Origin of the sequence: Mesorhizobium muleiense (genome assembly GCF_900099905.1) — a bacterium.
Classification (GTDB): Bacteria; Pseudomonadota; Alphaproteobacteria; order Rhizobiales; family Rhizobiaceae; genus Mesorhizobium; species Mesorhizobium muleiense.
On record NZ_FNEE01000005.1, the window covers coordinates 55,065 to 111,371 of the forward strand.

Here is a 56,307-nt window from a genome sequence, read left to right on the forward strand (position 1 = left end):
GTCCGAACTCGGCATGACACCCCGCTGGTTCCATTACCCAGGATAAAAAAATGAGCTTTTTCTCCCGATATCTGCCCTTTGTTGCGGCCATGGCGCTTGTCGTCGTGGCGTCGAACGTCCTCGTGCAGTTCCCGCTGCAGGGTGCAATCGGCGGCCTGTCGCTGGCCGACATTCTGACCTGGGGCGCCTTCACCTACCCGTTCTCCTTCCTGGTCACCGACCTTGCCAATCGCCGCTACGGCCCGGCTGTGGCGCGCCGGATCGTGTTTGTCGGCTTCACGGCGGCAGTGATCTGCTCGGTCGTCATCCCGCCCTTGCTGTTCCGCTACGGCCTGATCGAATTCGAAACGGCTGCCGACCGGCTGGTGCGCATTGCGGCGGCTTCCGGCACCGCGTTCCTGATCGCGCAGCTGCTCGACGTGACCGTGTTCAACCGGTTGCGCCGGCAGAGCTGGTGGCGGGCGCCGATCGTCGGCACGCTGGTCGGCTCGGTGTTCGACACCGCGGTGTTCTTCATGATCGCCTTTTCGGCGGCTTTCGCCTTCGCTGGCCCGAACGATGGCTTTGCGCTCGAAACCGCGCCGCTGATCGGCGTGCTGCCGGTCGAGGCCATGCGCTGGGTGTCATGGGCGCTCGGCGACCTCGGCGTGAAGCTGATCATCGCCGTGGTGGCGCTGATCCCCTACCGACTGCTTGCCGCCCGCTGGAGCCAGCCGGCACTGGCGGCATAGAGCATGATCCCTAAAAGTGGGAACCGGTTTTCGGAAAAGATCATGCCCACAGGTTCTCGAGCATGATCCCGTGGGTCCAACTCGATACCGCGAAAACGCCTGATGGCGACCATGAGCTGCGCCTGAAACAACGCGGCGCCGAATTCTCGATCATGCTCGGCTCGAACGAGCTGATGAACAGCCGCCTCAGCGGTTCTGAGGAAGCGCTGGCGAGGCTGTCCTGCCACAGGATTGCCGGCCGCAGGCAGCCGAAAATCCTGATCGGCGGGCTGGGCATGGGTTTCACGCTGCGCGCCGCGATTGCCGAGCTTGGCGCCGATGCCGGCATCGTTGTCGCCGAGTTGGTGCCCGCCGTGGTGGCGTGGGCGCGCGGCCCGATGGCCTCGCTGTTCGGCGGCTGTCTCGACGATCCGCGCGTGACCATTCGCGAGGCGGATGTCGGGCAGATCATACGATCGGAAGCCTCGGCCTGGGATGCCATCCTGCTCGACGTCGACAATGGGCCGGAAGGGATCGTCCACAGGGCCAACGATGCCCTTTACAGTGTAGCCGGGCTGATCAGCGCGAGAGCAGCGCTCAAGCCCGGCGGCGTGCTGGCGGTCTGGTCGCAGGGACCCGACAGCGGCTTTACCCGCCGGCTCAAGCAGGCGGGCTTCGCGGTCGAGGAGGCCAAGGTGCGAGCCAATGGCAAGCGCGGCGCACGCCAAATCATCTGGATCGCGACCAACGGACCCCGGCCTGCCGCAACCGGCGCCAAGCTGTAGCTTGTTATCGGCCGTCCTTTGCCGACCGCCTCTCAATCCTCGTGCAGCACAAATTCCAGATACAGATTACGCTGTAGCATCGAGTGGTTGTCGTCCGAGACCAGCGACACCATCAGCGCGCCGTCGTCGCGGGTCCAGACGTCGAGCCCTTCCATATTGTCGATCTGGTAGCCCATGTCGGCTTCCATCAGCACCGGCCCGTCGGCAACCGCGCCCTTCTCGACGCTTTCGCCATAGATGCGCCGCAGCCGCATCTTGACGCCGCCGGCCATCGAAAAGCTGCGCTCCAAAAGCAAGAGGTCGCCGTCCGGCAGGAAGGCGCCGTCGGCAATGTCGAAATTGCCGTTGCGCTTGACGGTGAAGACGCCCTTGTGCGGCCCTTCGATAACGGCCGCATAGATGTTGCCTGCCTTGTCGAGGCTCTTTTCCGACACCACGACCAGCCCGCCTTGGTGCTGGCCGTCAGGATTGGCGTGGGTGACGGTCTCAAAGCCGCGATTGCGGCGAAGCTCCCAGGCTGGAATCAGGAAGTCGAGTTGCCTGAACGGCGGCTTCATGTCGCCCGGTTCGATCTTGAACTGTGCAATGCGGTGATCGCGCTCGAAGCCGACTGTGGCAATGCCGTCCTTGAGCGCAAGGCCTTCGGCGTCGACCTCCCATTTCTCGGCGATCAGCTGGCCTGCCTCGTCGGCCATCTGCTGCATACGGAAATTCCGGATGCCGGATGGGCGCTTGTCGGCATCATGGATGACGGTGCCGAAGAACCAAAAACCGGTGTCGGCGACGCCGATGAAATCACTGCCGGGCTTGCGGAAACGAAACGCCGACAGCGCGCCGAAATCGCGTGACGGCGAGGTCATTTCCAGCCCGCCGACGAATTCGAGCGGGCCGAACCGCTTTTCGTCACCGCCGATATGAAACCGGTCGATCAGCCGTGCCGAGATTTCGATCGGCTCGACCGCAACGGTGCCGGCAGCGATGGGAGCCGACAACGCGATGCCGGCAACGAACAGGGCTGTGGCGGCGAAAAGCGTCTGCCGAAAGCCGCCCCGCGAAAAAATCATCCGGCGCGCCGCATGCCGCCGCGTCGCGTGTCGCGCATGCTTTCCTCGCCAAACAGCGAGGCCAGTTGCTCGGTCATGGCGCCGGCCAGTTCCTCGGCATCGACGATGGTGACGGCGCGGCGATAGTAGCGGGTAACGTCGTGGCCGATGCCGATGGCCAGGAGCTCGACCGGCGAGCGCGTCTCGATCAATTCGATCACCGCGCGAAGATGCCGCTCGAGATAGTTGCCCGGATTGACCGACAGCGTCGAATCGTCGACCGGCGCGCCGTCCGAGATCATCATCAGGATCTTGCGCTGCTCCGGCCGCGCGATCAGGCGGTTGTGCGCCCATAGCAGCGCCTCGCCGTCGATATTTTCCTTGAGCAGGCCCTCGCGCATCATCAGGCCGAGATTGCGCCGCGCCCGCCGCCATGGATGGTCGGCGGATTTGTAGATGATATGGCGCAGATCGTTGAGCCGCCCAGGATTTGGCGGCTTGCCTTCCTTCAGCCATTTCTCGCGTGCCTGCCCGCCCTTCCAGGCGCGGGTGGTGAAGCCGAGGATCTCGACCGAGACGCCGCAGCGTTCCAGCGTGCGCGCCAGAATGTCGGCGCAGGTGGCGGCGACGGTGATCGGCCGGCCGCGCATCGAGCCCGAATTGTCGAGCACCAGCGTCACCACCGTGTCGCGGAATTTGGTGTCGCGCTCCTGCTTGAAGGACAGCGGCTGCATCGGGTCGATGACGACGCGCACCAGCCGCGCCGGATCGAGATAACCCTCTTCGAGATCGAAATCCCAGGACCGGTTCTGCTGCGCCATCAGGCGGCGCTGCAGCCGGTTGGCCAGCCGGCCGACGACGCCGGACAGGTTGGCAAGCTGCTTGTCGAGGAAGGCGCGCAGCCGATCCAGTTCTTCCTCTTCGCACAGATCCTCCGCACCCACCGTCTCGTCGAAGGCGGTGGTGAAGATCTTGTAATCGATCTCCTTCGACAGATTGGTGAAGGGATTGTCGTTGCGGCGCGCCTCGCCGGGCGTCTCGGCATCGGCGTCGTCGTCGTCGGACAGGTCGTCGGCGGTAGCATCGGATGCCTCCGTCTCGGCCGATTGCTCGTCGTCGGATGACGCCTCGGTGTCGTCCGACTGCGACTGCTCGGAGCCGGAATCGTCCTCGCCGCCCTCCTCGCTCTGCTCCTCGCCTTGCGGCTGGTTTTCATCGTTGTCTTCGGAGTCTTCGGTCTCCTGGTCGTCACCGAGTTCCTCGGCCATTTCCATGGAAGCCAGCATCTCGCGCACGACACGGGCGAAGGCCTGCTGGTCGTCGAGCTTTGCCGACAGTCCGTCGAGATCGGCACTTGCCTTCTCCTCGACCCAAGGGCGCCAGAGGTCGACCAGCCGCTCGCCGCTCTTCGGCACGGCGCGGCCGGTCAGCTTTTCGCGCACCATCAGGGCCAGCGCCTCCTCGATCGGCGCATCGGCCTTGTCCTTGACGTCGATGAGGTTGGCCCTGGCGTATTTGTCCTCGAGCATCGAGCCGATATTGTCGGCCACACCCTGCATGGCGCGGGAGCCGATCGCCTCGACGCGGGCCTGCTCGACCGCATCGTAGATGGCGCGGGCCTGTTTGCCCTCCGGCGCCAGCCTGGTGTGGATGCGCGTGTCGTGGCAGGCGCGCTTCAGCGCCATGGAATCGCCGAGCCCGCGGGTGATGGCGATGTCGGCCTTCGAGGCTTTCTTCGGCAGTTCAGGCAGCCGGGCGCGGCTGCCGGCGAGCGCCGGCCGATCCTTGGCGAAACCGACTTCGAGGTCCTTGTCGCCGGCAATCGCGCGCATGCAGACGGTGACGGCGCGCTTGAAGCTGTCGGCTTCAGACCCCGTCTTCGACTTGTTGCGCGTGTTGTCGCCTGGACCCGCCATCGATCATTCCTTGGAGCATGACCCCGAAAATCGGAATCGAGCCATGCTTAGCCCAGAACCACGTTGGCGGCGCTCTCCGGCAAATCCTGGCCGAAGGCGCGCTGGTAGAACTCGGCGACCAGCGAGCGTTCCAGCTCGTCGCACTTGTTGAGGAAGGTCAGCCTGAACGCCATGCCGATATCGCCGAAGATCTCGGCATTCTCGGCCCAGGTGATGACCGTGCGCGGGCTCATGACGGTCGAAAGGTCGCCATTGATAAAGGCCGAACGCGTCATGTCGGCGACACGCACCATCTTGTTGACGATCTCCTTGCCCTTGGCATCGCGATAGTGCTTGGCCTTGGCCAGCACGATGTTCACCTCATTGTCGTGCGGCAGATAGTTCAGCGTGGTGACGATCGACCAGCGATCCATCTGCGCCTGATTGATCTGCTGGGTGCCGTGATAGAGGCCGGTGGTATCGCCGAGACCGACGGTGTTGGCGGTCGAGAACAGCCGGAACGCCGGATGCGGGCGGATGACCCGGCTCTGGTCGAGCAGCGTCAGCCGGCCGGACGATTCCAGCACGCGCTGGATGACGAACATCACGTCCGGACGGCCGGCATCGTACTCGTCGAAGCACAGCGCGACATTGTGCTGGTAGGCCCAGGGCAGGATGCCGTCGCGGAATTCGGTGATCTGCAGCCCTTCCTTGACGACGATGGCGTCCTTGCCGACGAGGTCGATGCGGCTGACATGACTGTCGAGATTGACGCGCACCATGGGCCAGTTGAGGCGGGCGGCGACCTGCTCGATATGTGTCGACTTGCCGGTGCCGTGATAGCCCGACACCATGACGCGGCGGTTGTAGGCAAAGCCGGCGAGGATCGCCATCGTCGTGTTCTTGTCGAACAGATAGTCGGGATCGATGTCGGGCACATGCTCGCTCGTCACGGAATAGGCCGGCACCACCATTTTGGACTCGAAGCCGAACTTCTCCTTCACCGGCACGGTGGTGTCGGGCAGGTTGGCGATGTCGCGATCGACCTTGTTCATCTTTATCAACGTCTCCACGGGCGAAGCGCCTGATTTCGCCGGCAATCGATTTTGTCCGGGGGCGGTCTTAGAGCCTTTTCCAACCTTATGAAAGTTGGAAAACGACGGAGGTCGCTCAGCACAATCCTGCCTGCTTGAGCACGCGATAGGCCTGGAGCACATCGCGGAACCGGTCTTCCGAACCTCTGTCGCCGCCATTCGCATCCGGATGGTGGCGTTTCACCAGTTCCTTATAACGCGCCTTGATGTCCTTGCCAGTCGCCTTTGTATCAAGGCCAAGCGTTTCCAGCGCCTTGGCCTCAAGCGGCTTGGCCTTGCGCTCACGCGCCTCGCGCGGATCTTTTGGGCCTTTGAACAGGTCAAACGGATCGCGCATGCGGTTGTAGTAGCCGGCGCGGCCGGAACGCTGCTGCGCGAAATCGGGCGAGGAGCGCGTCGAGGCGCCGTTGACGCCCATCTTCCATGTCGGCCGGTGGCCGGTCATCGCTTCCTTCTGGAAGCGGGCGATCTCGGTATCGGGGACACCGGAGAAATAATTGAAGCCCTTGTTGTACTCGCGCACATGATCGAAGCAGAACTGAAAATACTCGCCCTCCTTCATGCGCCCGACCGGCGCGCGATGGGTGCCGGCCTCCTTGCAACCGTCCCACTGGCAGATCGGCGAACGAGACTTCAGCTCCGCATCCTTCTCCGGGCGGATGCGGATTTTCTCGAAATATTTGGGGTACGGTTTCATCTCACCCATTTATGGGCTGTTCGCCGGTGCGAAACAAGAATTGACATTTTCGCGATGATCGCCCTAACCGCTGAATCGCGGCATAAAGCGGGCGATCGGCGAATTTTGTCGCGACGGCGGCGCCGCGCGTCCTGCCGGACGCGCAAACGGCACCGATTTTCGGGGGTCATGCGCCAGCCATATGTGGTGAAGGGAAGTACGAATGTCCATACAGTCGACGATGGAAGGCAAGTTGAAGAAGGCGTTTTTGCCGGAGCGGCTGGTCATCATCAACGAAAGCCATCTGCATGCCGGCCATCACCATCAGGACTCCGATCATCACGGCACCTATGACGGCACCGGTGAGACGCATTTCCGCGTCCGCATCGTCTCCTCAGCCTTTGCCGGCATGAGTCGCATCGAGCGCCACCGCGCGGTCAACGCATTGCTGGCCGACGAATTGAAGGCTGGTGTCCATGCGCTGGCGATCGAGCCGGCCGCGCCGGACGAAAAGACCAGGTGGTAGGCCTCAGAGCAATTCCAGGAAAAGTGTGAAACGGTTTTCCCGGGAAAAGCGCATAGCGCTTTCCCTAGGGAATTGCGCAAAAACAAAGAGATAGAGCGGTTCGGCGTTTCCGTGAAACGATGAACCGCTCTAGCCGAGCGCTGCCTTCAGGAAAGTCATCACCGCACCGGTCAAGGCGTCGCCTTCGTCGCCGAAATCGCGATTGATCGACATGTGCGAATAGGCGCTGCCATCGAACAGTGTCACCTCCGTTCCAGTCGCCCGCAGGCGCTCGGCGAAGGCCCATGAGGCTGCCGCACGACCCGCTGCGCGCGAATAGGCGATGAAGGTCGCCGGATGTTTGCGGCTCCCGACATGGGTGGCCGGCGACAGCGTTCGCCACTGCGCCGGGTCGGGAAACGCCTTTGCATAGGCCCGTGTCATGCCGCCGCTCCTCGCAAGCGCCTCCAGGTCATAAGCCCTGGTATCGTTCAGAACCAGCGCCGCGACGCCGGGCAGACCGCCGCGCAGCCCGGTCAGTGCGGTGAGATGGCTGCCGGCCGAATGGCCCATCACCGCAATCCGGTTCGGATCGCCGCCGTATCCGGCGATGTTGGCGCGCACGTAGCGATAGGCCTGCTCGATATCGTTGGCCTGGGTGGCGACATCAGCCTCAGGCAGCATCCGGTAGTCGATCGAGACGAAGCAGAAGCCATTGTCGAGCAGGAAGTCCGGCTTGACGTCGACGTTGGTGCGATTGCCGGCTCGCCAGGCACCGCCATGGATGAAAACGATCACAGGCAGGGAGCTGGCGCCGGCGCGCGCGTAGATATCGAGCCTGGCCGGACCGTAGTCGATAGTTTGCGGAGATGGCGAAAGCCGGCGCGACGCCGCCGAAGCGCTGGCCGTCAACAAAGCCATCGACGTCAAAAGCAGGGTTCGCCGATCGATCACCGTCACCTCCAGACAGCCCGGTCGAAAGTGCACGCCGGCGCGGCGAGCGTCCAGGATTGATTAGCCGCGAAAGAACCTATCAGAACTAAATCTCGCCGGCCGGCCTGATCCTCAGCCTTGCAATCCGGTTCTTGTCGCGCTTCATGACGACGAAGCGCTTGCCGTGAAAGGTGAACGCCTGCTTCTCGTCCGGGATCAATTGCGTCTCGTGGATGACGAGACCGGCAATGGTGGTGGCTTCTTCGTCCGGCAGGTCCCAGTCGAGCGCCCGATTCAGGTCGCGGATCGACACAGTGCCATCGACGACGACGGAGCCGTCGGCTTCCTGCTTGACGCCCTGCATGTCGATATCGTGCTCGTCGGCTATCTCGCCGACGATCTCCTCGATGATGTCCTCCAGCGTCACCAGCCCCTCGACCTCGCCATACTCGTCGACGACGATAGCGAAATGCGCCTTGCGCCGCAGGAAGGCGTTGAGCTGTTCCTGCAGCGTCGTGGTATCGGGCACGAACCACGGTTTTGAAGCGATCTTCATCACGTCGATCTTGGAAAAGTCGTTGCCGACATCGTTCAGCGCACGCAGCAGGTCCTTGGCGTGCAGCACGCCGACGATGTTGTCGAGCGAGCCCTTCCACAAGGGCATGCGGGTATGCGGGCTCTGCAGGATCTCGCGCACCACTGCCTCCGGCCCATTGTCGGCATTGACCGAGCGCATGTTGGTGCGGTGGACCATGACATCGGACACTTCGAGCTCGTCGAGATCGGACAGGCGGCCGATGCGGGCGCGACCCTCGCGCACCACCTGGCCGTCGCGTCGAAAATCGTCGACGGCGCTGCGCGATTCGTCATGGTTCGAATGCTGCGGCTCGATGCGCTGCAATTCATAGCCGAATGCAGCGAGCAGGCGCGCGCGAAAGACACAGGCGAGCAGGCCGAGCCCGGCAAGGACAGCAGCGACAATCCAGCCGGCCTCGCTCATCCCGGTCGGCCTCTCGGCTGACCCGGTCGGCCTCTCGGCCGACCCGGTCGGCTGTTCTGCTGACCCGGATGGTTCTCCCTCAGAAACGACAGCACTTCCGACGCCGGCACGTCCTTGGCGATGAAGGCCTGGCCGATGCCGCGCGTCAGGATGAAGGTCAGCGCGCCGCGCGACACCTTCTTGTCCTGGGTGATGAAGGCAAGCAGCGCTTCGGCGTCAGGCAATTCACCCGGAATATCGGCCATGCGCCAGGGCAGGCCAACGGCGCGAAGATGCGCCTCGACGCGCGCCGCATCGTCGGGACTTGCCAGGTTGAGGCGTGACGAAAAGCGATAAGCCAGCGCCATGCCGATGGCGACGCCCTCGCCGTGGACGAGACGGGCGCTGTCATATTGGGTGGCGCCCTCGAGCGCGTGGCCGAACGTGTGGCCGAGATTGAGCAGCGCGCGGTCGCCGGTCTCGAACTCGTCGCGGCCGACGACATCGGCCTTGGCGCGGCAGGCCTCGGCGATGGCCTCGGCCCGCTGCGGGCCGCCGGCGAACACCTTGCCCCAGTTTTCCTCCAGCCAGGCGAAGAAGTCGGGGCGATCGATGAGCCCGTATTTGGCGAGTTCGGCATAACCCGCCCGGAATTCCCGTATCGGCAGCGTGTCGAGCACTTCGGTGTCGGCCAGCACCAGTTTCGGCTGATGGAAGACGCCGACGAGGTTCTTGCCACGCGCACTGTTGATGCCGGTCTTGCCGCCGACGGAAGAGTCGACCTGCGCCAGCAGCGAGGTCGGGATCTGCACGAAATTCATGCCGCGGCGCACGATGCCGGCGGCAAATCCGGCCAGATCGCCGATGACACCCCCACCGAGCGCGACGACGACATCGCCGCGTTCCAGTCTTGCGGCGAGCACGCCGTCCACCACCTCTTCGAGATGCGCGAAACTCTTGGTCTTTTCCCCCGCCGGCAGCGTGATGACGGCGGGCCGGATGCCTACCTTTTCAAGGCCGGCCCTCAACGTCTCGAGGTGGGCGGCGGCGACATTGACGTCGGTGACCACCGCGGCGCGCGTGCCGGGCAGGCGGCGCGAAATCTCGGTGCCGGCGCGCAGCAGCAGGCCCGAGCCGATCAATATGTCATAGGCGCGATCGCCGAGCCCGACTTCGACGGTGACTGTCGCATTGCTGCTCACGAGCGCGCCTCGCCTGTCGCGGCTGCCACGCCGAAATACCCGCAAAGCGCGTTCACCACCTCGGCGGCGATGACCTCCTTGCGATCGTCGCGGGTCGGCACGGTAACATCGGCGGTTGCGTAGACCGGATAGCGCTCGGCCATCAACCGCTCGATCACGGCACGGGGATCGGCGCTTTTCAGGAGCGGCCGGTTCTGCTTCTTGGAAACGCGGTCCATCAACAGGTCGATCTCGGCCTTCAGCCATACCGACACGCCATGGCCGGCAATGGCCTCCCGCGTCGGCGCGCTCATGAAGGCGCCCCCGCCCGTCGACAGCACCTGCGGGCCGTGTTCCAATATGCGCAGGATGACGCGCTGCTCCAGCGCCCGGAACTCGGGCTCGCCATAGCGTTCGAACAGTTCCGGGACGCTCATCCGCGACACGCTTTCGATTTCCTGATCACTGTCCATGAAAGGCAGTCCCAGCATCCCCGCCACCTTGCGGCCGATCGCCGTCTTGCCGGCGCCCATCAGGCCGACAAAGACAATGGAACGGCTGCCCAGCCGGCCGAGCAGCGCGGCATGGCTCTCATCGGGAGGATTGGCTGGCAACGCGTTCATGACACCATGATGTTTCTAAGCAGGTTCCGCAAATCTATCTCAGGTTTTGCGACAGAACCTGCGACAAGCCAAAGAATCCAGGCAGGCATTTTCGGGCTAGCCCACGAATGCCTGCTTAGACCCCTCTTTGCCGGCGTATCGACATCAAAAGCCTGATTGCGTCAAGCGTGGCGCCGCCGCACGTCGTCCGCGCTTCGCCCTTGAATTGGCCGGATTGGCGTCTCATAAGGGCACTGGGTTTGGAAACGCAGAACAACAAGACGGGCGAGAATTGATGCCGACACTGTTCCGCTTTGTCGTGACGCTCACGATTCTGGCCGGCATTGTCTATGGCGCGATGTTCGCTCTGGCGATGTTCGTCGAGCCGAGAAAGGCCGAAATGAGCGTGCGCATCCCTCCCGAAAAGCTCATTCCCAAGAAAAACTGAGAGACATGAACAGCACGGCCCGCATCGAAGCCTTTCTGGAAATGATGAGCGCCGAGCGCGGCGCTGCCGAAAACACGCTTTCCAGCTATCGCCGCGACCTCGAAGACGCATCAGCCGAGATCGACGGCGGGCTCGCTGGTGCCGCCGCCACCGATATCCGCAACTATCTCGACGATATAGCCGCACGCGGTTTTGCCGCCACCTCGCAGGCACGCAAGCTGTCGGCGATGCGCCAGTTCTTCAAGTTCCTCTACGCGGAGGGTCTGCGCGGCGACGACCCGACCGGAACCCTGGACAGTCCGAAGAAGGGCCGGCCGCTGCCGAAGACGATGAGCGAGGCCGATACCGGCCGGCTGATCGACCGTGCGGCGCAGGAGGCGGCTGGCGCCTCGCTGAACGATGGCGACGGCCTGGCGGCGCTGCGCCTGCATGCGCTGGTCGAGGTGCTCTACGCCACCGGCCTGCGGGTTTCCGAACTGGTCGGCCTGCCGGTGACGGTGGCGCTGCGCGACGATCGTTTCTTCATGGTGCGCGGCAAGGGTGACAAGGAACGCATGGTGCCGCTATCGGCAAAGGCGCGCGTGGCCATGCGGGCCTGGCTCGCTGCCCGGGCAACGGTGCCGGCTTTGGCGGATAGCCCGTTCCTGTTTCCGGCGGCAAGCGACAGCGGCTATCTCTCCAGGCAGGTCTTCGCCCGCGACCTGAAGGGCCTTGCCGCGCGGGCCGGCATCGCCTCGGCGAAAATATCGCCGCACGTGCTGCGCCATGCTTTTGCCAGCCATCTCCTGCAGAACGGCGCCGATCTCAGGGCGGTGCAGCAGTTGCTTGGCCATGCCGATATTTCAACGACGCAGATTTACACACATGTTCTGGAGGAGCGGCTGGTGCGGCTGGTCAACGATCATCATCCGCTTGCCGACTAGGCGTCATATCGCTATGTGAGGACCACGTTCCACCGCCCGGAGCCTCTATTTCCCAGGTTCCGCCAGTCATTGCCTCCCGGCTTGTCATTGCCTCCCGGCTTATCGGTCCGCTCAAGAATGTACAATTACCTCGATTTCGAAAAGCCGGTCGCCGATCTCGAAGGCAAGATCATCGAGTTGAAGAAGCTCGCCGAGAATGGCGAGGCGGTCGATGTCGGCGATGAGATCAGCCGGCTCGAGAAACGCGTGCGCGACGCATTGCGCGACACTTACAAGGCACTGACCCCGTGGCAGAAGGTGCAGGTGGCGCGCCATCCGGACAGGCCGCATTGCGTCGACTACATCAAGGGGCTGTTCAATGATTTCACGCCGCTTGCCGGCGATCGCAATTTTGGCGAGGACCAGGCGATCGTCGGCGGCTTCGCCCGCTTCCGCGGCGAGCCGGTGGCGATCATCGGCCAGGAAAAGGGCTCGGACACGGCCAGCCGGCTGAGGCATAATTTCGGCTCGGTGCGGCCGGAGGGCTATCGCAAGGCGGTGCGGCTGATGGAACTCGCCGACCGCTTCAATATCCCGTTGCTGACGCTGGTCGACACGGCCGGCGCCTATCCGGGCGTCAATGCCGAGGAGCGCGGCCAGGCCGAAGCCATCGCCCGCTCGACCTCGGCCTGTCTTCGCCTGAAGGTACCGTCGATCTCGGTGGTCATCGGCGAAGGGGGCTCCGGCGGTGCCATCGCAATCGCCACCGCCAACCGCGTCTACATGCTCGAGCACGCCATCTATTCGGTGATCTCGCCGGAGGGCGCTGCCTCGATCCTGTGGCGCGACACCACCCGCTCGAAGGATGCGGCGACCAACATGAAGATCACCGCTCAGGATCTGCTGGAGCTGAAGATCATCGACGCCATCGTTCCCGAACCGCTCGGCGGCGCCCATCGTGGCCCGGATACGGTGATTGCCGCCACCGGCGATCTCATTGCCAAAACGATGAAGGAATTCTCCGGCGCCAACACCGATTTTCGTGAGCAGCGCCGCGAGAAATATCTGGCTATGGGGCGAAACCTCTAGACTATGATCCCGAACCGAGACTCAGCGCAGCAAAAAGTGGGTACCGGTTTTCGCAAAAGGCGTGGTCGAACAAGAGGATTCAGGCCGGCCGATTTCAGTCGGACGGACCGCCGGACGGTTTCGACGCCGCAATGTGGCGAGATTAAGCACCTTCGCCACAAAAATGCCGCTGCGCTCGTTTCAATCGGATTGCCGTAAGGCCCGGCGCTGCGGTAAGGAATTTTCAAGGTTAACGGGCTTAGGGTTGGGCCTGTCGGCCCTGATGCCTGCGGTCCGAAAGAAAAGACATAGCCATGTTTGCCAAACTTGCCCGCACCGCACTTGTGATTGCCGCGATAGGCGTCGCTGGCTGCAACGATTCTTCGATGAAGGATTTTGCCCCCCACGCCAACAAGCCGTTGCCCGAAAAAATCCTGGCCAGCATGAAGGCCAAGGGCATGACCCGCACCTCGCCGGTGATGGCCCGCATCTTCAAGGAAGAGGGCAAGCTCGAAATCTGGAAGGCCAAGACCAACGGTCGCTATGACTTGGTCGCCAGCTACGACATCTGCAAATGGTCGGGCAAGCTGGGCCCCAAATACACCGAAGGCGACCGCCAGGCGCCGGAGGGCTTCTATACGGTCCGTCCGGCGCAGATGAATCCGCGGTCGAGCTACCACCTTGCCTTCAACATCGGCTATCCCAACGTCTACGACCGCGCCAATGGCCGCACCGGTTCCCATCTGATGGTCCATGGCGCCTGCTCGTCGTCGGGCTGTTATTCGATGACCGACGCGCAGATCGAGCAGATCTACGCCTTCGGCCGCGACGCTTTCCAGGGCGGGCAGACCGAGTTCCAGATCCAGGCCTTTCCGTTCCGCATGACCGCCGCCAACATGGCGCGCTATCGCAAAGATCCGAACTACGAATTCTGGAAGATGCTGAAGGTCGGCTACGACAATTTCGAGATCACGAAAGTGCCGCCGAAGGTCGATGTCTGCGAGAAGCGCTATGTCTTCAACCAGGTCGCGCCTGACGGCGAGACCTTCGATCCGACCGGCGCCTGCCCCGCGACGACGCAGCCGGACTCGCTGAAGAGCGCCTTCAATGCCTACCAGAGCACCTACGAGGCGGCTTTCAGCGGCGCGGTCAAGGCCAGCGTGCCGGCGCCCAAGCCGACTATCGGCGGGATCAAGGAAGCCAGCATCGTCTCCGAGTGGTCGAAGAAACGCGCCCGTGGCGAACGCGTGCCGATCGATCCGCCGTCGTTCAACGCCGACGGCTCGGTGACGGCGACGGCGCGCATGGGCCGCATCGATTCGCCGGCGGGCCGCAAGATGGCCGCGCTCGACGCCGAGAAGGCCGCCAAGCAGAAGGCCGAGGAGCAAAGGCTTGCCGCGATAGAAGCGGCCAAGGCCGCGAAAGAGGCGGCCAGGGCTCAGGCTCTGGCCGAAAAGCAAACGGCCAGGATCAATTCGCTGGCCGAAGAGGAGGATGCCAGGGCCGCTGCCGAAGCGCCTGTCGCTACCGCGACAATCGCGTCGTCCCCCGATGCCGCCCCGGCCGCAACGCAGGCGGCGAATGCCGGTGAAAGCAGGACGACAAGGCTGAAGAAGAAGCTGCTCGGCATGTTCGGCGGCTGAGCTTCATGCCTGAACACGGAGATGGGGGCCAGGAAGACAGGCCCTCAACCAGCCCCGCCCCCGCCCCCGCCCCCGTCTACGACCTCAAAGGCCTGAACTGCCCGTTGCCCGTGCTCAAAGCAAAAAAGCGGTTGGCCACAATGCAGCCGGGCAGCTGGCTATGGCTCGAAACCACTGACCCCCTCGCCGTCATCGACATTCCCGCCTTCTGCACCGAGAGCGGCCATCGGTTGATCGAAACGGCAGCGGTTTCCGGCGGCCATCGCTTTCTGGTCGAGCGCGGCGGCGGCTGAGCGGGATAATCTCCCCCCTTGAGGGGGAGATGGCCGGCAGGCCAGAGGGGGTTGCCGCGCGTGAAGCGCCAACCTTATCTTTCGTTCCTACGGGGCGTCGCACCAGCCGAGACGACCCCCTCTGTCGCCTTCGGCGACATCTCCCCCTCGAGGGGGGAGATCAGCCGCTTCACCGCCCGGCGATGGCCAGCGGGTTGTTTTCCAGCGCTGCGCGGTCCGGTGAGTCGATCGACGGCCGGTTGGTGAAGGCGGCAAACAGCCGGCGGACGTAATCTTCCGGCATGTCGAGCGTGATCAGCACCAGCCTTGTGCCGCGTTGGCCGTCCGGCCAGGACGGCAGCCGCGCCGGCGGATGCAGGGTCTTCTGGACGCCGTGGACGACCAGTGGCCGCGACGGGTCTTCCAGCAATTCGATGACGCCCTTCATGCGCAACAGGCGCTCGCCATGTGCTGATCGCAACAGGTCGAGGAACATCTCGATCGCCGAAAACGGCACCGGCCCGTCATGAACGAGCGAGTAGGAGCGCACCCGGGAATCGTGCCGATGGTCATGATCGTGGTCATGGTCGCCGTGGTCATGGTCGTCATGGTGGTGGTGATCATGGGCGGCTTCCTCGCCCAGCCAGCGCCGCACGTCGGCGGACTTGGTGGCTGGGTTATAGAGGCCGCAATCGAACAGCGCCGCTGCATCGGTCCTTCTGTCACCCGCATCGAGCAGCTCGGCACCCGGATTGATCTGCCGCAGCCGCGCCCGCAAGGCCTCGACGTCGCGCGGATCGGTGGCCAGATCGGCTTTCGTCAGCACGATGCGGTCGGCGACCGCCGCCTGCTTCACTGCCTCGACATGGGCGTCGAGCGTCGCATCTCCGTTGACCGCGTCGACCAGCGTGATGACGCCGTCGAGCCGGAAGGCCTCGACCAGCGCCGGATGGGCCATGATCGACTGCAGCACCGGCGCCGGATCGGCGAGGCCGGTGGTTTCGATGACGACGCGGGCAAGCCGGGCGATGCGGCCGGTCTGCAGCCGGTCGACGAGATCGGCCAGCGTGTCGACCAGTTCGCCGCGCACCGTGCAGCAGAGACAGCCGTCGGAAAGCTGGATGATGCCGTCGGAGGCTTGTTCGACCAGGAGATGGTCGATCGCCACCTCGCCGAACTCGTTGATGATGACCGCGGTGTCGGCGAGCGCGGGATCCCTGAGCAGCCGGTTGAGCAGCGTCGTTTTGCCGGCGCCGAGAAAACCGGTCAGCACCGAAACGGCGATGGGAAAGCCGCTGCTCATCAGCCTAGTTCACTGCCTTGGCGGGCTCCTGGGCCGCAGTAGCGGAACCGATCACTGCCGGCTCCGCGCCGGGCGGCGGCGGCAGGTCGGGCCGCCAGCTCGGCAGCGGCACATCGACATATTCCTGGCCCGATGCATCGAGCATGGCTTTCGGTATCGGCCCGGTGGCGCCGCCAAGGCCGACTGCGACCAATGCCGGCGCGTGATCGAGTTTTTTTCGATAGCGAGATTTTGGCGCATTCTTATCGCCGACGGGGGCGGCAGCTTCCGACTGCTCCTTAGCCGGCTTCTTCCTGCAAATCTCGTCGTTCATGTCGTTGACCGATGTGGTGTCGCCATAGGAAGGCAGCGCCGCCACCGTCAGCCAGCCCGGTGTCGGCGTGGCAAAGCCTTGGTCGAGCAGCCTGGCGACGGTCTCGGCGCGGGTGATGGCCGACTTCTCGCCAAGCACCACCGCCACCAGCGTGCGCCCGTCGCGTGTTGCCGAGCCGATCATGTTGAAGCCCGACGGACAGACGAAGCCGGTCTTCATGCCGTCGGCGCCGGGATAGCGGCCGATCAGAAGATTGTAATTCGAGATCTTCTTCTTGCCGACGGCCAGGCCTTCGATCGAGAACCATGGGGCATATTGTGGAAATTCCGTGCGGATCGCCATCACCAGCAAGCCGAGATCGCGCGCTGTCGTATACTGGTCCGGCGAAAACAGCCCGTTCGGGTTGACGAAATGCGTTCCGGTCATGCCGAGCCGGCGCGCCTCGGCGTTCATGCGCTCGGCGAAAGCGGCCTGCGAACCGCCGATGTTCTCGCCGATGGCCATGGCGACGTCGTTGGCCGATTTTACCAGTATCATCTTCAGCGCGTTATCGAGCCGCATGACCGAGCCGGGCTTGAAGCCCATCTTGCTCGGCGGCTCGCTGGCGGAACGCTTCGTCACCTTGATCGGCGAATCGACCTGGACGTCGCCGGCGGCAATCGCACGAAACGCCACATAGGCGGTCATCAGCTTGGTCAGCGAGGCAGGATACCAGCGCTTGAATGCCTCCTGGTGCTGGAGGATCTTGCCATTCTCCAGGTCGAACACGATCGTCGGATTGGCGAGAGCCGGGCCGGCCAGCGCCGCAAGCGCCACGGCGCCCGCGAGCAACAATTTGAGGAAACGCCTGTACCGCATGGTGGAATCCGAAATCGCCTCTTGCCGCAGTCGCCTCTGGCTCCGTAAGATTTGTTACGCGATCGCCAGCATGGTGATCCGGTCCCTCTATCCGGATCACTATCTTGCGGTGCTATTTAGCCTATGTGACGTCAAGATGGCAAAGTGCCTGAATGACAATTCTAAAACAGCAGGCACAATTGCAAAGCAGCAGGCAGAGCCCGTCTGCTCCAACAGCGAGATGGAACATCATGCCGATCCTGAACCGCGCCGCCGAAATGCACGACGAGGTCGCCGGCTGGCGCCGCCATCTGCATCAGACGCCAGAGCTGAATTTCGACGTCTTCGAGACCGCCGCCTTCGTCACCGAGAAGCTGCAGGCCTTCGGTTGCGACGACGTGGTGACCGGCCTCGGCAAGACCGGTGTCGTCGGCATCATCCGCGGCCGCCTGGGCGAAGGCACGAGCATCGGCCTGCGCGCCGACATGGATGCGCTGCCGCTCAACGAGATCACCGGGAAACCCTACGCCTCGACCATTCCTGGCAAGATGCACGCCTGCGGCCATGACGGCCACACCGCGATGCTGCTCGGTGCCGCCAAATACCTTGCCGAGACGCGCAATTTCGCCGGCTCCGTCGCAGTGATCTTCCAGCCGGCCGAAGAAGGCGGCGGCGGCGGCAACGAGATGGTCAAGGACGGCATGATGGAGCGCTTCGGCATCTCCAAGGTGTTCGGCATGCACAATATGCCGGGCCTGCCGGTCGGACAATTCGCCATCAAGCCGGGCCCGATCATGGCGGCGACAGCCGAATTCACCATCACCGTCAAGGGCAAGGGCGGGCATGCGGCGATGCCGCACGGCACGATCGACCCGATCGTCATCACCAGCCAGCTCGTCGGCGCTCTGCAGACGATCGCCTCGCGCAGCACCGATCCGGTCGAGGCTGTCGTGGTGTCGGTGACGAAATTCCACGCCGGCGACGCCTACAATGTCATTCCCGAGAGCGCCGAGATCGCCGGCACCGTGCGCACGCTGAAGAAGGACGTCGCCAGGAAGGCTGAGCAGCGTGTGCGCGCCATCTGCGAGGGCGTGGGCGCGGCCTTCGGCGCAACGATCGAGGTCGATTACAAAGCCAATTATCCCGTCACCTTCAACCATCCGGAGGAGACGGTCTTTGCCAGCGATGTCGCCGCTGAAATCGCCGGCGAGGCACAGGTGCAACGCGCCATCCAGCCGGTGATGGGCGGCGAGGATTTCTCCTACATGCTGGAAGCGCGGCCGGGCGCCTTCATCTTCATCGGCAATGGCGACACCGCCGGTCTCCACAACCCTGCCTACGACTTCAACGACGAGGTCATCCCGCACGGCATGAGCTATTGGGTGAAACTCGCGGAGACGGCGCTGGCTACCTGATGCATCGGCCATAAAACCGCCCTGCGGCTTGATCCGAGGGGTGCGCTGCGATTGGGATGGCTACAAGGCGGTCGGGCCCGGGACGTGGCGATGCTCCGATCGTCACTTCCGACCGGACCGCCTCCGCGCAAGACCCAAGGCAATGCCCAGGGCGATACCGATTCCGATACCCGCAATAATATTGTCCGATGCGACACCGATAGCCACGCCGATCACAACGCCGAGTGTAATGTGTTTGGCATCCATCATGCCGGGTCATTTAGGGTGGAAGGGGAGAGCTGCAACCGCTGGTAGGCTGCCATCCGATGTTGCCTGGGATCGCTACGGCCCGCTCTTCGGGTCGTCGACCTCCAGCGCCTCCATGACGGGCGCCAGATCACTCTCTTCGGCCGGATCGTCAGCCTGCGGCTGTTCGCCTGTCCGGGCCCTGTTCAGAGCTTTCTCAATGGCCTCTTCGATGTCGCCGATCTCGTCTTGGCGCACCTCGTGACCATAGCCGGCCGCATCGGCATCCTGCTCGAATTGCTGAACCAGGACGGCCACGCTCACTTCGCTTTCCGCGGGCAGGTTACCGACGTTCTCCTGGAGCCAGGTTTCGAAGAACTCTTTCGTGGCACTCATGCGGGTCTCTCCTTCGGCACACTAAAGCGCGGCGGCGGTCCGAAGTTCCGCTATTTCCGGCCCATCTTTGCGGTCCACTCGTGACCGGCCGATTGCGTCAAGCTTGCCTCTTGGCGAAACGGTCCGAAGCAGTTATGTGTCGGGCCGCGTGGTCCCGTAGCTCAGTAGGATAGAGCGGCAGATTCCTAATCTGTAGGTCACAGGTTCGATTCCTGTCGGGATCACCATAGTTTTCAATTACTTAGGGAGCCATCGCCGTACTTTTTTCTGCGATTTTGTATGGCGAACTTTGTACACGTTGTGGTCGTAGCGCGCTTTGTGTGCGCTTGGTGCCAGCCAGACACCGTTTTCATACGCAACGTGCAGTGCACTCAGCAGATGACGAGACCAAATAGTTTGCCAAACTCCTGGCTCCTGGACCACGCCCTGCTTCGAGACACGCTACGTCATCACGCCTGTTTCCGTTCCGGTCGCAACGCTTCAATTCGTCAGAAGAACTAGAAGGGAACGCCTTGTAGCTCATGCCCTCAGGCGAGCGTCGAAAGAAGCGCCACAACGGGAAATTCCGCACGGCATATGGCCTGACGCCGTTGCCCGACAAGATACTCTATCTCGATCCTAACCAGGTGGCGCCGGAAACGATCAGCGGGCTGCCTTGACCACTCGAAATGGTAGCAGCATTGGCACTCGCCGTTCGTATTCCTGGTATTCGGGGAACACGGCGCGCAGCACGCGCTCTTCGTTCACGGCCCGCCGGAACTGAAGCATAAACCAGCAGGCACCGACCGCAACCGACGAGATCGACCAGTTGGCGATGATAACACCGCTGATTGTGATCGCCTCCGCAACATAAAGCGGGTGTCTGACGATGCTATAGGGGCCGGCGATCACGAGCTTTCGAGCTGTCGCCATTATAGAAAATGACCGTCCAAGCCAAAGCAGGCAGTAGGCTGAAAGGATCGTGCCCACCACGATCATCGCGGTTCCAAACAGTCGAACTTCTGTTGGAACGGTTCCGACCGGGAGTACGACCAGCAAGAACATCACAAAGGTTCCCGCGATCGAGACTATGCGCGGTGCAAGGCCCGACGCGGTGGCCTTGGCCGGCAGCCTCACCAGCGTGAAAAAGAGCGACATAGCCATGAAGATCAAGGCAGCGATCCGAGAGATCAATACTAGCGACCATCCTTCGAGACTCTCGCGCGCATTGAATATGCCGCCAATTGTACCTGTTTCCAGCACCACCAGCGCCGAGAAAATAGCCAGGATCGCGGCTTGGCCGGCGAAGTCTTCAATTCGACTGGTCATGATTCAGCTCCGCCATTTGCAAGTCTGATGCGATGGGCCTTTTAGGCGTGGTGAACGGATAGGCGAGTTGTCCCAAATAGGCATCTGGCACCGGCTCGTCGGTCCCGTATTTCGTCGGCATCACTTCGGGCATGTACATCGTGCCGAATATCGCATCGATGACAGAAAGCTGGCCGGCGAAGTTCTTGTCGATGGCCGCTGGCTCGTTAGCATGGTGCCAATGATGAAAGAGCGGTGAGGCGACCACCCACTTGAACGGCCCAAACCCGATCTTGATGTTCGAGTGAATTAGTAGCGCCTGCCATTGGTAGATCAGCCCAGCGATGATGATTGGCCAGACCGAAAAGCCGAGGGCGTAGATCGGTAGGAGCGACGTCGCCTTGACGAAGAGTTGGTCGAGGGGATGAACACGGTGGGCAGCCAGGGCGTCCAGTTCTTCGATGCTGTGGTGGATCGCGTGAAATCGCCAAAGGAACGGCACAGAGTGGAGCGTCCTGTGGGCGACGTAGAAACCAACGTCCGAGATAACGATCACCTCGATCGTCTGGAGCCATATGGGCTGCGTCCGCACCGTCTCGCCGATGATACTCGGCACGGCTGAATTGATGGCCATCATGCAGGCGCCGACAAAGATCAGAAATCCGATCTTGAACAGCAGTCCGGTCACCAGCAGGTGAAGGAGGTCGGTTACGAACGCCCGTCGCAGGTACCGTCGCCCATCATGCAGCGGCACCAGATGCTCCAGCGGAACGAAGATCATAAAAACGATCAGAATCGCTTTCAGATCGATTATCTCGAACATTATTGAAGCCCACCAAGCGGCTGACGCAGGTATGGCCGAACCGTTTTCCGACGCTGGCCGCCGCGTGGCGAGCGGTCCAGCCGACTATCTGTGGCCATCACAAGATTGCCGCGGCAAGTGACTAGCGGAACAGATATTTTGACACCTCTGGATTGCCTCGTCGCCACATAACGTTATCCAGAAAGTAGTGGTGCACGTTGATGAATATCCACGCTATGAAGAGGAACAGCGACGAGCCGAGCACCTCTTTATTATAAGGAATCAAAGCAGACAACGCGATCGGGACCAGCCAGAAACCGAGAATCCCAAGAACACTACCAATGATGATAAAGCCCAGCACTCGCAACCTATACATCGGACCAATAATGGACAGGACCTTGAATTCGGGTTCTATAACAGCATCTGAACGGTCGAGCTCTACATTGGTCTGATAACGCCAGACCACCGCCAGGTACTGCAACGAATGGAGCGCCGGCACCACAAGCAGCCAGAGCGGGTTTATCCTCACAAATAGAATCCAGGCGTATAGAGACACGACGTAAGCGACGACGCCGTTGTACGGTAGCGTGCCACCATGCTTGCGCCAGCGATTGATCAGCATCACGACCGTGGCTGCCGTGGAAGCAGCGGCGGCAAATACGGCAATATTGGTGACCCATGAGGGGGCGGCAAATGTGTAGTAGTCCAAGCCCCAGAATTGCCTTTCGGTGATCACCGCGTTTGTCTGAAGCCAGGCGAACAGCCATACGGCATAGCCGTTGAACAGCAGCACTTTCTTGTCTTGCTCGTTGAAGAACCTGCGCTTCAATACAGCGTCCACCATCAGCATGCCGTAGCCTTGCTTGACATAGTGCCAGCCCACAAAAAAGGCCATCGCATTGCCAGCATACCCCAGCAGGCGCGCATTCCCCGCTATTGAACCGTAAGCAAAAAAACCGCCCATGATCAGCGGGACGACAATGCCCGCGAAGATGTAACGGACCTGAAGGTTCTTGTCATATCCGTCTCCGCACACCTTCCGCCCGAAATTGCGATAGAAAAGTTGATACGAGTGGGCAAAGTGCGGATGGTTTATCAGATGAGCCAGCAACAACATCGTTGCGCCCACGAAACCTTCGTACTTAAGAGGGACAAAAAACAAGACCGGCAGGATGAGCAACGCGCTCCCGCCAAGCATGAGAAAGTCAGCGACCGGACCAAAAAGATACTTCTGTGGGGCCGCCGCGACAGGAACCGCATCCGCCGAAAGGTGAAGTGCCATATTTATGCCCCTTGGGGAGACTCATTTAACAAGCCCGTCGTTTCCTAACGGTTAACGTGAAACGGTTGTGATCACGACAATTGTTGGTCGTTCCATCGCTGCGGCATTTCTTCTTATTGCCCGTCGCGATAGCGTTCCAGGCAAAGCGCATTGTGGGATCGCCATCGCGTGCTTGCCGAGGATCTCGTCGGCATGCGCCAACCCCGAATGCGATGGCGATCTCGTCACGATAGTCCTGGATTGCTGCCGCGGCCCGACGGAGTAAGTCGGCGCGCTCCACAGGCTCAGGGGTACGGCAACGGTGACAACTGCCCTGACGCCACTGTCGCCATGATCCTATACCCAAATGGGTCATGCGCGGCCCATGGAACCACTCTATTATCGATGAGGGGTAGCTTGCTGCGAGCAAAATCGCACTTGGCAATTGGTGGGGCAGGGGGAAACTACGATCATTCCTACGACCGCGCTGATGTCAAAGCTCAGTGGGTGGCGAGCGAATGCCTCAGGCCTTGCTTCATGCTGGAGGGCAACATGCGCGCCTCTTTTCGACGTATGTTCATCAATCTGGATCGAGTACTCCTTAAGCTCGCGTCAGCTGTCCTTCTCTTTTGCGCGTGGAGCGGGGATATCCATGCCGGAGAGTTCAAGAAAACGAATTGCTGGTTCGAGGTTCCGCGCGACCGCGGAATGACGTGCGGGACTCTCAATGTCCCTGAAAACCGCAAAAAAGCTTCTGGGACTGAAATCACTCTATCGGTGGTGGTCTTCGAACCCGACCGCGAGCGGCATGAGCCCATTGTGTTTCTCACGGGCGGGCCTGGCCAGCCCACCGATATTGGCGACAGGGAAGACATCGAGGCATGGTGGCAGTTCATAAGTGATCAAAATTGGATGATCGGGCGCCGGGTGGTCGTGGTCGACCAACGAGGGATAGGAAAGTCAATTCCCAGGCTGAGCTGTTCGCGATACTTCAAGGCCGATCATTGGAACTCCATTTCACTAAGCGTCGATGCCGAGATCAGCTTTGACAAGCTCATGAGAGATGAGGTGGTCGCGTGCCGAAGCGCGCTGATAGCAAAGGGCATTGACCTCTTCGCTTACAACACCATCGAAAATGCAGCAGACGTCAACGACGTTCGCATGGCTCTTGGCATAAGGAAGTGGGTACTCTACGGCGTCTCTTACGGCACAAGAGTTGCCTTGGAAGTGATGAACGAGCATCCAGAGGGCGTCTCGGCGAGCATTCTGGATTCCGTTCTTCCCCTTGATATCGACTACCTCAAGGAAGATGGGCGAAATCTGGATCGTTCTTTGCGACTGCTGGAACGAGATTGCCAAAAATCAAAAAATTGCATGCGCGGACTGGGAGACGCGGTGCGAGCGATCGTAAGCCAGCTGGACAAACAGCCGGTGCTTTTGCGGAGCGACGACAGGGAAAACGCTCCCGCTCAGTACAGATATGTCTCCGGCGCGGATTTTCTCGAGCTTATATTCGGGTTGCTATATGATCGTTACGCTATTGAAGATCTTCCAAATCTAGTCGAGAAAACATACGAAAACGATTTCAGACCGCTTGCGGATATGATCTTTGAACATGACGATACCGAGATTGCCCAGGGCATGGATTTTTCGGTCACCTGCTCTGAGACCAACAGATCCGAGCTGCCTGACAAGCGCCTCGAATACTGGACGAAGTGGATCGGAGAGGCCGACTATACCTGGGTTTGCCCGCTTTGGTTTCCCCAGGGAATGACGGTTTCGCAAAAGCATCCCCGCCGCCTGGATATCCCGACCCTGCTGTTGTCGGGAGAGTATGATCCGGCAACACCGACTCACTGGGCATATCGTGCGGCCAAAAGCCTTCCTTTTGGGCAGGTCGTCGTGCTTCGCGGGATTGGGCACGATGTGATCGATTCCGACCCTTGCGGATCTGAGGTTGTCGCCGATTTCCTGGCGAACCCCAGACGCAAGCTGAAGACTGGGTGCATTGGGCGGATGCAGGCCCCGCAGTTCACCGCCGCGTCGGAGGAGCAGTGGCGAGGGCCGGTAACGCAGCGGGCTGCGGCGATAAGGTCGCCAAAGCAGATGAGGTCGCCGTTCCGGTTCAGGCATCGCTCTTCAACATCGCCCAAGGAACACTAGTTCCGGCGACCTGGCGGCAAGCACCGCCAAGCTGCATCACGATCGCGGGCGGCTCAGAGGGCGGCCCGACTCGCAATTCAAACTTCAATGTGTTTGGATAGGTGCCTACCAAGGGGCTGGCGGTGGACGCTGCTTTCGATTTTGACGCGATCGGTGTTGCCTTTATCGAGGCAGCCCTCGATCCATCACGCTGGGATTCCGCGATGGAGGTGGCAGAAAAGGCCACCGGGAGCGCCGGAGCGCTGCTCTTCGACATAAAAGGGCATCTGCCACTCGTGCCTTGCAGCCGCACCATGGCCCCTGCTCTCGATTCCTACGTCCGCGACGGCTGGATAAACCGCGACGAGCGGTATCGCCTCATCAACTTCCTCGATCGGAAAGGGGTCACCTCGGAGTTCGACCTCCTGACGTCAGACGATATCGCCAAGCATCCATACTACCAGGAATTCCTCGCGCCATTCGGCCTGCGATGGTGCGCAGCCGTCAAGATCGCCGCCGGAGATGACTTCTGGGCGCTGTCGCTGCAACGGTCGATCCAACAGGGCCCGTTCACGCCAGACGAAATGAGACAGCTGGCGGACCTTTCGAAACAGCTGGGCTCTGTGGCCGCAGTTGCGCGGGCAATAGGTTTCGGGAGGGCCGACGCGGCACTGGATGCGTTTAGCGCCACCGAAACGCCTGCCGTCATGTTGGACAGGAGCGGCAATGTCCTCCGGTCCAATGCTCCGGCGGAAAGGCTTCTGGGGCGAGGCCTGCAGATTACGCGCCGTCGTCTGGTCTCCTTTGACCGAACCGCGACAGATGCTCTCGACCGATCGCTGAAAGCGCTGCTGTGTTCGCCGGACACGGCCGCATCGATGCCACCCGTGCCACTGCCCAGACTGCAAGGGCGGCCGCTCCTTGCCTATCCGTTGCGACTGCCGAAAGTCTCCTACAACGCGTTGGCGCCCTGCCAGGCAATTGTCGTCCTCATTGATCCTGACGCGAGACCTCCTCCTGCCGAAGCCGTGCTGCAGTCCTGCTTCAGGCTGACAGCGTCCGAAGCGAGGCTGGCGAGAAAGATTTGCGCGGGACACGGCGTTGAAGCGGCAGCCGACGAACTTGGCGTTTCCTATGAGACCGGGCGCAACCAGCTGAAATCGGTCTTCGCGAAGACGCAGACGCATCGGCAGTCGGAGCTGGTCGCGCTTCTCACAAGGCTCTCGAACGGCCGATAGTTCGCGCAACACCGTTCTGTCCAGTACCATCGGTTGTTGCACGTCGGTGGAAACGCGTTTGGCGACAGGCGCCGCAATTGGTACTGCGGCGCTTTTGCGTGAATATCGTCTTGGCGTCAGCGCACCCGCCGCGCAGGCCACGCCATCACATACGCCGACCTGTTTTCGCGTCGAACAGGTGGGCGCAGGCGCGATCGACTTCGATCCCTATCGCCGCGCCCTGCTTGAGCGGCAGCCGCTTGCGGAACAGGCAGGCAATCTCCTCGCCGGCGCAGTCGACCTTCGCGAAGATTTCCGAACCCGTGGCTTCCAGAAGCGTGACCGTGCCCGGCATGCCCTGGGCAGTTGCGCGGATGTGCTCGGGACGGATGCCGTAGACAAGTTCGCGTCCTGCAGCGTCGGTCGGACGGGCGCCTTCCGGCAGCGGCAGGATCAGCCCGCCGGCGCTGCGGAACACGCCTTCCTCGATGCGGCCGGCAATAAAATTCATGGCGGGCGAGCCGATAAAGCCGGCAACGAAGAGGTTGGCCGGCTGGTCGTAGAGGTCGAGCGGCGCGCCGATCTGCTCGACCAGGCCGTCATGCAGCACGACGATCTTGTCGGCCATCGTCATGGCTTCGATCTGGTCATGCGTGACGTAGATGGTTGTGGTGCCGAGCCGCTGGTGCAGCGCCTTGATCTCGCCGCGCATCTGGACGCGCAGCTTGGCGTCGAGATTGGAGAGCGGCTCGTCGAACAGGAAGACCTGCGGGTCGCGTACGATGGCGCGGCCCATGGCAACGCGCTGGCGCTGGCCGCCGGAGAGCTGACGCGGGTAGCGCTCAAGCAGTTTTTCCAGGCCGAGGATGCTGGCGGCATTCCTGACGCGGCCAGCGGTATCGGCCGGATCGGCTTTCTTGATCTTGAGGGCAAAGCCCATATTGTCGGCCACGGTCATATGCGGATAGAGCGCGTAATTCTGGAACACCATGGCGATGTTGCGGTCCCGCGCCCGCAGATTGTTGACCATGCGTTCGCCAATGGTGATCTTCCCGCCCGAGATCGTTTCAAGTCCGGCGATCATGCGCAGCAGCGTCGACTTTCCGCATCCCGACGGGCCGACCAGGATGACGAATTCGCCGTCGGCGATATCGACACTGACGTCGTGAATGATCTTGGTGGCTCCGAAAGCCTTCTGCACGTTGTTGATGGTTACCGATGCCATTGGATTTCTCCGGGAGAAGAGTGATGTCGAGCTGGAATGCGTCTTCAGCCGCCCTTGACCGCGCCGGCGGTCAGTCCTGCGACGATCTGCTTTTGCGCGAACATGGTCAGCACCAGCACCGGCAGCGTCACCACCAGTGCGGCGGCGGCGAGCGGCCCCCAGCTCACCTGCTCATAGGAAAGCATGTTGTAGACGGCGACCGGCAGCGTCCGCGTCTCACGGCTGGCGAGCACCACGCCAAAGACGAAATTGTTCCACGAGAAGATGACGGACAGGATGAAGGCGACAACGATGCCCGGCTTGGCGATGGGCAGGGCGACCAGCCGGAACACCTGCCAGGAGCTGGCCCCGTCGATATTGGCCGCCTCTTCCAGTTCCATCGGCGTGGTCTCGAAATAGCCGATCATCACCCAGACCACGATCGGCACCGTCACCACCAGATGGATGATGATCTGCGGCCAGAGCGTGCCGAGTATCCCGATCCATTGGAACAGCAGAAACAGCGGGATGAGATAGGACAGCCCCGGCGTCATGCGGGCGATCATGATGACGACCGCCGATTTTTCGGCCTTGAGCCGCGCTATGCCATAGCCGGCCGGTACGCCGATCAGCAGCGCCAGCAGTGTCGCCGTGCCGGTCACCAGAACCGAATTCCAGAGATAGAGCAGGAAATTGTTCTCCTCGAACACTTTTACATAGTTCGACCAGGCGAAGCGTTCGGGGATCAGGATCGGCGGATAGGCGCCGTTGTCGATCTCGAATTTCAGCGAAAGCGAGATCATCCAGAGAAAGAAAAGAATCGCCGGCGAGACGATGACCAGAGCCGCGAAAAACAGGCCGATCTGGTTGAGCAGACGTGAGCTCATCTATTTGCCCTCCGCGTCGTTCCACTGCGAGCGCTGGCGCAGCATCAGGAGAATGAAGGACAGCGCCACGATGACGATGAAGAACACCACGGCCATGGCCGAGCCATAGCCTATGTCGTAATAGGAGAAGGCGGTGTTGTAGAGATAGATGTTGATGGTTTCGGACGCCGTGCCCGGTCCGCCCTGGGTCATCGCATAGATGATGTCGAAGCTCTTCAGCGCATCGATGGTGCGGATGATCAACGCAATCATCAGGAACGGCGCGATCATCGGCAAAGTGAGGTAGCGGAATTGCTGCCAGGCATTGGCGCCGTCGATCTCGGCGCTCTCGAACGGCTCGCGCGGCACCGAGGCCAGCCCGCCCAGCACGATCAGCATCACCAGCGGCGTCCACTGCCAGGTCTCGACCGCGACCAGCGAAGGGATGACCGTGTTGGCGTTAAAAATCCATTCCTGCGCCGGGATACCGACCAGCGACAGAAGGTAGTTGAGTACGCCGAGCTGGGGATGGAACATCATGGTCCAGACCAGCGCCACGGCAACTGGGGTTGCCATCATCGGCATGACGAAGACGCCGCGCAGCAGGCCGCGCAGCGGAAACCTGGCGTCGAAGATCAGGGCGGCGACAGTGCCCAACAACATCGGCGCTGCCACCGACAGCGAGGTGTAGGTCAACGTATGAACAAGCGATTCCCAGAATCGCGGGTCGCTGGCCAGACGGAGATAGTTTTCCATCCCGGCAAAGCTCCGCGACTGGCCGAGCGTCCAGCGGTTGACGCTCATCCAGAGCGTGAAAGCCCAGGGAAAGACGATCACGGCGCTAACGACGACGAGCGCCGGAACGACGAAGGGCCAGTAGTTGGGAGCCAGTCGGACCGACTGGCTCTCCTCGATGGCTTGCGTCGTCGCGCCGCTGCGTTTCGTCGTCACCCCGGTGCGTTCAGGGGCGATGGTCGACATCAGCCCTGCTCGCTCCTGTCGAGAACCGGCTGGAACTGCGCGGTGGCCTTCTTCAGCTCTTCGGCAGGATCAGCACCGGCAATCATGTTGGTCAGCGCCACGCCGTAGATGTCGCGGAACTCGGTGACCGGGATGATCACCGGCAGCGCCAGCCTGCTGATATTGCCGGACTGAACCACCGCATCGAGCCAGCTTGCCGGCATGGTGACGCCTTCGCGCACCTTGGGATCTTCCAGCACCGACTTGCGGAACGGCACGCCGGCGCCGGCCTGGAGCAGGCGCGCGCCCATCGCCGGGGAAACCGCCCACTGACAGAACAGATAGGCGGCCTCCTTCTTTTCACTGGAGGCGGTCACGCCGAGGCCGTCGCCAAACGTCCCGGAAGCATGCGCCTTGGGCCCCTTGGGCATGACGCCATAGCCGACCTTGCCGACCACGCGCGACTTTTCGGGATTTTCCATCGGCGGGGCAAAACCGACGCCATCGAACCACATGCCGATCTTGCCCTGGAGGAAGGCGGACTGCGCTTCAGCCCAATTGAAGCCGGTGACACCCGGAGGGGCGGACTTGGTCATTAGCCTCTGGTAGAGGGCAGCGGCCTCGATCGCCTCGGGCGTTTCGGTGCGCAGCTTGCCGTTGTCGTCGAGCGGCGTCATGTCGTAGCCGAGCATCAGCGACGTCCACACCGGCGTGTTGGCATTCTTCAGGCCGCGGGCGACGAAACCGAACGTGTTGGTCGATGGATCGGTCAGCGCTTCGGCGGCGGCCACCAGCTGGTCGAACGATTCCGGGTACTTTAGGCCCTTGGCCTCGAACAGCTCCTTGTTCCAGTAGACGATCCAGTAGTCCACCGAGAAGGGCAGCGAACGCAGCACGCCCTGGTTGTCCTTGGCGAAAAGCATGCCGGCCTCGGCGAAATCGCTTTCGACCAGGCCGGGATCGGTCAGTGTCGGATCGGCGAGATAGCCGGCGATGTCGGCCAGCCAGCCACCCTTCTCGAACTGGCGCTTCTGCACGTGATAGCTCAGATGCACGACATCGAAGCTCGGCCTGCCGGAGCTGAGCTCGATCACCGTCTTCTGTCGCTGCTGCTGTTCCGGCGTCGCTTCGGCATTGACCTTGATGCCGGTCAGTTCCTCGAATTCGGCGATGTATTTCAGGATGGTGTCGCTGCGCGGGCTTTTCACCAGATTGACGTCGAGCGTGGTGCCGGAAAAGCGCTTCCAGTCGACGCTGGCGGAAAAGCTCGGGCGAAGGCCGGCCAGGCCCGCGGCTGCGAGCGCCGTGGTTCCTGCAAGGACTTGCCTTCTTGTTGGCTTGAACGGATTGGACGACATTTCTTCCTCCCTTGGGTTGCTGTCGTTATGGATAGCGTCGCGGCAGCCGCGAACCATACGTCCTCAGATCTGGAGCGCCAACCGGCGCGCATTGTCGATATGCCGACTGATCGCCTCAACCGCCTTTTGCGGATCGCGGCTCTCGAGCGCTTCGATCACCGTCAGGTGCTCCTGCATCACCGGCACGACGCGCCCATCGATGCGGAAACGCTCCTGGTGGATCAGTCTGATCTTTACCGAATTGACCAGATACGCCTTGGCGATGATCTCGTTGCCCAGCGCATCGATGAAGGTGTCGTGCATGGCCCAATCGATGTTCTGGGCCTTGGCTTCCATTTCCGGCGTCGGCGTCTGCGACAAGGCTTGAGCCAGCATGTCCTCATGTTCGCGCCGCAGGCCGGCGAGCACGGCGTCGGAGGCGTTGACGGTGAACAGCGCCACCGCCTCACGCTCCATGAACAGGCGAAACTGGAAGGCCTCGCGGATCAGGTTGATGTCGATATGGGCGATCTGCATGCCGCGCTGCGGGATGGTTGTCAAAAGCCCCTCGGCCTCGAGACGCGGCACGATCTCACGGATGGCGCCTAGCGGCAGCCCGGTAAAGGCAACCAGTTCGCGCTGCGACACGAACTGTCCCGGCCGCAGATCGCGGGCCAGCAAATGCCGCGTGAAGCTGGCATAAGCTCTTTCCCTGAGGGTTGCCGGTTCGCTGCTGTCGTCCATTTCAGCGCGCTTCCCTTTGCCGGTCAGGCCGGCTCTGTCGCAAACAGCCTGTCATAGGCGGCAGCAACCTGTTGCCGCCCCTGCGAACCGATCGGCTCCAGCGGCGGACGGACCGTCAGCCAGCGCTCGTCGCCGGTTTTGCGCGCCACCATGACCTTCACCGCCGGGATGACCGAAAATCTGAGCAATTCGAGCACGAAGCTCCCGACACGGGCATCGTCGCGCCCATCCTCGGCCATGGCGCGGATTTCGCCGGTTACGAAATTGGCCATGCCGGAAATGGCGCCCTGCCCGCCCTGGCGCACGCTTCTGGCCAGGTGCCGCTCGTCGCCGATCAGGATCACCATGTCGCCATGGGCTCTTAGCAGCGCCTCGCTGTAACTCCAGTCGCCACCCGAATCCTTGACACCGGCTATCACGCCGGGGAAGGCCGCACACAGCCGACCGATCAGGGTAAGCGGGAGCGGCACCATGGTGACAGAGGGGATGTTGTAGAGGAGGATGCCGCGAGCCAGCGGCCCGAGCGCAGCGAAGACGGCAGAAAACCATCCGAACAGTCCGTCCTCGCCGACATTCTTGAAGTAACTCGGCGGAGCCAGCAGGATGTTGCGGACGCCGCACTGCAAGGCATGCCGCGCCTGTTCGGCGGCGTCTTCGGCTGCATCGACCAGCACGCCGGCAACGAGCCGATGTGCCGGAATGCCGGCGGCCAGCATGGCCTCGGTAACAATCCGCCGCTCTGCCGTGCCCACGGAAGCGCCTTCCCCGGTGGTGCCGAACAGCGTGGCGCTGCTGCAGCCGGCGCCAAGGCAAGCCCGGGCCTGCGTGACCATGGGAAGGATGGCGATTTGCCCGGACGCATCGAAAGGCGTGGCGAGAGCAACCGAAAGACCAAAGCGCGAGACCACTATTCTCTCCAGATGTCGATGTGCAGCACTCCTAGCACACTAACATGTTAGTTGTAAATTGCGAAGGGGCTTTTCGAACACGGCGTCGACATCGGACGAATATATGATGCGGATTTGGGCGGCTGCCGCCTTTCCGGCAGCGCGATCCCTACTGTCCCGTCGCGTCCGCGTAGATATCGAGGACACGGGTGACGCTGCCGATCAGAAGCTCGTGAGCGAGGGGCTTGACCCGGCGTGCGGCAACCTCGGCGTCGAGATGCCCCAGATACTGGCTGATCAGCGGCCGGGGGATATCCTTCTCGCTCAGCACGTCCAGCAGCGTCCGTGTTGCGCGCTGCGCCTCCGGCGTCGGCCAATAATAGCGGATGCGGTCGCTGAACGAGAAATGCCGCTGCATGCGCTGCTCGTCCGGCGTGCCCGGATAGTATTGCTGCCAATTGTCCGGCGACGCCAGCATGATGCGTTCCATCGCGGCAGGCAGGCTTTCGCGCGAAAAGTCCGGCGCGAGGATATCAGCGATATGGCTGAGCCCATACAGCGCTTGGCGAAGCGCGAAGGTCAGCCAGGGGCCGACCTTGAGGATGGCAAAACCGTCGCGAACGAGGGCATTGAGCGCTTCGGCCGGCTGGTAGTCGGTCGAATGCGCCTCAAAAACCAATTGCGGCATACGGTCGAGCACAGCTACCAGTTCAGTCGCCTTGGCCGGTGCATAGGGCATGATCTCGGTGTTGCCGAATTCGACGCCGGGCTGGACGACGACGCCGACCGCACGGCCAAATGCGGCTTCGAGGCCGGCGCGGGAAAACGCTCGCGCGTGGATCTCGACGGTGCGCAAGGCATCCCCGGGCGCCGTCACATGCAGGTGGTCCAGCGCCTCCAGCGCCCCGCCCGGCACCGGCACTTCGGTGCCGATGACGTAGACCGGTTTTTCGCCGCCTGCCCGCTCGACCGCCGCCTCAGCGATTGCTGCAAGTTCGGCCGCGCGCGCGGCGATCGTTTCATCGGCAAGCACGGCTGGATCGTCGGCGCAGGCCATGCTCGTATCTAGATGCATCTTGGTGAAGCCGGCGCTCGCATAGGCATCGATCATCGCCGCAGCCTTCTTCATCGCGGCGGCGGCAGCCATGTGCTTCCAGGGATTCGGCCCGAGATGATCGCCGCCGAGGATCAGGCGATCGACGGGGAAGCCGACTTTGTGTGCTTGCGCCTCGACGAAGCTGCGGAACCCCGCAGGTGTCATCCCGGTGTAGCCGCCGTCGTGGTTGACCTGGTTGCAGGTGGCCTCGATCAGCACATCTGTGTGCCGCGCCGCGCCATGGCGCAGGGCAGCCTCGATGACCAGCGGATGCGCCGAGCAGACCGAGGCGATGCCGCATCTCTCGCCTGCGGCGCGCCTGCCCGCAATGTTCGCAAACCTTCGCGTCGCGCCACTCACTGCGTGTTCCCCGTGGCGATGAAGGCCTCGACCGCTTCAAGCGGGAAAATGCCTTCCATCGGCCCCTTGCGGGTGACGGCAAGCGCACCGCAGGCATTGGCGATCCGCAGGGCTTCGGCAGGAGCCGCCCCGCGCAGCCAGAACGAGACAAAAGCAGCACCGAAGCAGTCGCCAGCGCCGGTCGGATCGATCTCGTCGACGGCAAAGCCGGGCGAGGCGACCGCACCGTGATGATCATGATAAACGGCGCCGGCGGCGCCTTTCTTCAGGACGATGCAGGACAGGCCACGGGCCAGCAGTTCGTCGACTGCACCCTTCTCGTCCGTGGCGGATGAGAACAGGAAGAGCTCCTCGCCGCTCGGCAGGAAGATGTCGGCTTGCGCCAGTACTTGGTCGAGTGCTTCGCGCATGCCGGATGCCTGCATGATCTCGCGGCGGATGTTCGGATCGAAGGACACGGTTCCACCTTTGGCCTTGACCGTCTCGATCGCCGATAGCGCCACTGTGATGGCGCGGTCGGAAAACAGCGACGAGCCCATGACATGGACGTGATCGGCACCGGCGAGCAGCTTTGTCGCCGCCGCGTTTGTCTCGATCAGGCCGGCGGCGCTGTTGCGGATGTTGAAGACGAAATGCCGGCTGGCGTCGGCCCGGTAGGTGACGAAGGCGGTGCCCGTCGCATGGCCCGTGTGAACCGCGATCGCCGACACGTCGGCGCCAAGTACCCGCAGCCGATCGATGTTCAGCCTGCCGAAATCGTCGTCGCCGACGGCGCCGATGAGGCCTGCCGGCTGGCCGAGCGCCGCCGCCTGGCCGATGAAGATCGCGGGCGCGCCCGACGGGTAAGGTCCAAGCAGCGGACCAGGCTCGAGAAAGCTCTGACCAATCCGCTCGGCCATGATCTCGACCAGAATCTCGCCGGCACCGACCAGCTTCTTCATCTCGCGAAATCCCTCAAATTCGCCTACTTCAAGTGAATACGGCTTGTGCTTTTTCGCGTCAATTAATAAATTTACGCATGGAAACTACCCCGTTTATCTGAAAAAGTTTCGCCTTGCTTTCGAGGGTTGATGTCGATGACGCACAAGACGATGGAGGATTTTGCTCGCTCTTGCGGCGTCTCCAGGCCGACACTGTCGAAATATTTCGACGATCCGACCAGCGTCAAGCCGGCGACACGTCAGCGGATCGAAGTGGCGCTGCGCTCGTCCGACTACCAGCCCAATCTGTTTGCACGCAACCTCAACCGCAAGCGGACCCGCAGCATCGGCATCGTCGTGCCGACGCTCGCCGATCCCTTCTATTCGGAAATGGTCAGCCGCATCGAACTCAGGCTGCGCGACGAAGGCTATTGGCCGATCGTGATCTCCTCGCACGGCTCGCGTGAGCTCGAAGTGGAAGCGACGCGAACCATTCTTTCGCTAAAAGTTTCCGGCGCGCTGATCGCGCCGCTCGGCCTGCGCTCCGACGAGCGCACGCTGGAGAAGCTGACACAGACCATACCGATCGTCTATTTCGACACTTATCTCGAGGGCGACACGCCGTTCGTCGGCAACAACAACAGCCAGAGCGTCTCGACCATCGTCGATTATCTCTGCCGCTCCGGTGACGCCCCGGTCTATTTCGACATCCCGCACGTCAACCACAATTCGCGCGAGCGCCTGAACAGCTATGTCGGGGCCATGCAGCGGCTCGGGCATGAGCCGGTGCTCATCGGCACCCCTTATGACTACACCTGGGATTTCGAACGGATCGGCTATGAGCAGATGGAAGCGATGCTCGTCCGTGGCGGCCTGCCGGGCAAGACCATTCTGTGCGCCAACGACCGCCTCGCCTTCGGCGTGATGGCTGCCGCCTATTCGCAAGGCCGCAAGGTCGGTCGCAAGGGCGATTGCGACCTGCGGGTCGCAGCCCATGACGACCATCCGCTGAGCCGCTACACCTGCCCTGCTCTCACCACCATGGCGCAGGACTTCGCTTCCATGGCCGGACGCAGCGTCGAGACGCTGCTGGCTTTGCTGGATGAGGACGACGCGACAGTTGCACGCAAGGTCAGTCTCGACGCGACGCTGGTCATGCGTCAGTCGGCCTGAGCGTTTCCAAACACAGGATCGAAGCCGCGCCATGCGGCAACTGCCGCGCCGACCGCTTGCCGCGCCGCCGGACCATGGCGGCCCATCGAAACGAAGCCGTGGATCTGGCCGGGCCAGCGCCGCAGAACGACCGGCACCTCGTCATCTTCCAGACGCTTCGCGTAGGCCTCGCCTTCGTCGGCGAGGATATCATGGCCGGCGATTGCGACAAAAGCCGGCGCTGCGCCGGCAAGGCTTGCGGCCTTGAGCGGCGACACGCGCCAGTCATCAATATCGCCAGCATGGTTGATATAGTGGTCGCGGAACCAGGCCATGGTCGCCGAAGTCAGGCCATAACCGTCGGCAAAGCGGCGATAGCTGTCCGCCGCCTGCGAGGCGTCCGTGTTCGGATAGAACAGCAGCTGCGCCGCCGGCGGCTTCTTGTCGCCGCGCGCAAGCAGGCAAAGCACGGTAGCGAGATTGCCGCCGGCACTGTCGCCGGCGACAGCGATCCGTTCGGCGTCGACGCCGAGATCGCCCGCGCCGCCCTGCATGAAGGAAAGTGCGGCGCGGCAATCTTCGATGGCCGCCGGAAATTTGTGTTCCGGCGCCAGCCGGTAGTCGGGAGAGACGACGACGCAGGCCGCCATGTTTGCAAGCCAGCGGCAGATCTCGTCATGCGACTCGAGATTGCCGATCACCCAGCCGCCGCCATGCAGATAGAGCAGCGCCGGGGCAGCGGCTCCGACCGCGCCCTGTCCGCGATAGATTCTGAGCGTCAACGGGCCGCCGGGTCCGGTGATGGTGCGCTCAGTCAATGAGCCGACCGGCTCGCGCTCGCCCTGGAGTGCCGGAACGCCCTCCTCATAGGCGCGGCGCGCCTCTTCAGGCGTGCCGGCTTCGAATGGCGGGGCGGCCGCCTGCCGGTCAAGGTCGAGCACATGCCGGGCCTCCGGATCGAGCAAGGGTGAAAGCAATGTCGTCATCGTAAGCCCTCCGATATCAGGCGAGCAGGCTCGCCGCTTCGGCGTCCTGGAAGCGCGGCGGCTGATCGACCGTTGCGTTGACGGCGACGGACTCGCGGCTCTCACCCGAAGCGAGGATCGCCTCCATGATTTCCAGCACATGAAGCGCAAGGTCGCCGGACGCCCGCGGCTTTCTTCCTGTTGTCAGCGCGCGCGAAAGATCGGCAACGCCGAGCATGCGGTAATTCGCGCGGTCGGGCGCGGCGAAGGGCCAATTGCGCGCGCCATAGAGATCGCTCTCACTGTGGAAGTCGGCCCAGTCGGCCCCTCGTTCCGACAGCGAGACGGTGCCGCCGAACGTATCCGGATCGGGCAGCCTGAGCGAGCCTTCCGTCCCATGCAGCTCGATCGGGTGGTTGGAGTGCCTGAAGACATCCCACGAGGCGCCGAAGGTGACGGTGGCGCCTGAGCGAAACTCCAGCAGCGACAGGATGTTGGTCGGTGTGCCGACCTTGAAGCTGGTGTTCCGGTAGGGGCCTTCGGCGGTGATCAGCCGCTCCTCCTGGCCCCGCGTCGCCATCGCCATCACGCGGGCCACCGGCCCGAGCAAATTGACCAGCATCGTCAGGTAGTAGGGACCCATGTCGAAGACCGGTCCGCCGCCGGGCTGATAGTAGAATTGCGGATTGGGATGCCAGTGCTCCATGCCGCGCCCCATCATGAAGGCGGTGCCGGTCACCGGCCGGCCGAGCGCACCCTCGTCCATGAGGCGGCGTGCCCGCCGTCCGGCGGCGCCAAGGAAGGTGTCCGGGGCCGAGCCCAGCAGCAGCCCGCGCTCCGCCGCCTCGGCGACAAGCCGCCTGCCATCCTTGGCCGAGGTCGCCAGCGGCTTTTCGGTGAAGACGTGCTTTCCCGCCGAAAGTGCCGAAAGCGAAATATCGAAATGCGCCGCCGGTATCGTCAAGTTGAGGACAAGGTCGATGTTCGGGTCGGCCAAAAGCGCGTCGACGCTGACCGCGCGGATGCCATATTCCTTGGCGCGCAGCGCAGCCATATCGGCCGAAATGTCGGCGCAGGCGCTGAGCTCGACCCCGCCGAACAAAGCCGCATTGCGCAAATAGGTCATCGAGATATTGCCGCACCCGACAACGCCGATGCCGAGCTTAGCTCCTGATTTTCCTGGCATTTTCCACTCTACCTCCCGACGTCGCAACGCTCTGGTTGAATCATTGCACCAGCAACGGATCACATTCGAAAGCCGCTATACAGCATTTTAAATGTTGACGCGCGTAAAATTATTATTGAACATGCAAAAATGATGGCGCAACATTGGAGGCCGCCAGCCTTGAGGAGGAGAACATGACTGACATGAAAAAACGGCCAACAGCCGATGCGAATCCCGTGGGTCATGCGCGCATTGGATCTTTCCGTCGCGGTCAGGGACCGAGATGGGTTCAGGCATAGATCACCTTGGCCCCGGTCATCTCAAGCTTGCTGCGTATTGGACCGGGCAGGCCATCGTCGGTGATCACCACATCGACGGCCGACAGCGAAAATGCCTTGGAGGTCCCGCTGACGCCCCATTTGCTCGAATCGGCGAGGAGGACAACGCGCCGGGCCATGCGAACGAGGTTTCGCTTCGTTCGCGCCATGTCTTCGTTCACGTCGACCACATCCAGTGACGAGTCTATCGCATGCGCTCCAACAAAGACCTGATGCGCTACCAAGCCGCCGAGAGCCGTATCGGCATCGGTGATCAGCGTGCTCACCGTGTCGGGATAGACCCGGCCGCCGATCATATGAACGTCGAGCCCGGGACGATGCATAAGATGCTGCACGATATTCATGGCCGTGGCCGCGACCACGACATTGCTGAGCGGCGGTAACTGCATGGCAACCTGCATCAATGTCGAGCCGCCGTCGAAGATGACCGATTGGTTGTCCTCGAACAGGTCTAGCGCCGCCCGGGCGATGCGCTTCTTTGCGTCGAGGTTCGTTTGCATCCGCCGGGCGAACGCGGCCGTGGTCGAATCTGTGGTCCGGGTCACCGCCCCTCCACGGGTCTTGGTCAGCAGTCCCTTGCGGTCCAGTATCTCGAGGTCGGAGCGCACCGTGACTTCCGACACGCCAAAATCTTCTGACAGGTCCTTGATGCGAACCTGTCCGTTGCGTTGCACTTCACCCAGGATCGATTGGCGTCTCTGCTCCGACAACATTGCCCTGTCCTTGCCTCCCTGCGCCAAGCAACCGCTCTGGCCTCGGCTCACCTTACCAAAAATACGCAAATTCGAAAGCTTTCGAAAGATTGTATTTCTCATTTCTTTCGGAAACACTGGGTCCAGGATTTTGAAATCAAACGATTGGGGAATTTTGCACTCATGAGCCTCGGAACCAAGGTGCGTCTTGCGCGCCTCTTCTCGCATCCATCGGGGAACCTTTTTGGCGGCGCGGTCGACCACTTCGTCGGCTATGGCGACGTGCGCAAAGGCGGCCTTGCCGACCTGCCGGGTGCGCTCGCACGCGTCATGGTGGGCAAACCCGACTACGTCAGCATCCAGCCTGGCACCGCGCGCCATCTGTGGCCGCAATATGCGGGCAAAGCTTCCCTGGTGATTCAGGCGGGCTGCTTCACTCCGGACGATCGCATCAGCGAGTTGATCGCAACGCCCGAAGATGCGGTGCGCGCGGGGGCCGATGCGTTGGCCGTGGCCATTCCGGTGCGCGGCGCGACCGAGGGCAAATACATACGCTGGCTGACCGATTCGGTAAATGCAGCGGCCCGCTACGGCATGCCTGTGGTGGCGCATATCTACCCTCGCGATTTCACCGACGGAGCAAAAATCGTCTTCACCCCCGACGAGATCGCCTATGCGGCGCGCATCGGCTACGAGTCCGGCGTCGACGTGATCAAGATCGGCTACACGGGCGATTTCGAGTCGTTCCGAGAGACCGTCCGGACCTGCCCGGTGCCGGTTGTGATCGCGGGCGGTCCAAAGACCGATACGCTGCTCGGCGCGCTTCAGCAGACGGCGGACGCCATCCGTGCCGGCGCACGCGGCGCCGTGGTAGGCCGCAATCTCTGGGGGCATGGCGATCCGGAGAAGGCAGCGCTTGCCTTTCGGGGCGTCATCCATGACGGCCTTTCGGCGCAACACGCCCTGGCGAAGGCAGGTGCCTGAACGATGCCCACCGTCCCCGCGATCCTCGGCTTCGGCGCTATTGCGATCGACGACATCGTCTACGTCGATCAGCCGTTGTCGGCGGGCAAGGGGAAGGTTCTGCAAAGTGCCCGCGCTTTCGGGGGAAATGTTGCGACGGCGCTGGCCGCCGTCGTGCGACTCGGCGGAACCGCCGGGTTCGCCGGATGGCTGGGCACTGCCGCGGACGACGCCGTGCTGCGCGATCTCGTTGCGAGCGGTGTTGAAACCGCATTCGCGCCGCGCCACCCCGACGCGCGCCCGGTGCGCTCGCGGATCACCGTCGGCTCGGACGGGGAACGGTTCATCGCGTATGACGACGATGCGATGCTGGGCACCGCTCCGGATTTTCCGGACGATATCCTCAGCCGCGCTACCGTCCTGATCGTCGATAGCTACGCGATCCGGTCCCTGGATGTCGTGGCTCGGGCTCGCGATCTCGGCCTTGCGATCCTCGGCGATATCGAATGGAGCAGCGGCCCAGCCACGGAGAGACTGATTGGGCTCTGCGACCATCTCATTCTTCCGCTCGGCTTTGCGCGGGCCGCCACGGGCCGCCGGTCGCCGGCCGAGATACTCGATGCATTGTGGTTGCCGTCGCGCTCCGCCGTGGTTCTGACCGACGGTGGCAGGGGCGTGTACTATCGCGGGCGTGAAGAGACAGGTCTCTGGCACCTGCCCCCGCACAGGATTGTGGTCGTCGACTCGACCGGTGCGGGTGACTGCTTTCATGGCGCCTATGCCCATGCGTTGACGCGCGGAGCCGGCACCGCAGGCCGGGTGGCATTCGCGGCCGCGGCGGCAGCCCTTTCGATAACGGGCCGTGGCGGGCGCGAGGCGCTTCCGACCGACGACCAGGTTACGGAACTCCTGGCATCGACGAACGCGCCGTCAGCAGTCGAACTGAAAAAAACGCATGTCAATACTGGAACATAACTAGAACCTATACGATGAAATATTTCGCAGCTGAACATGCTCCGAGGAGGGTTATAAAAATCATCAGCTTATACTTGCGGAGGGAGGAATATGGCAGAAGTCATTCTTGAGAATATCTGCAAAACCTACGGTAACAATTTTCGCGCAATCGACCAATTGAACCTATCGGTCGAGGACGGCGAGTTCTTGATTCTCGTCGGGCCGTCCGGCTGCGGCAAATCCACCGCGTTGCGAATGATCGCGGGATTGGAGGACATCACCAGCGGCAGCCTTCGGATCGGCGGAGTCGACGTCGTCGACATGCCGCCCAAGGACCGCGACATCGCGATGGTCTTCCAAAGCTACGCGCTCTACCCGCATATGACGGTGTTCGAAAACATCGCCTTTTCGATGCGGCTGGCAGGCAAGCCGAAGGCCGAGCGCAAGAAGCGCGTGGACGAGATCGCCAAAACCCTTCAGCTGACGTCTTTGCTGGACAGCAAACCCGCGAACCTTTCAGGCGGACAGCGTCAACGGGTTGCCATGGGCCGCGCCATGGTGCGCGAGCCGGCCGCCTTTCTCATGGACGAACCCCTTTCCAATCTGGACGCGAAACTGCGCGTGCAAATGCGCGCCGAAATCACCAGTCTGCAAAAGCAGCTCGGCGTAACGACCATATACGTGACCCACGATCAAATCGAAGCGATGACGATGGGAGACAGGGTCGCGGTGTTGAAAGGCGGCGTGCTGCAGCAGGTCGATACACCCAAGAGGCTCTATGAATCGCCGGTGAACGCCTTCGTTGCCGGCTTCATCGGCTCTCCTTCGATGAACCTTTTCGAGGCGACCCTGACGGGCGACGAACTGATGTCCGGCACCTTCGCCATCCGGTTGCAGGAGGCAGCCTTCGTGCGCAGGCCGGGCTTGAGGTCGTTTGCGGGGCGCAAGGTCGTGTTCGGCATACGACCGGAGGATCTTTATGACAGCAGCCTCGAATCCGGTCGCAAGTATCAGACGATACCGGCCAAGGTGACCTCGATCGAAGAACTCGGATCCGAACATATTGTCCATCTGAACATCGACGCGGTCCGGGTGGACTCCGGCGATCCGGACGCGGTGGACGATTTTGGCCTGGCATCGAACGCGGTGGCGAGATTCGAGCCGATCAGCGCCGTCCACTCCGGCTCGGAAATCCGGTTGGCCCTGGATGATGCCAAGTTCCATTTCTTCGATCCCGAGACGCATCTGGCGATCTGAAGATCTGCGGCAGACCGCAGGCGAGAGCGAGGCGCCTGCGAAACGCAAGAAGGCTTCTGAGTAGAGCAGACGATCGTCCGCATTGTGCGGTCGATCTTAAAGAAGGAGGAGAAAATGATGTTTCGGATACAACCCGCGATGCTGAAAATAGCCGCGGCCGCATGGTTGCTTGGCGCAACCGGCGCCATGGCGGACACGACGCTGGAATTCACCCAATGGTGGGAGCCCGAATTGCCGGCCGGCTCGCTCAGGGCAATCATGAATGACTTCGAGGCTGAAAACCCCGGAATCAAGGTGACGCTGGTCAGCGGCCCCTATGCGACCACGCGAGACCAGATCTCGGTTGGTGCTGCAACTGGAACGCTTAGCGACGTCGTCGGTCTCGACGGCGCCTGGGTGAACAATCTGAACGCGCAGAATGCGCTGGCCGACATGAACCCGATGATGGATGCGAGCGAGTTCGACCAGACGCAGGTCGCGGATATCATCAAGGTGGACGGCAAGGCGGTGATGTTTCCCGTGGCTTCGTTCGTCTATCCGGTCTTCGTGAACATGGATCTCGCCGCCCAGGCAGGCGTGACCAAGCTGCCGTCGACCCGCGCGGAGTTTCTCGAAGCCGCCAAGAAGATGACCCATGCCGACAAGAACCAGTATGGCTGGGTGCTGCCCTTGTCGCTGCAAACGCCGTCCGGTGTCCAGAACGACCTGATGTCGTGGGTCTGGGCCTCGGGTCAATCGATGATGGCTGACGGCAAGCCGGCTCTCGAGGGCAAGCCGGTCGTCGATATGCTCACTTTCGTCAAATCGCTGAACGACGCCGGCGTCATTTCGCCCGGCATCGCCACCAAGACCGAGCAGGAAAAGGTCGAGGAATTCGTGAACGATCGGGTCGGAATGATGATCGACTCGCTCGCGCATGTGAACCTCATTCGCAAACGCAATCCCAAGCTGAACTTCGACCTCATCCCCGTCCCGGTCGTGGAGAATTATAACGGCAAGCGCGGCCTTCCCTACGCCTCCTGGGGCATCGGCATCTCTGCGGCCTCAAAACATCAGGAGGAAGCCTGGAAGCTCGTCCAATATCTGATGAGTGAAAAGGTGAACGCCAAGCTCGTGACGCTTGCAAACGCCTTCCCGGGCAACGTCAACGCCAAGCCCGATTTCGTGACCTCGGACAAGGCTTTCGCCAAGGCTTTCGAAATCTTCAAGACCGGCTATCTCGCCAACGAGTTCACGGGTCTGCCGGTGGCTGAAGACCTGATGACCCAGTTCGACGTGGAAGCCCAGAAGATGCTCGCCGGCGAGCAGTCTCCGGAAGAAGCCGCAGCCAACGCTCAAAAGGGTTGGATGGCGAAATTCTGAGCGACCTGTTCCCCGTTGCTATCTTCCACCGGGTAGCCTGACTTAGGGCAGGCCACCCGTCAACAACGGATCGGCAATTTGAGATGGACCTCTTTCCGAAGCGCACCTTCCTCTTGAAGGCACATCCCAAGGGTGGCACATGACTCGGCAGAAGCGCTCCCACCATCGACTGAAACGAGCGGCCGCACCCTATCTCTATCTGTCACCCTCGCTCCTCATCATCGGCCTTCTGATGCTACTGCCGATGGTGACGGTGATTGGCTATTCGTTCCAGAACAGCGCGGTGCTGCGTCGCGACCCATCCTTTGCCGGACTGAAACACTACCACGCGATCTTTGCCGATCCGGTGTTCTGGGCCTCGCTGTGGCACACGCTCTACTTCACCTGCATGAGTGTCATCTTCCATATGACCATCGGCATGGTCTTCGCACTCATGCTGAACAGCGACCGCATCAATCCGACGCTGCGCAACATTCTGCGCGTGCTCTACATACTGCCTTGGCTGTTCACCGCGGTGATTATCGCCGTGATCTGGCGCCTCCTGCTCGAGCCGAACGGTGTCGTGAACAGCGTTCTCATGCAGATGGGCATCATCGGTTCCAAGGTCGAGTGGTTTTCCTCGACGGCGACCGCGCTGCACGCCGTCACCTTCGCCAATATCTGGGCGGGCTACCCGCTTTTCATGGTCAGCTTGCTCGCAGGCTTGCAGGGCATTCCCAAGGATTTCTACGAGGCCGCCGATATCGACGGGGCGAAAGCCTACCAGAAGCTGATCTTCATCACCATCCCGCAGCTGATGCCGATCATCATCAGCATCTCGCTGCTCGACTTCATCTGGACCATGCAGGTCTTTCCATTGATCTGGATAACGACGGGCGGCGGTCCGATCTACTCGACCGAGGTCCTCAGCACCTACACGTACAAGCTGGCGTTTTCGAGCTACAACCTGTCGCAGGCGTCGGCGAGCGCCGTGGTCATCCTGCTGATCTCTCTCGGCCTGACGCTGTTCTACATCCGCTATCAAAAGGCTCGGTAGTCACCATGAGGAAAAGGCACACACCGAAAGACAGACTGATCACCGTCGCGCTCCATGTCGCGCTTGCCGCAGGGCTCTTTTTCGCGGCCTTCCCGATCTACTGGATGCTGAGCAGCTCGTTCAAGTCGAATACCGAAATCTTTGCCCTGCCACCAACCGTCCTGCCGAAGGCCTTCACGCTGGAAGCGTATGCGGCCATCCTTGGCGACCCGGTAAAGCTGCGCTTCTTCTTCAACAGCTACTTCGTGGCCGGAGCGGTGACCGTGCTGACGGTCCTGATCGCCTTGCTGGCGGCTTATGGGTTCAGCCGTTTCAATTTCCGCGGAAAGGGCAGCCTCAACACACTCATCATCAGCACGCAGACGATTCCGCCGATCACGCTTTTGATCCCCTTCTTCGGGCTTGTCGTCTCGTATGGCATCTTCGACACCTACGTCGCACTGATCGTGACTTACCTGGTGTTTACGCTGCCCTACGCGATCCTGCTGATGACGGGATATCTGAACACCTTGCCCCGCGATCTCGATGAAGCGGTGGCTGTCGACGGCGGCACCAGCTGGACCGCACTCTGGCGGGTGATCGTCCCGATTTCACTGCCTGGTATCGTGGCGACGTCGGTCTACACCTTCCTGTTGTGCTGGAACGAATTTCTCTTTGCGCTGACGCTGACGAAGTCAACGTCCATGCGCACCGTCCCGATCGGCATCCAACTTTTGATGGGGCAGCACGCCTTCGAATGGAACCAGATGATGGCGATGAGCGTGCTGGGCTCGCTACCGCTCTTGCTCATCTACCTCGTTGCCCAGAGGTTCTTCCTCGCCGGCATGACCGCGGGCTCGGTCAAGTAGGATGTCCCTCCCACCGAGAACCGATGGGGAAGGCCGCGCGTCGAAATCGATGGATTGGACCTTCTCTGCTGGCAGGCGATATCGCCGCGGCCTCGGGCGTCTTCATAGCGCCGCTGAATCGTGCTCGTGCTGTTCATCCAGCGCCACATCAACAAAGGGCTGACGCAGGGCGGCATCAAGGAATGAAAGCATGAAAGACCTGAAAGTCGGTTGCCAGACCTTCACCTGGGAAATGCTCGGAGACCGGTTTGCCGGTGGTCCCGACGATCTGCTCAAGGCGATCGCCGATGGCGGCTATGCCGGCATCGAGATCACCGACACGATGATCGGCCGCTATGCCGACAGGCCGGCGGAATTCGCCGCGGCGCTGAGATCGGCCGGCCTCACCCTTGTTTCTTTCGCCTTCGGCTCGAAGAGCGGCTTTACGCTGATAGAGAGCATCGGCCGCGACCTCGAGACAGCGAAACGCTGGATCGATTTTGCCGCTGCCTTTCCAGGCGCGCTGGTTTCGATGGGCTCGGCCACCGTCGTGTCCGACGGCCCGCGTGACGACAAGTTTGCCATCGCGGCCGAGGTCTACAACAAGGCCGGCGAACTCGGACGCAAGGCCGGCGTCGACATCGCCGTCCATCCCAGTTCCCACCACAACACGCTGCTGTTCGACCGTGCCGACTACGATCGGATTTTCGAACTGGTCGATCCGTCGCTCGTCGGCTGGGTGCCCGACACCGGACACATCTTGCGCGGCCATCAAGACATGATCGATACGCTCACCACCTACAGCGACCGCATCCGCTACGTGCACCTGAAAGACGTCGACGCCAGCGGCACCTGGGCTATGCTCGGCAAGGGCGTCTGCGACACCCAAGCGGTGATCGATATCGCCAGCGCCGCACCTCGTTTCAACGGCTGGCTGGTGCTGGAAGAGGAATCCGAGACCGCCGCCGGCGATCCGGCCGCCGCGGTCAAGACCAACCGCCAGACGATGCGCGGCTACGGCGCGTGAGGAAGAGACCATGATCCGGAAGCAAGACCGTCGCCTTCGTGTCGGCGTGCTCGGCTGCGGGCCGATCGCGCAATTCGCGCATCTCGAATCCTGCGTGAAGGCCGGCAACGCCGATCTCTATGCGATCTGCGATGCCGCCCCCGATCTTCTGGCGCGCATGGCCGCGACCTATGAACCCGAAAAAATCTATGGCGATTACGATGAGATGCTGGCCGACCCGCAACTGGAGGCGGTGATCGTGGCGACCTCGGACGCCTATCACGTGCCGATGTCGATCAAGGCGCTCGAGGCCGGCAAGCACGTGCTGTGTGAAAAGCCGATCGGCGTCTCGGTCGAGGAAGGCGAGATGCTCGCCGATGCGGTCCGGCGCTCCGGCAAGGTGCTGCAGGTCGGCCATATGAAGCGCTTCGACCCGGCACTGGAAGCAGCGCGCGATTTCGTCCGCGACGAGATCGGCGAGATCCTGGCGCTAAAAGCCTGGTATTGCGATTCCACGCACCGCTACACCAACACCGACGCGGTCCAGCCGCTGCCCGTCACCAGCAAGCTGGCGCGCAAGCCGGGCGGCAATCCGAAGGCCGATCTCAGGCAGTATTTCATGCTCGCGCACGGCTCGCACCTTGTCGACACCGCGCGCTTCCTGTGCGGCGAGATCGTTGCTGTGCGCGCCCGGCTCAACGAGCGTTTCGGCGCCTATTGCTGGTTCGTCGAAACCGAATTCGCCAATGGCGCGCTCGGCCACCTTGACCTCACCGTGGCTGTCCGCATGGACTGGCACGAGGGTTTTCAGCTCTATGGCGAAAACGGCTCGGTGATCGCGAAGACCTTCAATCCCTGGTATTTCCGGGCGAGTGAGGTCGATATCTTTCACGAGAAGGATGCAACGTCGCGAAGGCCGCTCGGCGCCGACGGGCATTTCTTCAGGCGCCAGCTCGAAGGCCTCGCCGAGACAATCCTTGACGGCAAGCCGATGCGCGGCGCCAACGTCGAGGACGGCCTTGCCTCGATCCGCGCCATGGTGGCGATCGCCCGTTCGGTCGAAACCGGCGATCGCGTCGAGATCGCTTCCGCAACGGGAGCGGTCTGATGCAGATCGGGGTGTTCGCCAAGACCTTCCCGGGCAGCGAGCCGGTTGGCGTGCTGGCAGCGGTCCGCGACTCGGGATTTGCCGTCACCCAGTTCAACCTTGCCTGCGCCGGGCTGCCGTCGATGCCTGAGGCGGTGCAAAAAGACGCCATTGATGCCATCGCGGACGCATCGAAGGGTTGCGGTGTCGCCCTGGCAGCGCTCTCGGGCACCTACAACATGGCCCATCCCGACAGGACCGTGCGCGACGACGGCCTGCGCCGGCTTGGCGTGGTCATCAAGACCGCGGCAGAGCTTTCCGTCCCGATGGTCACCTTGTGCACGGGAACCCGCAACGCCGACGATCAGTGGGCATACCATCCCGACAATAGCGAGCCCTCGGCATGGGAAGACATGGCGGGCGATATGGAAAAGGCGCTTCAGCTCGCGGAGCGTCACGGCGTTGATCTTGGCATGGAACCCGAACAGGCCAACATCGTCACCTCGGCCTCGGACGCGATGCGCCTGATCGCCGAGATGGGCTCGACACGGCTGCGCATCGTGCTCGATCCGGCCAACCTGTTCGAGCAGGCGAGCCCCGCCGAAGCACGCGCCATCGTCGCCGCCGCCGTCGAACGCACTGCGGGCCACGTCGCCATGGCCCATGCCAAGGACCGTTTCGCTGACGGCCGCTTCACGACCGCCGGCCGGGGTGTCGTCGACTTTGCGGATTTCGTCGCCAGGCTGAAAGCATCGGGTTTTGACGGGCCGCTGGTCACGCATGGCCTCTCGGCCGAAGAGGCACCCGGCGTTGCCCGCTTCCTCAAAGGGCTGGTGTGATGGCGCGCCTGGCCACGCTGCTTCGCGATGACGCCACGCTTCGGATTTCCGATAGTGGCGACGGCATTGCGGTCATCTTTCAGCATGGGCTGGGCGGTGGCGACGCGCAGGTCGCCCAGGCCTTCCCTTCCGGGCCGGGCTTGCGGCGCATCACGCTGGAATGCCGCGGGCACGGCGCCTCCGGACTGGGCAGCCGCCGGCCGTTTTCCCTGGAGATGTTCGCGGACGATGTTGTTGCCGCCGCCGATCAGGCCGGTCTCGATCGTTTCGTCGCCGGCGGCATTTCGATGGGCGCGGCGATCGCCATGCGCCTCGCCTGCCGTCATCCGGATCGCGTCGCGGGTCTTCTCCTGGTGCGGCCGGCCTGGATTTTCGACGACGCGCCGGTGAACCTGCTGCCGATCGCCGAGGTTGCCAGGCTTATCCTGGACCACGGGCCCGACAAGGCGAGGTCGATCTTCGCGCAATCGGAAACCGCCGCGCGCCTGCAGCGTGAAGCACCCGACAATTTTGCCTCGCTGATCGGCTATTTCGACCGGCCGGACGCCGCGCAATTCGCGCAGGTCCTCGCCGACATTGCCGCCGACGGCCCGGGCGTTTCGGCGCGTGACGCCGCGGTGCTTGGCATTCCGACGCTTGTCATCGGCAATGCCATGGATGCGGTGCATCCGCTGACGGCGGCCCATACGCTCGCCGCAACCATTCCGGGCGCGACCTTTGCCGAAATCCATCCCAAGGCGCTCGACAGCGTCAGGCATTTCGCCGAGTTGCAGGCCGAGATCACGACCTTCCTTCACACCCACTCGAATTTTCGGAGCCTCATTCCGTCATGACCATCAAATCCCTGTCCGGCAAATCCCTGTCCGGCCCCGCCGCCATCGCCGCCCTGCCGCGCAACCGGCTGCTCGGCGAGTTTTCGCTGTGGTCGGCCGACCTTGCCAATATGGAGCGCGACCTGAAGCGCATAGAACCTCATGTCGACCTCCACCACATCGATGTCGCGGACGCCCGCTTCACTCCGGGCTTCCTGTTCTTCCCGGACCTGGTAGCGCGGATCGCCGGGCTGACGGCAAGGCCTATCCATGTTCACCTGATGGTCGAAGCGGAGATCGTCGAGGAGCAGGCGCGCCAGTTCATCGAGGCCGGTGCCGACCTGGTCAGTGTCCACGCCGAAAACGGCGAAGCCGGCCTGCGCGCCGTGCGGCTGGCGCATGCGCTCGGCGCCGAGGCCGGCGTGGTGCTCAGGCTGGAAACGCCGGTGGCCGCGGTCACGCCTTTCCTGTCGCAAGTGGCGTTTGTGACGCTTCTCGGCACATCCATCGGCGTCAAGGGCCAGAGCCTTTCCGAGCAGGCCTGCCCACGTTTGATCGAAGCGCGCGCACTGATGAGAAAAGCCGGTCGCGAGACCGACATCATCCTGGCTGCCGACGGCGGCATCCGCCACGAGACGGTGCCGCGCCTGCGCGCCTCTGGCGCCGAGACGGTGGTGCTCGGATCGCTGGCGTTCGGCGACCCCGACCTTGCGCAGCGCATTCGCTGGCTGCATGGGCTGAAGGTCGCCGCCTGATGACAAGACTGGCCCTCGCCTTCGATCTCGGCGGAACGGAGCTGCGCGGCGCGCTGGTCGAGAGCGACGGCGGCGTTGTCGCGCAGGTCTCGGCGCCGACGATGGCGATCGCGGGATCGGATGCGGTGATCGGCCAGATCATCGCACTGGCCGGGGCTCTTCTGACACAGCGCCCGAAGGCGGATGTCGTCGGCATCGGCATCGGCGCGCCGGGACCGCTCGATCCCAAGGCCGGTATCGTGATCGCGCCGCCGACGCTGGCCGGCTGGCACGATGTGCCGTTGATCGACATTCTCGGCAAACATTTCGGCCTGCCGGTGCGTCTGGAAAACGACGCCAACGCGGCAGCGCTGGGCGAATGGCGCTTCGGCGCCGGCCAAGGTACCGGATCCCTCGTGTTCGTCACCGTATCGACCGGCATTGGTGGCGGCGTCGTAGCCGACGGCCACATCTATCACGGCCGGCGCGGGCTTGCCGCCGAGATCGGCCACATGACCATCACCGGCGAGGGCGACCGCTGCTTCTGCGGCGCCGTCGGCTGTTTCGAGGCGGTCGCCTCCGGTACCGCGCTCGGGCGGCGTGCCACGGCGCTGACCGCGCCGGGCGACGGCTCCCTGCTCAGGCGCCTTTCGGCTGACGGCGACGTTTCGGCCAGGCACGTCGTCGAAGCCGCACGTGCCGGCGATATCAGCGCGCTCGAATTGATCGAGGCTGAGGCGAAGTGGCTCGGCATCGGCTTCACCAATCTGCTTCACCTCTATTCGCCGGATCTGATCGTCATGGGCGGCGGCCTCGCCAACGGTTTCGACTTGTTGGCTCCGACCATCAGGGCAACCGTCGAGCAGCGGGCGATGCCGGCCTACAGGGATGTACCGATCGTGCCGGCGCGGCTTGGCGACCGCGCAGGACTGATCGGCGCGGCCAGCCTGATCCTGTGGGAAGGCGAACCGGGCGCGCCGTTGGCGATGGCGACCTGCTGATCGATGGCGTTCGCGCCAACGACAGATGCCAGACAGCGCCCCCCTCTGTCCTGCCGGACATCTCCCCCACTTGGGGGGAGATTGGCTGTCGTCGCCGCTTTCGCCAATCGCCAACGTTGAAGAAAGGGCGTTGTCGGTGAAGCTGCCAATCTCCCCCCGTGTGGGGGAGATGTCCGGCAGGACAGAGGGGGGCGCCAAGGATCGCTACAGTCTTCATTCTGCGCCGCTGCATCGCCCGACTGCGCTGGCGGGCGGCGCAGTCTGCCGCCTACTTCCCGCAATGGTGATCGTTGATCTTGTTCAAGGCATTCGCGTCGGGCCCGACCCGATGATAGGAGCAGGGCCCTGCGGCTGTCGTGAACAACTGCCGATCATAGTAGCGCGGGCCGCCGAACAGAATGTCGATGATGTTGCCTTCGGCGGGAACGTAGCGCTCAGGGTGAGGCCGATCATCGCGATCTCCAGCCAAGGCCGCGGCGGACATGCTGCAGCCCATTGCGAAAACGAGAGCGCGGATCGCAAAACGTTTTGTTGTCATCGGGGAATGCCTTTCTGGCCGTTCGGCTTCTCACCATACATCCAAAATCGCCAGCCGGACAAAAGTTCCCTCACCCTGGCCGGACCAAGCTCCACCATATGACCTGTCACAATAGGTTTATCCTGCGGCACTGCGCGGCAATCTATCCCGCAATCTCCAACAAGGACGATATCAGCAACCGGCGTTCGTCGACCGAAAGAACATCCGAATCGAAGAGATTCATGCTGCGAAGTCCTTCGATGGCGAGGTAGCAGACCAGCAGCGCCTTGAGGTCCGGCGTTTCTCCCTTGAGCCGTTCGAAAACTTGCCGCCTGAACGCTTTTATCGGCGTCAGGAAATCGGGATCCTCGGCGATCGCCGAAAATATCCAGGACGCCGACGGTTTCGATTCCGCGGCATGTTCGGCCGAAAGCTTGATGTAGGTCGCAAGCGGGCTCTCGCCCGCGACGCCGGCAGTGCGGGCGGCGTCCAGCGCCTGCTCGAAGGCGCGAAGATAATCCTCAACCAGCGCCTGCATCAGCTTCGCCTTGGTCGGGAAATTGTACAGCAAGCCGCCTTTCGACACCCCGGCCCGGCTGGCGACGGCGTCCAGCGACAGGCTGCCGGGCCCTGTCTCGCGTGCCACATCGGCGGCGGCAGCGAGAATTTTATCACGCGAATTTGCTCTGCGGGCTTTCATCAATCGCTCCCCCATACATTAGCCTACGCGGAATTGACAAGACCGTCCAGACGGTACAGTAAGGTCGCCGTCATTTGATATCGGGACCAGTCACAGCTATGTGTTTGGGTCATCCGACTGTTGTGCCGGGCCATGGCCAAGGGGACTGTTCGTGATCAAGCGTTTCATCATCGCCTTCATTCTGCTCGTGGTGGTCTGCGGCGGCATCGTCGGCTTCAACTTGTTCCGCGACAATGCAATGCAGGAATTCTTCGCCACGATGAAGCCGCCGGCGGCGACCGTGTCGACGATGATCGTCAAGCCGAAGGGGTGGACGCCGGGCGTCGAGGCGATCGGCACTGTCAGGGCGGTCCGCGGCGTCGACCTGACCGTCGAGACCGCCGGCATCGTCAAGGACATCCTGTTTCAGGCCAATCAGAAGGTTGAAGCCAACGCGGGTCTGCTTCAGCTCGACGATGCCGCAGAGCGCGCCGATCTCGATGCGACGAAGGCGCAAGCAGCGCTCGACCAGACGGCATTGACACGCGCCCTTGAATTGCAGAAACGCGATGTCGGCTCGGAATCGACGCTCGATTCAGCGCGGGCAGCCGCATTGGCTTCCGCTTCGCGGGTCAACAGGCTGCAGGCGGTGCTCGAGCAGAAGCTGCTGACAGCGCCCTTCAGCGGCACCATTGGTATCCCCAGGATCGATCTCGGCCAGTATCTCTCACCCGGCACTTCCGTAGCGACCCTGCAGGATCTGGAGACGATGCGAGCCGATTTCTCGGTTCCCGAACAGCAGCTTCCGCTGCTGAAGATCGGCCAGACGCTGCGGCTGGGCATTGGTGACGGCGAGCTTCCGTTCGCCGGCACCATCCGCGGTATCGACCCGAAGATCAATCCGACCAGCCGGATGGTGACGGTCAGGGCCGAGGTCGGCAACCCCGAAGGCAAGCTGACACCTGGCCAGTTCGTGCAGGTGCGCGTCGAACTGCCCGAGGAAAACAACGTGCTGACGGTGCCGCAGACCGCGCTGACCTCCAGCCTCTACGGCGACTTCGTCTTCGTGGTGCGACCGGCAAAGCCCGCCGCGGCCAACGGCGCCGCCCCCGCTGCTGCGGCCGAAGAAAAGCCGGCCCCAGATACGGCAAAGCCCGCGGCCGAAGCGCCCGCGGCAAAACCCGAGGAAAAGCCAGCTGCTGCGCCGGCCGAGCCGACAGCGCAAGAACAGAAGCCGCAGCTCGTGCTTGCCCAGGTGTTCGTCAAGCCAGGCCGCCGCAATGACGGCCTGGTTGAGATCCTGGAAGGCCTCGCGCCCGGCGACGAAGTCGTTACCGCCGGCCAGAACCGCCTTTCCGCCGGCATGTCCGTTGCCGTCGACAACACCATCGACCCGACCAAGCCGGCAAACCAGCAGGCAGCCCAGAAATGAGCTTCTCCGACCTCTTCATTCGCCGTCCGGTCCTTTCGACCGTGCTCGCCTTGATGATCCTGCTTCTCGGTTTCCAGGGCATCTTCAGCCTCTCGATCCGGCAGTATCCGGAGGTCGAAGAAACGGCCATCACGATCACGACGGCCTATCCCGGCGCCAGCGCCGACCTGATCCAGGGGTTCATTTCCGCGCCGATCGCCCGTGCCGTCGCTTCGACCGAAAACATCGACTATGTCACGTCGGCAAGCCGGCCGTCCTCCAGCACCGTGACGGTGCAGATGAAACTCGGCTCCAACCCCGACGTCGCGCTGAACGAAGTCCTGTCGAAGGTACAAAGCGTGCGCGGCGACCTGCCGGACGAGTCCGAAGACCCGGTGATCGTCAAAGGCACCGGCGAGCAGTTCGCGATGATGTATATCTCAATGCAGAATCCGAACATGACGCCGGAACAACTCACCGAATATATCGAGCGCGTCGTGCGACCGCGCATGTCGACGGTCGAGGGTGTCGCCGACGTGCAGATTTTCGGGGCCGCCGAATATTCGATGCGCGTCTGGATCGACCCGATCAAACTGGCGGCGCGCGGCGTGACGGCGTCGGACGTGCTGACCGCCATCAACGCATCGAATTTCCTCTCAGCACCCGGCAATACCGAAAACGAGTACGTCGCCTCCTCGATCACCGTCCGCTCGACGCTGCAGACGCCGGAGGCTTTCGCCGCTCTTCCGCTTCGTTCCACAGACGGCAATGTGGTGAGGCTGCGCGACGTGGCGCGCGTCGAGCTCGCCGCTGCGAACACCGACACCAGGGTTACTTTCAACGGCAAACCCGGCATCTTTCTCGCCATCTTCCCGACGCCGGCCGCCAATCCGCTGACGACAGCGGAGGCGATCCACGAAATCGTGCCGACGATCCAGGAGACGCTGCCGCAAGGCATGACGATCGAGATCGTGTACGATTCGACCGAGCAGATCAGCGCCTCGATCGAGGAGGTGTTCAAGACCATCGGCGAAGCGGTCGCCATCGTCATCGTCGTCATCCTGCTCTTCCTCGGCTCGTTCCGCTCGGTGCTGATGCCGATCGTGACCATTCCGCTGTCGCTGATCGGCGTCTGCTTCCTGTTGTTTACGCTGGGCTATTCGATCAACCTTTTGTCGTTGCTGGCCATGGTGCTGGCGATCGGCCTCGTCGTCGACGATGCCATCGTGGTAGTGGAAAACATTCACCGCCATATGGAGGAAGACGGTTTGTCGCCGATGCAGGCGGCCTTCAATGGCATGCGCGAGATCTCGTCCGCCGTCATCGCCATGACGATAACGCTGGCCGCCGTCTTCGCGCCGCTGGCCTTCACCGGCGGCCTGACCGGCGCACTGTTTCGCGAATTCGCGGTGACGCTTGCCGGCTCGGTGGTGCTTTCGGGTGTCGTCGCCCTCACCGTCACGCCGATGATGTCGGCACGCATCCTGCGAGCCGGCTCGCACAGCCGCTTCCAGCGCATTGTCGACAACACATTCAGGCGCGTCGAAAACGTCTATGAGCGGCTGGTCAGCGGCTCGCTGAAATATCGTCCGGTGACGCTGATGATCGTCATCGCACTGGTCGCCACGACCGGCTTCATGTTCACCAAGACCGCCGGCGAACTGGCGCCGGAAGAGGACCAGGGCTTCTTGCTGTCTCTTGTGAATGCGCCGCGTTATGCCACGTCGGACTACACCGAGACCTATGTGAACCAGATTCTCGGACTGATGAATGATATCCCCGAAACCAGGGCGCGGTTCTCCGCCGTCGCCTTCCAGGGCCCGACGAACAGCGCCTTCGTCGGCTTCGCATTCAAGGACTGGGCCGAGCGCGAGCGCAGCTCGAAGGAGCTTCAGGAAGACATCACGGGTCGCCTCAGCAAGGTGGCGGGCGTCGAGGCTTTCGTCTTCGCCCCACCGACGCTGCCCGGCTCCGGCGGCGGCCTGCCGGTCACCATGGTGGTGCGCTCGACCGGCGATGCCTCGCAGGTGTTCGAGGCGGCCGAGGACATAAAGAACAAGGCGCAGGCCTCCGGTCGATTCCTCGCCGTGCAGAATTCGATGTCCTTTGACGCACCGCAAGTGACGGTGACGATCGACCGCGACCGCGCCGCGGCGCTCAACCTGCCGATCGCCGACATCGGCCGGACGCTGACCCTCCTTGTCGGCGGCGCCGAAGTGGCGCAGTTCGACCGCGAATCCAACAGCTACGACATCATCCCGCAGGTGCCGCAGAATTTCCGCGACAACCCTGAAAAGCTGGCCGAGTATTTCGTCCGCAGCGCGTCGGGCGAGATGGTGCCGCTCTCGGCGGTGGTGAAGATCTCGACGAACGCCTCGCCGGCCGTGATCGAGCAGTTCAACCAGTTGAACTCCGCCACGATTTCCGCTCTGCCATTGCCCACCCTGACCACCGGCGACGGGCTGAGGACCATCGAGGACATCGCCCGGGAAAGCCTGCCCGACACGTTCTTCATCGACTATACCGGGCAGTCGCGACAGGAGAAGGAACAGGGCTACACGATCATCATCGCCTTCGCGGCAGCTGTTCTCGTGATCTATCTGGTGCTGGCGGCGCAGTTCGAAAGCTTCCGCGATCCGTTGATCATCATGATGTCGGTGCCGCTGTCGATCTTCGGCGCAATCGTGCCGCTCAATCTGGGGCTGGGAACGCTCAACATCTACACGCAGGTCGGGCTGATCACGCTGATCGGCCTGATCACCAAACACGGCATTCTTCTGGTCGAATTCGCCAACCAGCAGCGCGAGCTCCACGGGATGCGGCGGCGCGATGCGATCGTCGCCTCGGCCAGGGTGCGGCTAAGACCGATCCTGATGACGACGGCGGCGATGGCGCTCGGCGTGGTGCCGCTGATCGTCTCCAGCGGCGCAGGCGCCGCAGCGCGCTATTCGATGGGCCTGGTGATCTTCACCGGCATTCTGGTGGGAACCATGTTCACCCTGTTCGTGGTGCCGATGTTCTACACCTTCATCGCCAGCAAGGACCTGCCGCATCACGCCGAGAAGCCGGACCCGAAGCTGATGCCGGCGCCGGTTGATTGATTGACAAAAGGCCGGAATTTCCGGCCTTTTTCTTGGGCAGAAATGTCCTACCGCAACGTATTTGGAAGCGGATCGTCTAGCTTTCTATTTGACGATGAGGA

General features: G+C 62.4%; 55 protein-coding genes and 1 tRNA gene (1 of these 56 cut by a window edge). 27 read left to right on the forward strand and 29 right to left on the reverse strand.

The features are described 5' to 3' along the window. Positions 1-50 precede the first annotated feature (50 nt). A complete protein-coding gene (locus BLT09_RS11545; RefSeq protein ID WP_091593120.1) occupies positions 51-731 on the forward strand; it encodes a queuosine precursor transporter in 681 nt (226 codons plus the stop codon). A 62-nt stretch (positions 732-793) separates the two neighbouring features. Further along, positions 794-1,495 (forward strand): spermidine synthase, encoded by a 702-nt coding sequence (locus BLT09_RS11550; RefSeq protein WP_091593123.1) that lies wholly within the window; start codon positions 794-796, stop codon positions 1,493-1,495. A 32-nt stretch (positions 1,496-1,527) separates the two neighbouring features. Here BLT09_RS11550 and BLT09_RS11555 read toward each other — a convergent pair whose 3' ends face one another. The 4 genes from BLT09_RS11555 to BLT09_RS11570 form a co-directional block, all read right to left on the reverse strand. After that, a complete protein-coding gene (locus tag BLT09_RS11555; protein WP_091593125.1) occupies positions 1,528-2,559 on the reverse strand; it encodes an esterase-like activity of phytase family protein in 1,032 nt (343 codons plus the stop codon). Next, positions 2,556-4,454 carry a cobaltochelatase subunit CobT gene (cobT, locus tag BLT09_RS11560; protein WP_091593126.1) on the reverse strand — a complete coding sequence of 633 codons (1,899 nt, stop codon included), beginning with the start codon at positions 4,452-4,454 and terminating at the stop codon, positions 2,556-2,558. The genes BLT09_RS11555 and cobT overlap by 4 nt, the downstream gene beginning before the upstream one ends. Positions 4,455-4,501: 47 nt before the next feature. Beyond that, entirely contained in the window at positions 4,502-5,488 is a 987-nt protein-coding gene (gene cobS, locus BLT09_RS11565; RefSeq protein ID WP_091593508.1) for a cobaltochelatase subunit CobS, read from the reverse strand. Positions 5,489-5,603: 115 nt separating this feature from the next. Further along, entirely contained in the window at positions 5,604-6,233 is a 630-nt protein-coding gene (locus BLT09_RS11570; protein WP_036262308.1) for a J domain-containing protein, read from the reverse strand. Positions 6,234-6,426: 193 nt separating this feature from the next. Here BLT09_RS11570 and BLT09_RS11575 point away from each other — a divergent pair, with 193 nt between their 5' ends. Next, positions 6,427-6,729 (forward strand): BolA family protein, encoded by a 303-nt coding sequence (locus tag BLT09_RS11575; RefSeq protein WP_091593128.1) that lies wholly within the window; start codon positions 6,427-6,429, stop codon positions 6,727-6,729. Between the two features lie 129 nt (positions 6,730-6,858). Here BLT09_RS11575 and BLT09_RS11580 read toward each other — a convergent pair whose 3' ends face one another. The 4 genes from BLT09_RS11580 to BLT09_RS11595 form a co-directional block, all read right to left on the reverse strand. Then, positions 6,859-7,662 carry an alpha/beta hydrolase gene (locus tag BLT09_RS11580; protein WP_091593510.1) on the reverse strand — a complete coding sequence of 268 codons (804 nt, stop codon included), beginning with the start codon at positions 7,660-7,662 and terminating at the stop codon, positions 6,859-6,861. A gap of 85 nt (positions 7,663-7,747) precedes the next feature. Continuing rightward, positions 7,748-8,641, reverse strand: a complete 894-nt coding sequence (locus tag BLT09_RS11585; RefSeq protein WP_091593130.1) for an HlyC/CorC family transporter — start codon at positions 8,639-8,641, stop codon at positions 7,748-7,750. Then, positions 8,638-9,822 (reverse strand): 3-dehydroquinate synthase, encoded by a 1,185-nt coding sequence (gene aroB, locus BLT09_RS11590; protein ID WP_091593131.1) that lies wholly within the window; start codon positions 9,820-9,822, stop codon positions 8,638-8,640. Before aroB ends, BLT09_RS11585 begins: the two co-directional genes overlap by 4 nt. Continuing rightward, entirely contained in the window at positions 9,819-10,424 is a 606-nt protein-coding gene (locus BLT09_RS11595; protein WP_091593133.1) for a shikimate kinase, read from the reverse strand. The genes aroB and BLT09_RS11595 overlap by 4 nt, the downstream gene beginning before the upstream one ends. 274 nt (positions 10,425-10,698) lie before the next feature. On the opposite strand from BLT09_RS11595, the gene BLT09_RS11600 reads away from it, so the two are divergent. The 5 genes from BLT09_RS11600 (at position 10,699) to BLT09_RS11620 (ending at position 14,757) form a co-directional block, all read left to right on the forward strand. After that, complete coding sequence (locus tag BLT09_RS11600) at positions 10,699-10,851, forward strand: histidine kinase (protein ID WP_091593135.1); 153 nt, start codon at positions 10,699-10,701, stop codon at positions 10,849-10,851. A gap of 5 nt (positions 10,852-10,856) precedes the next feature. Beyond that, the gene (locus BLT09_RS11605; RefSeq protein ID WP_091593137.1) at positions 10,857-11,774 is read left to right on the forward strand and encodes a site-specific tyrosine recombinase XerD; all 918 of its coding nucleotides are present in this window, start codon (positions 10,857-10,859) and stop codon (positions 11,772-11,774) included. Between the two features lie 117 nt (positions 11,775-11,891). Beyond that, positions 11,892-12,842, forward strand: a complete 951-nt coding sequence (locus tag BLT09_RS11610; RefSeq protein WP_023797175.1) for an acetyl-CoA carboxylase carboxyltransferase subunit alpha — start codon at positions 11,892-11,894, stop codon at positions 12,840-12,842. A gap of 293 nt (positions 12,843-13,135) precedes the next feature. Then, a complete protein-coding gene (locus BLT09_RS11615; protein ID WP_091593139.1) occupies positions 13,136-14,464 on the forward strand; it encodes a L,D-transpeptidase family protein in 1,329 nt (442 codons plus the stop codon). 5 nt (positions 14,465-14,469) lie between these two features. Next, on the forward strand, positions 14,470-14,757 hold the full coding sequence (locus BLT09_RS11620) for a sulfurtransferase TusA family protein (protein WP_236473451.1): 288 nt from the start codon (positions 14,470-14,472) through the stop codon (positions 14,755-14,757). A gap of 169 nt (positions 14,758-14,926) precedes the next feature. Here BLT09_RS11620 and BLT09_RS11625 read toward each other — a convergent pair whose 3' ends face one another. Together BLT09_RS11625 and BLT09_RS11630 are read right to left on the reverse strand one after the other, a co-directional pair. Further along, positions 14,927-16,039 carry a CobW family GTP-binding protein gene (locus tag BLT09_RS11625; RefSeq protein WP_091593141.1) on the reverse strand — a complete coding sequence of 371 codons (1,113 nt, stop codon included), beginning with the start codon at positions 16,037-16,039 and terminating at the stop codon, positions 14,927-14,929. A 4-nt stretch (positions 16,040-16,043) separates the two neighbouring features. Next, complete coding sequence (locus BLT09_RS11630) at positions 16,044-17,210, reverse strand: D-alanyl-D-alanine carboxypeptidase family protein (RefSeq protein ID WP_091593143.1); 1,167 nt, start codon at positions 17,208-17,210, stop codon at positions 16,044-16,046. A gap of 230 nt (positions 17,211-17,440) precedes the next feature. Here BLT09_RS11630 and BLT09_RS11635 point away from each other — a divergent pair, with 230 nt between their 5' ends. After that, the gene (locus BLT09_RS11635; RefSeq protein ID WP_091593145.1) at positions 17,441-18,604 is read left to right on the forward strand and encodes a M20 aminoacylase family protein; all 1,164 of its coding nucleotides are present in this window, start codon (positions 17,441-17,443) and stop codon (positions 18,602-18,604) included. A gap of 102 nt (positions 18,605-18,706) precedes the next feature. On the opposite strand, the gene BLT09_RS36010 is transcribed toward BLT09_RS11635, so the two are convergent. Then, on the reverse strand, positions 18,707-18,853 hold the full coding sequence (locus tag BLT09_RS36010; RefSeq protein WP_236368745.1) for a glycine zipper domain-containing protein: 147 nt from the start codon (positions 18,851-18,853) through the stop codon (positions 18,707-18,709). Positions 18,854-18,925: 72 nt separating this feature from the next. After that, on the reverse strand, positions 18,926-19,225 hold the full coding sequence (locus BLT09_RS11640; RefSeq protein WP_027153425.1) for a DUF768 domain-containing protein: 300 nt from the start codon (positions 19,223-19,225) through the stop codon (positions 18,926-18,928). Between the two features lie 150 nt (positions 19,226-19,375). Here BLT09_RS11640 and BLT09_RS11645 point away from each other — a divergent pair. After that, a tRNA-Arg gene (locus BLT09_RS11645) sits at positions 19,376-19,452 on the forward strand. Between the two features lie 415 nt (positions 19,453-19,867). Here the strand turns inward: BLT09_RS11645 and BLT09_RS11650 are convergent. From BLT09_RS11650 to BLT09_RS11660, 3 genes are all read right to left on the reverse strand, one after another. Further along, the gene (locus BLT09_RS11650) at positions 19,868-20,533 is read right to left on the reverse strand and encodes a methyltransferase family protein (RefSeq protein WP_139172585.1); all 666 of its coding nucleotides are present in this window, start codon (positions 20,531-20,533) and stop codon (positions 19,868-19,870) included. Further along, the gene (locus tag BLT09_RS11655) at positions 20,517-21,335 is read right to left on the reverse strand and encodes a sterol desaturase family protein (protein WP_091593147.1); all 819 of its coding nucleotides are present in this window, start codon (positions 21,333-21,335) and stop codon (positions 20,517-20,519) included. The genes BLT09_RS11650 and BLT09_RS11655 overlap by 17 nt, the downstream gene beginning before the upstream one ends. Positions 21,336-21,456: 121 nt before the next feature. Next, positions 21,457-22,596 carry a hypothetical protein gene (locus BLT09_RS11660; protein WP_091593149.1) on the reverse strand — a complete coding sequence of 380 codons (1,140 nt, stop codon included), beginning with the start codon at positions 22,594-22,596 and terminating at the stop codon, positions 21,457-21,459. A 396-nt stretch (positions 22,597-22,992) separates the two neighbouring features. Here BLT09_RS11660 and BLT09_RS11665 point away from each other — a divergent pair, with 396 nt between their 5' ends. Together BLT09_RS11665 and BLT09_RS11670 are read left to right on the forward strand one after the other, a co-directional pair. Beyond that, on the forward strand, positions 22,993-24,738 hold the full coding sequence (locus tag BLT09_RS11665; RefSeq protein WP_167366406.1) for an alpha/beta hydrolase: 1,746 nt from the start codon (positions 22,993-22,995) through the stop codon (positions 24,736-24,738). Between the two features lie 122 nt (positions 24,739-24,860). Continuing rightward, positions 24,861-25,955, forward strand: coding sequence for a helix-turn-helix transcriptional regulator (locus tag BLT09_RS11670; RefSeq protein WP_236473452.1), 1,095 nt, complete (start codon positions 24,861-24,863; stop codon positions 25,953-25,955). Positions 25,956-26,100: 145 nt separating this feature from the next. On the opposite strand, the gene BLT09_RS11675 is transcribed toward BLT09_RS11670, so the two are convergent. The 8 genes from BLT09_RS11675 to BLT09_RS11710 form a co-directional block, all read right to left on the reverse strand. Then, complete coding sequence (locus BLT09_RS11675) at positions 26,101-27,159, reverse strand: ABC transporter ATP-binding protein (RefSeq protein WP_091593153.1); 1,059 nt, start codon at positions 27,157-27,159, stop codon at positions 26,101-26,103. Between the two features lie 44 nt (positions 27,160-27,203). Continuing rightward, positions 27,204-28,025 (reverse strand): carbohydrate ABC transporter permease, encoded by an 822-nt coding sequence (locus BLT09_RS11680; protein ID WP_023797160.1) that lies wholly within the window; start codon positions 28,023-28,025, stop codon positions 27,204-27,206. Beyond that, a complete protein-coding gene (locus tag BLT09_RS11685; protein ID WP_091593156.1) occupies positions 28,026-28,985 on the reverse strand; it encodes a carbohydrate ABC transporter permease in 960 nt (319 codons plus the stop codon). Further along, the gene (locus BLT09_RS11690; protein ID WP_091593518.1) at positions 28,985-30,322 is read right to left on the reverse strand and encodes an ABC transporter substrate-binding protein; all 1,338 of its coding nucleotides are present in this window, start codon (positions 30,320-30,322) and stop codon (positions 28,985-28,987) included. Before BLT09_RS11690 ends, BLT09_RS11685 begins: the two co-directional genes overlap by 1 nt. A 63-nt stretch (positions 30,323-30,385) precedes the next feature. Further along, complete coding sequence (locus BLT09_RS11695; protein ID WP_091593158.1) at positions 30,386-31,045, reverse strand: GntR family transcriptional regulator; 660 nt, start codon at positions 31,043-31,045, stop codon at positions 30,386-30,388. A gap of 23 nt (positions 31,046-31,068) precedes the next feature. Next, complete coding sequence (locus tag BLT09_RS11700) at positions 31,069-31,953, reverse strand: dihydrodipicolinate synthase family protein (RefSeq protein ID WP_091593160.1); 885 nt, start codon at positions 31,951-31,953, stop codon at positions 31,069-31,071. 148 nt (positions 31,954-32,101) lie between these two features. Then, complete coding sequence (locus tag BLT09_RS11705) at positions 32,102-33,388, reverse strand: D-tagatose-bisphosphate aldolase, class II, non-catalytic subunit (protein WP_091593162.1); 1,287 nt, start codon at positions 33,386-33,388, stop codon at positions 32,102-32,104. Further along, positions 33,385-34,329, reverse strand: a complete 945-nt coding sequence (locus tag BLT09_RS11710; RefSeq protein WP_091593165.1) for a sugar kinase — start codon at positions 34,327-34,329, stop codon at positions 33,385-33,387. Before BLT09_RS11710 ends, BLT09_RS11705 begins: the two co-directional genes overlap by 4 nt. A 129-nt stretch (positions 34,330-34,458) precedes the next feature. Between BLT09_RS11710 and BLT09_RS11715 the strand changes: the two genes are divergently transcribed. Continuing rightward, the gene (locus tag BLT09_RS11715) at positions 34,459-35,481 is read left to right on the forward strand and encodes a LacI family DNA-binding transcriptional regulator (protein ID WP_128246056.1); all 1,023 of its coding nucleotides are present in this window, start codon (positions 34,459-34,461) and stop codon (positions 35,479-35,481) included. Here the strand turns inward: BLT09_RS11715 and BLT09_RS11720 are convergent. The 3 genes from BLT09_RS11720 to BLT09_RS11730 all read right to left on the reverse strand — a co-directional run bounded on the left by BLT09_RS11720 (position 35,469) and on the right by BLT09_RS11730 (position 38,641). Further along, complete coding sequence (locus BLT09_RS11720; protein WP_091593169.1) at positions 35,469-36,446, reverse strand: alpha/beta hydrolase; 978 nt, start codon at positions 36,444-36,446, stop codon at positions 35,469-35,471. The two genes, BLT09_RS11715 and BLT09_RS11720, sit on opposite strands and share 13 nt — an antisense overlap. Positions 36,447-36,462: 16 nt before the next feature. Next, positions 36,463-37,611, reverse strand: coding sequence for a Gfo/Idh/MocA family protein (locus BLT09_RS11725; RefSeq protein WP_091593171.1), 1,149 nt, complete (start codon positions 37,609-37,611; stop codon positions 36,463-36,465). 268 nt (positions 37,612-37,879) lie between these two features. Beyond that, positions 37,880-38,641 carry a DeoR/GlpR family DNA-binding transcription regulator gene (locus BLT09_RS11730; protein WP_091593520.1) on the reverse strand — a complete coding sequence of 254 codons (762 nt, stop codon included), beginning with the start codon at positions 38,639-38,641 and terminating at the stop codon, positions 37,880-37,882. Between the two features lie 162 nt (positions 38,642-38,803). On the opposite strand from BLT09_RS11730, the gene BLT09_RS11735 reads away from it, so the two are divergent. From BLT09_RS11735 to BLT09_RS11790, 12 genes are all read left to right on the forward strand, one after another. Then, entirely contained in the window at positions 38,804-39,604 is an 801-nt protein-coding gene (locus BLT09_RS11735) for a beta/alpha barrel domain-containing protein (RefSeq protein ID WP_091593174.1), read from the forward strand. 3 nt (positions 39,605-39,607) lie between these two features. Next, positions 39,608-40,558: a PfkB family carbohydrate kinase gene (locus tag BLT09_RS11740; RefSeq protein ID WP_091593176.1), complete on the forward strand. Its 951-nt coding sequence runs from the start codon at positions 39,608-39,610 to the stop codon at positions 40,556-40,558. A 90-nt stretch (positions 40,559-40,648) separates the two neighbouring features. After that, positions 40,649-41,794, forward strand: coding sequence for an ABC transporter ATP-binding protein (locus BLT09_RS11745; protein WP_091593177.1), 1,146 nt, complete (start codon positions 40,649-40,651; stop codon positions 41,792-41,794). Positions 41,795-41,908: 114 nt separating this feature from the next. Next, positions 41,909-43,156 (forward strand): ABC transporter substrate-binding protein, encoded by a 1,248-nt coding sequence (locus BLT09_RS11750; RefSeq protein ID WP_091593180.1) that lies wholly within the window; start codon positions 41,909-41,911, stop codon positions 43,154-43,156. Positions 43,157-43,295: 139 nt separating this feature from the next. After that, positions 43,296-44,192 (forward strand): carbohydrate ABC transporter permease, encoded by an 897-nt coding sequence (locus BLT09_RS11755; protein WP_091593181.1) that lies wholly within the window; start codon positions 43,296-43,298, stop codon positions 44,190-44,192. Positions 44,193-44,197: 5 nt separating this feature from the next. Beyond that, positions 44,198-45,040 (forward strand): carbohydrate ABC transporter permease, encoded by an 843-nt coding sequence (locus tag BLT09_RS11760; protein WP_091593184.1) that lies wholly within the window; start codon positions 44,198-44,200, stop codon positions 45,038-45,040. 190 nt (positions 45,041-45,230) lie between these two features. Next, complete coding sequence (locus tag BLT09_RS11765) at positions 45,231-46,046, forward strand: sugar phosphate isomerase/epimerase family protein (RefSeq protein WP_091593186.1); 816 nt, start codon at positions 45,231-45,233, stop codon at positions 46,044-46,046. Positions 46,047-46,056: 10 nt separating this feature from the next. Further along, positions 46,057-47,133: a Gfo/Idh/MocA family protein gene (locus tag BLT09_RS11770; RefSeq protein ID WP_091593188.1), complete on the forward strand. Its 1,077-nt coding sequence runs from the start codon at positions 46,057-46,059 to the stop codon at positions 47,131-47,133. Continuing rightward, complete coding sequence (locus tag BLT09_RS11775) at positions 47,133-47,951, forward strand: sugar phosphate isomerase/epimerase family protein (RefSeq protein WP_091593190.1); 819 nt, start codon at positions 47,133-47,135, stop codon at positions 47,949-47,951. The genes BLT09_RS11770 and BLT09_RS11775 overlap by 1 nt, the downstream gene beginning before the upstream one ends. Further along, complete coding sequence (locus tag BLT09_RS11780; RefSeq protein WP_091593192.1) at positions 47,951-48,784, forward strand: alpha/beta fold hydrolase; 834 nt, start codon at positions 47,951-47,953, stop codon at positions 48,782-48,784. The genes BLT09_RS11775 and BLT09_RS11780 overlap by 1 nt, the downstream gene beginning before the upstream one ends. An 11-nt stretch (positions 48,785-48,795) precedes the next feature. Next, positions 48,796-49,518 carry a ribulose-phosphate 3-epimerase gene (locus tag BLT09_RS11785; protein WP_091593522.1) on the forward strand — a complete coding sequence of 241 codons (723 nt, stop codon included), beginning with the start codon at positions 48,796-48,798 and terminating at the stop codon, positions 49,516-49,518. Next, a complete protein-coding gene (locus BLT09_RS11790; RefSeq protein ID WP_091593195.1) occupies positions 49,518-50,498 on the forward strand; it encodes an ROK family protein in 981 nt (326 codons plus the stop codon). Before BLT09_RS11785 ends, BLT09_RS11790 begins: the two co-directional genes overlap by 1 nt. Before the next feature lie 268 nt (positions 50,499-50,766). Here BLT09_RS11790 and BLT09_RS11800 read toward each other — a convergent pair whose 3' ends face one another. Further along, the gene (locus BLT09_RS11800) at positions 50,767-50,982 is read right to left on the reverse strand and encodes a hypothetical protein (RefSeq protein WP_329608797.1); all 216 of its coding nucleotides are present in this window, start codon (positions 50,980-50,982) and stop codon (positions 50,767-50,769) included. Between the two features lie 196 nt (positions 50,983-51,178). Further along, positions 51,179-51,715, reverse strand: coding sequence for a TetR/AcrR family transcriptional regulator (locus BLT09_RS11805; RefSeq protein WP_091593200.1), 537 nt, complete (start codon positions 51,713-51,715; stop codon positions 51,179-51,181). A 151-nt stretch (positions 51,716-51,866) separates the two neighbouring features. Here BLT09_RS11805 and BLT09_RS11810 point away from each other — a divergent pair, with 151 nt between their 5' ends. Both BLT09_RS11810 and BLT09_RS11815 read left to right on the forward strand, forming a co-directional pair. Beyond that, positions 51,867-53,126, forward strand: coding sequence for an efflux RND transporter periplasmic adaptor subunit (locus tag BLT09_RS11810; RefSeq protein WP_413468411.1), 1,260 nt, complete (start codon positions 51,867-51,869; stop codon positions 53,124-53,126). Further along, the gene (locus BLT09_RS11815; protein WP_091593201.1) at positions 53,123-56,206 is read left to right on the forward strand and encodes an efflux RND transporter permease subunit; all 3,084 of its coding nucleotides are present in this window, start codon (positions 53,123-53,125) and stop codon (positions 56,204-56,206) included. Before BLT09_RS11810 ends, BLT09_RS11815 begins: the two co-directional genes overlap by 4 nt. Before the next feature lie 84 nt (positions 56,207-56,290). Here the strand turns inward: BLT09_RS11815 and BLT09_RS11820 are convergent, their stop codons facing one another. Beyond that, positions 56,291-56,307: the end of a L,D-transpeptidase gene (locus BLT09_RS11820; RefSeq protein ID WP_091593203.1), read on the reverse strand. It continues 445 nt past the right edge of the window; the window shows 17 of its 462 coding nt (coding positions 446-462); its start codon lies off the right edge, out of view — the gene reads right to left on this strand; its stop codon occupies positions 56,291-56,293.

Bases quoted from the DNA above. Each gene is read 5' to 3' on its own strand.
- BLT09_RS11605 (WP_091593137.1), top strand. From the start codon at position 10,857: ATGAACAGCACGGCCCGCATCGAAGCCTTTCTGGAAATGATGAGCGCC.
- BLT09_RS11575 (WP_091593128.1), top strand. From the start codon at position 6,427: ATGTCCATACAGTCGACGATGGAAGGCAAGTTGAAGAAGGCGTTTTTG.
- BLT09_RS11730 (WP_091593520.1), bottom strand. From the start codon at position 38,641: ATGTTGTCGGAGCAGAGACGCCAATCGATCCTGGGTGAAGTGCAACGC.
- BLT09_RS11765 (WP_091593186.1), top strand. From the start codon at position 45,231: ATGAAAGACCTGAAAGTCGGTTGCCAGACCTTCACCTGGGAAATGCTC.
- BLT09_RS11650 (WP_139172585.1), bottom strand. From the start codon at position 20,533: ATGACCAGTCGAATTGAAGACTTCGCCGGCCAAGCCGCGATCCTGGCT.
- BLT09_RS11640 (WP_027153425.1), bottom strand. From the start codon at position 19,225: ATGAGTGCCACGAAAGAGTTCTTCGAAACCTGGCTCCAGGAGAACGTC.
- BLT09_RS11770 (WP_091593188.1), top strand. From the start codon at position 46,057: ATGATCCGGAAGCAAGACCGTCGCCTTCGTGTCGGCGTGCTCGGCTGC.
- BLT09_RS11595 (WP_091593133.1), bottom strand. From the start codon at position 10,424: ATGAACGCGTTGCCAGCCAATCCTCCCGATGAGAGCCATGCCGCGCTG.
- BLT09_RS11750 (WP_091593180.1), top strand. From the start codon at position 41,909: ATGATGTTTCGGATACAACCCGCGATGCTGAAAATAGCCGCGGCCGCA.
- BLT09_RS11740 (WP_091593176.1), top strand. From the start codon at position 39,608: ATGCCCACCGTCCCCGCGATCCTCGGCTTCGGCGCTATTGCGATCGAC.
- BLT09_RS11630 (WP_091593143.1), bottom strand. From the start codon at position 17,210: ATGCGGTACAGGCGTTTCCTCAAATTGTTGCTCGCGGGCGCCGTGGCG.
- BLT09_RS11620 (WP_236473451.1), top strand. From the start codon at position 14,470: ATGCCTGAACACGGAGATGGGGGCCAGGAAGACAGGCCCTCAACCAGC.
- BLT09_RS11655 (WP_091593147.1), bottom strand. From the start codon at position 21,335: ATGTTCGAGATAATCGATCTGAAAGCGATTCTGATCGTTTTTATGATC.
- BLT09_RS11680 (WP_023797160.1), bottom strand. From the start codon at position 28,025: ATGAGCTCACGTCTGCTCAACCAGATCGGCCTGTTTTTCGCGGCTCTG.
- BLT09_RS11715 (WP_128246056.1), top strand. From the start codon at position 34,459: ATGTCGATGACGCACAAGACGATGGAGGATTTTGCTCGCTCTTGCGGC.
- BLT09_RS11725 (WP_091593171.1), bottom strand. From the start codon at position 37,611: ATGCCAGGAAAATCAGGAGCTAAGCTCGGCATCGGCGTTGTCGGGTGC.
- BLT09_RS11805 (WP_091593200.1), bottom strand. From the start codon at position 51,715: ATGAAAGCCCGCAGAGCAAATTCGCGTGATAAAATTCTCGCTGCCGCC.
- BLT09_RS11585 (WP_091593130.1), bottom strand. From the start codon at position 8,641: ATGAGCGAGGCCGGCTGGATTGTCGCTGCTGTCCTTGCCGGGCTCGGC.
- BLT09_RS11720 (WP_091593169.1), bottom strand. From the start codon at position 36,446: ATGACGACATTGCTTTCACCCTTGCTCGATCCGGAGGCCCGGCATGTG.
- BLT09_RS11570 (WP_036262308.1), bottom strand. From the start codon at position 6,233: ATGGGTGAGATGAAACCGTACCCCAAATATTTCGAGAAAATCCGCATC.
- BLT09_RS11790 (WP_091593195.1), top strand. From the start codon at position 49,518: ATGACAAGACTGGCCCTCGCCTTCGATCTCGGCGGAACGGAGCTGCGC.
- BLT09_RS11635 (WP_091593145.1), top strand. From the start codon at position 17,441: ATGCCGATCCTGAACCGCGCCGCCGAAATGCACGACGAGGTCGCCGGC.
- BLT09_RS11675 (WP_091593153.1), bottom strand. From the start codon at position 27,159: ATGGCATCGGTAACCATCAACAACGTGCAGAAGGCTTTCGGAGCCACC.
- BLT09_RS11550 (WP_091593123.1), top strand. From the start codon at position 794: ATGATCCCGTGGGTCCAACTCGATACCGCGAAAACGCCTGATGGCGAC.
- BLT09_RS11600 (WP_091593135.1), top strand. From the start codon at position 10,699: ATGCCGACACTGTTCCGCTTTGTCGTGACGCTCACGATTCTGGCCGGC.
- BLT09_RS11545 (WP_091593120.1), top strand. From the start codon at position 51: ATGAGCTTTTTCTCCCGATATCTGCCCTTTGTTGCGGCCATGGCGCTT.
- BLT09_RS11780 (WP_091593192.1), top strand. From the start codon at position 47,951: ATGGCGCGCCTGGCCACGCTGCTTCGCGATGACGCCACGCTTCGGATT.
- BLT09_RS11775 (WP_091593190.1), top strand. From the start codon at position 47,133: ATGCAGATCGGGGTGTTCGCCAAGACCTTCCCGGGCAGCGAGCCGGTT.
- BLT09_RS11800 (WP_329608797.1), bottom strand. From the start codon at position 50,982: ATGTCCGCCGCGGCCTTGGCTGGAGATCGCGATGATCGGCCTCACCCT.
- BLT09_RS11745 (WP_091593177.1), top strand. From the start codon at position 40,649: ATGGCAGAAGTCATTCTTGAGAATATCTGCAAAACCTACGGTAACAAT.
- cobT (WP_091593126.1), bottom strand. From the start codon at position 4,454: ATGGCGGGTCCAGGCGACAACACGCGCAACAAGTCGAAGACGGGGTCT.
- BLT09_RS36010 (WP_236368745.1), bottom strand. From the start codon at position 18,853: ATGATGGATGCCAAACACATTACACTCGGCGTTGTGATCGGCGTGGCT.
- BLT09_RS11685 (WP_091593156.1), bottom strand. From the start codon at position 28,985: ATGTCGACCATCGCCCCTGAACGCACCGGGGTGACGACGAAACGCAGC.
- BLT09_RS11690 (WP_091593518.1), bottom strand. From the start codon at position 30,322: ATGTCGTCCAATCCGTTCAAGCCAACAAGAAGGCAAGTCCTTGCAGGA.
- BLT09_RS11695 (WP_091593158.1), bottom strand. From the start codon at position 31,045: ATGGACGACAGCAGCGAACCGGCAACCCTCAGGGAAAGAGCTTATGCC.
- BLT09_RS11735 (WP_091593174.1), top strand. From the start codon at position 38,804: ATGAGCCTCGGAACCAAGGTGCGTCTTGCGCGCCTCTTCTCGCATCCA.
- BLT09_RS11555 (WP_091593125.1), bottom strand. From the start codon at position 2,559: ATGATTTTTTCGCGGGGCGGCTTTCGGCAGACGCTTTTCGCCGCCACA.
- BLT09_RS11760 (WP_091593184.1), top strand. From the start codon at position 44,198: ATGAGGAAAAGGCACACACCGAAAGACAGACTGATCACCGTCGCGCTC.
- cobS (WP_091593508.1), bottom strand. From the start codon at position 5,488: ATGAACAAGGTCGATCGCGACATCGCCAACCTGCCCGACACCACCGTG.
- BLT09_RS11625 (WP_091593141.1), bottom strand. From the start codon at position 16,039: ATGAGCAGCGGCTTTCCCATCGCCGTTTCGGTGCTGACCGGTTTTCTC.
- BLT09_RS11615 (WP_091593139.1), top strand. From the start codon at position 13,136: ATGTTTGCCAAACTTGCCCGCACCGCACTTGTGATTGCCGCGATAGGC.
- BLT09_RS11710 (WP_091593165.1), bottom strand. From the start codon at position 34,329: ATGAAGAAGCTGGTCGGTGCCGGCGAGATTCTGGTCGAGATCATGGCC.
- BLT09_RS11610 (WP_023797175.1), top strand. From the start codon at position 11,892: ATGTACAATTACCTCGATTTCGAAAAGCCGGTCGCCGATCTCGAAGGC.
- BLT09_RS11755 (WP_091593181.1), top strand. From the start codon at position 43,296: ATGACTCGGCAGAAGCGCTCCCACCATCGACTGAAACGAGCGGCCGCA.
- BLT09_RS11815 (WP_091593201.1), top strand. From the start codon at position 53,123: ATGAGCTTCTCCGACCTCTTCATTCGCCGTCCGGTCCTTTCGACCGTG.
- BLT09_RS11660 (WP_091593149.1), bottom strand. From the start codon at position 22,596: ATGGCACTTCACCTTTCGGCGGATGCGGTTCCTGTCGCGGCGGCCCCA.